Here is a 56,745-nt window from a genome sequence, read left to right as displayed (position 1 = left end):
GAGCTCGGCGAAGTAGGTCTGGCGCAGGTCGGGCACGGCGAGGCCGATGACGCCGGTGCGGCCGGAGCGCAGGCCGCGCGCCGAGAGGTTGGGGCGGTAGCCGAGCTCCTCGATCGCCCGCAGGACCCGCGCGCGCGTCTCCGGGTGGACGTGCGGGAAGTCGTTGACGACGTTCGACACGGTCTTGTTCGAGACCCGCGCGAGGAGCGCGACGTCGCGCATGGTCACACTCACGTCCGCCGCTCCGTGCTCTCGTCGCCGACCGGCGCTCGGGGAGCGCCGGACGCCCCGGCTGCCGCGCCCGCCGTGGCGAGGAGCGACCCTCGGCGCGACGGCGCCGGCGGGACGCGGCCCAGCCTATAGCGACATCGCGCCTGCTTGACATCCCCGCGGGGCCCGGGCAACGATGGCGACACCAGGCTTACGACGTCGTAAACCGCACGGCAGTGGCTATGTAACGTCACAACCGCGGGTCGCGGCGTCGTGCCCACGACCACGATCGCGTGACCGGGTCGGCCGTCTCGAGGGCGAGGTGGCGGGCGGCGCCGAGGGGCGCCTCCCGACTGCGGCCCGGCCCTGGCGCGCCGGCCGGCACGGAGATCGGTGGGCATCTGCTCGATCACCGACGACGTCTCGAGAGCGGGAGAACGAAGTGGCAACGGCCCAGCTGCACGGCACGCCCCGGGGCGGCCGCTCCCGCGCGAAGAACCTGCTCTACTCCCAGCGCCTCGCGCCCTACTTCTTCATCGCGCCCTTCGTCATCACGCTGCTCGCGTTCTGGACCGTGCCGCTCGTGCGGACCTTCGTCATGAGCACCCAGGAGGTGCTCTTCGGCGAGGCGGCCTTCGTGGGCATGGACAACTACGAGCGGCTGTGGAACGACCGGGTCTTCTGGCACGCGATGCGCAACAGCGCGCGGTACATGCTGCTGACGCTCGCGCTCCTCATCCCGATCCCGCTCGTCCTCGCCGCGCTCATCAACTCGAAGATCGGCAGCGAGCGCGTCAAGGGGTTCTTCAAGGCGTCGATGTTCGTCCCCGCCCTCACGTCGATCGTCGTCGCCGGCATCATCTTCCGGCTCATGTTCTCGGAGACGAGCACGGGCCTCATCAACCAGACCATCGGCCTCGTGGGCCTGGACCCGGTCCGGTGGCTGCGCACGGACACGGGCGGCCTCGTCGCGCTCCTCGCGCTCGCCATGTGGCGGTACACGGGCGTCAACATCCTCTACTTCCTCGCAGGCATGCAGTCGATCCCCGACGAGTACTACGAGGCGGCCTCGATCGACGGCGCCAGCAAGGTGCAGCAGTTCTTCCAGATCACGCTGCCCAACCTCAAGCCGACGATCGTCTACGTCACGACGATCAGCGTCTACGGCGGCCTGGCGATGTTCCTCGAGAGCTTCATGCTCTACGCCGGCAACAGCTCGCCCAACAACCAGGGCCTCACGGTCGTCGGCTACCTCTACCGCCGGGGGATCGAGGAGAACGACCTCGGCTTCGCCTCGGCCGTCGGCATCGTCCTGCTCGTCGTGATCATGGCGATCAACCTCACGTACCTCACCCTGACCGGCACGTTCAAGAAGGAGGACGTGCGATGAGCGCGCCCGCCCCGCTCCCGACGGCCGCGGTGGCTGCGGCGACGGCGACGACCGCGGACCGGACGCCGCCCGCGCGACGGCCGGCCCGGACCAGGCACGAGCTGCCCCGCGGCCTGTACGCCGCCGTCCAGACCGCGTTCCTCGTCCTGCTGACCGTGCTCGTGCTCGTCCCGCTCGTCGCGATCTTCGTGGGGACGTTCCAGGACGGCAACGAGATCATCCGCAACGGCCTCAACCTCGACGTGGACCCCGCGTCGCTGTCGCTCGACAACTACCGGATGCTCTTCACCGACTCGGGGCTGTACTTCCGGTGGTTCCTCAACTCCGTCGTGCTGACCCTCGTCCAGGTCGCGGGGACGCTGCTCGTGAGCTCGTTCGTCGCCTACGGGTTCGCGATGTACGACTTCAAGGGCAAGAACGCGTGGTTCGTCGCGGTGCTGCTCCTCATGACCGTGCCCTTCGAGATCATGATGCTGCCGCTGTTCGTCATGGTGAACGACGTCGGCCTCGCCGACTCCTACTCGGTCGTCGTCCTGCCGTTCCTCGCGGCCTCGGTGACCATCTTCTTCTTCCGGCAGTACTTCCTCGGGATCCCCAAGGAGCTGCTCGAGGCCGGCCGCGTCGACGGCGTCACCGAGTTCGGCATCTTCTTCAAGATCGTGCTGCCCATCGCGAGGCCGGCGCTCGCCGCGATGGCGATCCTCAACGGGATGGTCATCTGGAACAACTTCCTGTGGCCCCTGCTCGTGCTCCGCTCGGCGGAGAAGTTCACGCTCCCCATCGGCCTGAACACGCTGCTCACCCCCTACGGGAACAACTACGAGCTGCTCATCATCGGGTCCTTCTTCTCGCTGCTCCCCGTCCTGGTCCTGTTCCTGCTGTTCCAGCGCTTCTTCGTCGCCGGGATGACAGCCGGGGCGCTCAAGGGCTGACCGATCACCCCAACAGATTCGGAGTCATCATGGCTGGATCCCGGAAGTTCATCCCGCTCGCCGCGGCGGGCGTCGCGAGCGTCCTCGCGCTGTCCGCGTGCGGCGGTGGCGGTGGCGGCGGAGGCGACGAGGCCGCCGAGGACGGCGGTCCCGTGAGCCTCGACATGTGGGTGTTCGCCGAGCTGCACGCCGCCTACTACGAGCAGATGGCGGAGGCGTGGAACGAGGCGAACCCCGACCGTCCGGTCGACCTCGAGGTCACCGTCTACCCGTACGACGACATGCACAACAAGCTCCAGCTCGCGGCGAACTCGGGCTCGGGCCTGCCCGACGTCGTCGACATCGAGGTCAGCAAGTTCTCCAACTTCGTCACGGAGGACGGCCGGACGCCGCTCATGGACCTCAGCGAGGTCGCGGCGCCGTACCAGGACGACATCGTCCAGGCGCGCCTCGACCTCTACAGCCGGGCCGACGGCATCTACGGGCTCCCCACGCACGTGGGCGCCTTCGTCGCGTTCTACAACGTGCCGCTCCTGCAGGCGGCGGGGATCGACTACACGACCATCGAGACCTGGGAGGACTTCCAGGCCGCGGGCACGGCCTACAACCAGGCCACGGGCAAGGCGTTCGGCGTCGCGAGCACGGGCGTCGACATGGTCGAGCCGCTCATCGTCGCCCAGATGGGCGGGGGCTACTTCGACGACGAGGGCAACCTCACGGTCAACAGCCCGGAGGTCGTCGAGGCGCTCGAGCTCGAGCAGGGGATGCTCGAGGCCGGGGCCATCTCCACGATCCCCGGCGGCAGCCCCGACTCGGAGGAGGCCTTCGGGGCGATCAACAACGGCGACTACGCGGCGATCGTCTACCCCGCCTGGTACACGTCGCGGTTCGTCGACTACATGCCCGACCTGTCGGGCGACATCGCGATCGCCCCGGCGCCCGTGATCGAGGGTGGCGAGGTCGCCACGATCGGCGGCGGCGGCACCGGCACGGCGGTGACGGAGGCGTCCCCGGTCAAGGACTTCGCGGCCGAGTGGCTCGCGTTCGCGAAGCTGTCGCCCGAGGCGAACGTCGCCGTCTGGGAGGTCCTCGGCTTCGACCCCGTGAACATGGCGGTCTGGGAGGACGAGGAGGTCACGCACAACCCGGACAACAAGTTCGTGCAGTACTTCCAGACGAACCTGTTCGACGTCCTCAACGAGGTCAAGGGCGACATCGGCCACTTCGAGTCGTTCACCAGCCCGCACCTGCCCGCGGTCGACAACATGTTCACGACGGTCACCTTCACGGAGATCTTCGAGAACGGCGTCGCCCCGCAGGACGCGCTCGACCAGGCGCAGGCCGACCTCGAGAACCAGATCGGCGAGTAGCCCGACCCGCCCGGGCGCCGGCACGCGCCGGCGCCCGGGCCGTCGTCCCCACCCGTGGCGGAACCAGGTCCGCCCGAAGCACAGGAGCACGCATGCACAACGGCAGGCTGTCGATCGACCCCGCGTTCACCGTGGCGCCCGTGAACCGCCGGGTCTTCGGCTCGTTCGTCGAGCACATGGGCCGGTGCGTGTACGGCGGGATCTACGAGCCCGGGCACCCGACGTCCGACGACGACGGCTTCCGCGGGGACGTCCTCGACCTGGTCCGCGAGCTCGGCGTGACCGCGGTCCGCTACCCGGGCGGCAACTTCGTCTCCGGGTACCGCTGGGAGGACGGCGTGGGCCCGGTCGAGGACCGGCCGACCCGGCTCGACCCCGCGTGGCGCACGATCGAGACGAACGAGTTCGGGCTCAACGAGTTCATGGCGTGGGCGGCGAAGGCCGACATCGAGCCGATCATGGCGATGAACCTCGGCACCCGCGGCATGCAGGAGGCCATCGACCTGCTCGAGTACGCCAACCACCCCCAGGGCACCGCGCTGTCGGACGCCCGCATCGAGCACGGGGCCAAGGAGCCGCACGGCATCCGGATGTGGTGCCTGGGCAACGAGATGGACGGGCCGTGGCAGCTCGGCCACAAGACCGCCGAGGAGTACGGGCGCCTCGCCGCGGAGACGGCGCGCGCCATGCGCCAGTTCGACGCCGGCCTCGAGCTCGTCGCGTGCGGCAGCTCGGGGCGCCAGATGCCGACGTTCGGCGCGTGGGAGGCGACCGTCCTCGAGCACACCTACGACGTCGTCGACCTCGTCTCGGCCCACGCGTACTACGAGCTCGAGGGCGACGACCGCGCGAGCTTCCTCGCCTCGTCGGTCGACATGGACCGGTTCATCCGCGAGGTGGTCGCGACGGCGGACCACGTCGGCGCGCGGCTGTCCTCGTCCAAGCGGATCAACATCTCGTTCGACGAGTGGAACGTCTGGTACCTCAAGGACCTGCAGGCGAGCGGGATGCCGGACGACTGGACCACGGCGCCCCGCCTCAGCGAGGACGCCTACACGGCGCTCGACGCCGTCGTCGTCGGCTCGCTGCTCATCACGCTGCTGCGCCACGCCGACCGCGTGACCGCTGCGTGCCAGGCGCAGCTCGTCAACACGATCAGCCCGATCCGGGCCGAGCCGGGCGGACCCGCGTGGCGGCAGTCGATCTTCCACCCGTTCGCGCTCATGGCCCGCCACGCGCGGGGGACCGTGCTCGACCTCCGGGTCGACGGCCCGACGCTCGCGACCGCGCGGTACGGCGACGTCCCGACGCTCGACTCCGTCGCCACCTACGACGCCGAGGACGGGCGGCTCGCCGTCTTCGTGGTCAACCGCGACCCCGACGCGCCCGTCGAGGTCTCGACGGACCTGCGCACGTTCGGCGACGTCAGCCTCGTCGAGGCGACGCTCCTCGGGGGCGAGGACCTCGCTGCGGCGAACACCCAGGAGGACCCCGACCGGGTGGCGCCGCGCGCTCACACCGGGGCGTCCGTCGAGGGCGCCGCGCTGCGCCTCACGCTGCCGCCGGCGTCCTGGACGATGGTGCTCTTGCAGGTCGCCCGCGCATGACCGGCCGGCCGGGGGTCGGGGACGAGCCGTTCGGCTACCTCCTCGTGCACTTCGTCGAGGACCCGGACGGGTACGGCGAGCAGGTGTACTACTCCCTCAGCGACGGGGACGACCCATGCGCGTTCGTCCGGCTGAACGGCGGGCAGCCCGTGCTGCGGTCGGGCCTCGGGACGACCGGCGTGCGGGACCCGTTCGTCGTGCGGGGTGACGGCGAGTTCTTCCTCGTTGCGACGGACCTGCGCATCTACGGCGGGGACGACGCCGGCTGGGACGCGTGGACGCGGAGGGGCAGCCGCAGCATCCTCGTGTGGCAGTCGACGGACCTCGTCACGTGGTCCGAGCCGTGGCTGCTCGAGGTCGCGCCGCCGACGGCGGGCATGGCCTGGGCGCCCGAGGCGCTCTACGACGCCGAGCGCGGGGAGTTCCTCCTGTACTGGTCGTCGAAGCTGTACGCCGAGGACGACGTCGAGCACGCGGGCGACGCCTACAGCCGCGTCCTGGCGGCGTGGACGACCGATTTCCGCCGCATCGGGGAGCCCCATGTGCTCGTGGACCGGGGCGAGGACGTCATCGACACCACGATCCTCGTCGAGGACGGCGTCGTGCACCGGGTCTCGAAGCAGGAGTCGCTGGCCGCCGACTCGGCCAAGGTGTTCCACGAGGTGGGGCCGTCCCTGCTGTCCGACGCGTTCCGCACCGTCGCGACACGGATCGGCGCGGACGCGTACGAGCGGCTCGAGGGCCCCGTGCTGTTCCGGGCCCACGGTGAGGACGCCTGGTACCTGTTCCTCGACCAGTACGACCGGCGCCCCCAGGGCTACCAGGGCTTCCGCACGACGGACCTCGCGACGGGGCGGTGGGAGCTGCTGCCGCGTGACCGGTTCCACATGCCGCCGGACACCAAGCACGGGGGCGTCCTGCCGCTGCGAGGCGACGAGTGGCACCGGCTCGCCGCGGCGTTCGGCCCACCGACCCGCACCACGCCCGAGCGCGAGGCTCCCGTCCCCTGACCAAGGGGCACGTCCCCGCTGCCGATCCTGCACAGCGTGCCGTCGATGAGCTCGTCGGAGTCGGTCAGCGGCATGACCGTGCGGTCGCGGGCGAGTGAGCACAGATGGATGGGGAGTAGCGTCGTGTCGGTCCGCCGTGGTCGTCCAGTCCACCTTCGGCGCAGCCCGTGCTGAAGGGAGGCCAGCGGTGTCCGTTCCGCCCTTCGATGACGCATGCCGGGTCTGTGGCTTTGACATCGGCGGCGGCTGGGACGGCGGGCAGCCGATGTACATCATCTGCTCGTGCTGCGGCGCAGAGTCGGGTTTGGACGACCACCCGACGCGGACGGCGCTCGGGTACTTGATCGAATGGGTGGTAGCAGGCACGCCGTGGTTCGATCCGGCTGAGAAGCCGGATCACTGGAACCTCCGCGATCAGCTCCACAGAGCGGGTCTTCGCCGTCCAATACAGCGTCTGGACGCCTACGAGAACGGCTCGTACCCGGGCAATGGGCCGGTGGATCGCCGGTTCCCTACGAAGCCGTTCTGGCTGCGGCGCTCCCAAGAAGGACAGGTCCCGCCCGCGAGCGAGCCTTCGGGATGACAGCGCGGTCAGCGGCATGACCGGACAGTCTGTGGGCGCGGTCGTCGGGCGCTGGCTGCGCCGACAATGGTGCGGTGACGATCACACGGGCAGCGGTGCTTGATCAGCTGAGGATCGCCTTGTGGCGTTCGCGAGCGGGGATCCGCCCAGAGCCAGACCTGGTCGGGTTGGCCGTCGATGGCTTGGTGGCCGGTCTCGGCGGCTCGGCTCTGGCCGAGCTGGCGGGTGCCGACCGGCGCAATAGCCAGGACGTGCGTGACCTGTTCGAGGAAGTCGTGCTCGAGCAAGGCCTGGAGAATCCTGACGAGCAGACCGCGTTGTGGCACCTTGTGCGACTCACAGCCCGTCAGATCGTCGACGGCACCATCGAGCCCGGCCGCGGCGCCGCATGGCTGTGGCGCGAGGCTGAGTCTCGGGCCGAGCCCGAGGGGGACTTGCGCGTCTTCGTCGCCCTCGCCTCTGAGCTCGAGGACCACCCAGAGCACGCGCAGTACTACGGGACGGAGATCGTCCGTGAGGCTGCAGCGCTCCTGGCCCGAGCGAAGCCACGGCAATGGCTGCGCGTGCAAGCAGCGCCAGACCGCCCGCTGTCCCGATCAACCACCGGCGGCTACGTCCCAATCGACGTGGGAGTGCTGCACCTGCCGGCGGAACTGACCGCCGACCTAGACCGATGGAGCGCTCACTGGCATGAGGTGCAGAGCGCACGCGGCTTTGCGTCGATCCCCGACGCCGAACGTTTCGTCGACAGGGGCCGGGACCTAGCGCAGCGCGTGCAGACGAGCTTGGGTGAGACCTGGCACGTCGAGTACTACCCGGAGCCGATCCGGCCCCCAGGCGTGTGGGTGCGCGCGTGAGACCGGTCAGCGGCATGACCGTGCAGGGCTCGATCGAGGACGCTGCTGGGTTCAGCCCGCTATGAGGGGCAGGAGTCGCGCGGCCACTGTCTCGTCGATACCGAACTCACCTCGCCACCAACACGCCGGGTAGGGGACGTCGCTCCGGCCCGTCGGACGGTCCTGGCGGTCACGGAAGGGCACGAAGGTCGTCGCGAATCCGGGGTGGTCGGGTGCTGCGAGAACTCCGCAGACGCCAAGCACGGCTAGGAGCGACTCCCTACGTGCGGCATTGCTCTCGGGTAGGCCCGCAGAGCGTGACAGGGACGTCACGGTGGCATTTGCTGGCGCGCTGCGGAGGCGCTGTATCAGTGACCGCCCCAGTTCGACGGCGCGCGAGTCGAGGTCAGCGCGCGGCGCACGCAGGAACATCTCGAGGTCGAAAGTCGCATACTGGACCTCGTCGTGTCGGACGCCCCCCCACTGGAACCGCTCGAAGCTCATGACGTTCAGGTCGATCTCCTCGTCTGTCAGTGGCAGACCGCAGATGCCGCAAGTGCAGCCGCCGTCCCACGGGTCAGGCGCATGCTCGGGCAGCTGCGCGAGAAGGAACCACGAGGAGATCGCGGACCGTAGGTCACGCCGGCCCGCACCGAGGCTCGCCACAAAGGCGTTCGATACGTCCTCGAGGCGCACCCGATCCCGCAAGGCATGGGCGGCTGCTATCCACCCGTCGTGGTCGAGCCGGCGAGGTCCGGCAAAGAGGAGGCCCGCGTCGAGTGCCTTCCGCGGGAGCGCGGTGAGGCCACCCGCGCCGACTCGCCAGCCGTTCGGCCCCCAGAACGCCTCAACCAGCTCTGCCACCGCGCCCGGGTCGATCGAGTACTGACCTTCGGTCACTGCCATGAGCCCAATGGTGGCGGACGCGGGTGTGCGGCGGGGCTACTTCCGGACGACCGACCGGTCGTCGGCATGACCGGACTGGGGTGGCGACGCGTGACCGTGCCGACGCGAGTCGCGTGTGTCCCGCCAGCAGCGTTCGTGGTCGCCCGGCTGTGGGCGGTGCCTCGCCGGTGGACGCCCGAGTCGGCTGGTGCCTGACTCAGCCCGGGACCGTGGCGGGTGCCGGCTCGGTGTCGAGGAACGTCGTCACCGCGTCGACGACCATGGCGGTGCGGCTCAGGCCGAAGAAGTGCGTCGTCCCGGGGAAGACCGCGAGCTGGGAGGACGGGACTCCCTCGAAGTCACCGTTGACGTCCCCACCGCGCAGCTGGAGGAACCGCACCGCGTGCTCGAGGCGCACCATGTCGCAGTCGCCGACCGTGATGAGCGTGGGCGCCGAGATCCCGCGGACGTCGTCGTCCGACCAGCCGCCGAAGCCCTCGTCGAAGTGGCTCAGCTTGGTCAGCAGGTCCTGCAGCCTGTCCGGGTGCGGTGACTTCGAGCGGTAGGCGGCCTCCATGGGCGTGCCGGCGATCATGTCGACGGTCATCTCGGCGACCGCCTCGGTGTTCTCGCCGCGGTCACCGTCGGGGTGGAACGAGACGGACGAGACCACGAGCCGCCGCACGCGCTCGGGGTGGCGGATGGCCAGGTGCAACCCGACCGCTCCGCCGATGCTGAAGCCGAAGACGTCCACCTGCGCCAGCCCGAGGTGGTCGAGCAGGCCGATGACGTCCGACGCCAGCCCGGCGGCGGTCAGCGGGCGGTCGACGTCGTCGGTGCGGCCGTGCCCCTGGAAGTCCGTGGCGACCACCTGCCGGCCGTGCGACAGGTGGGGGAGCAGCGCGCCGAACTGCTGATCGATGTCGAAGAGTCCGCCGTGCAGCAGGAGCAGAGGGGTGCCACCTGCCCCGTGCACCTCGTAGTACATCCGCATGCCGTTCACCGGCGCGTACCCCGTCGTGACGGACTGCTCGGACGTCCTGGCGGTCTGCTCGGTCACGTGACTCTCCTCTTTCGGGCGTTGTAGGAGGTCTGACCGTTCGTCGCGGCTGATCTGATCGGGCGGCGTCGCGGGCACCCCGGAGACCGTCTGACCCGTCGTCGAGGCTGACGGATCGGCCGCGGGCGACGAGGCGGGCGGCGGACATGCAGAAGGCCCCGTCGAGCTGGGGCCTGACCTGCGGAGATGCTGTGCTCCCGCGACTGGACTCGAACCAGTAACCGTCCGATTAACAGTCGGATGCTCTGCCAATTGAGCTACGCGGGATCGGCGGTTCGCAATGCTACCCGATGCTCGGCGGTGCACCGGCACCGGTGGCCGGGGGTGCCCGGAGTGTCCGGAAGGATCACCCGCGGACCGGCCGCGGAGGCCTGCGCGAGGCTCAGGCGAGCCCGGCGGCCTCGCGCACCTTCGCCTCCGCCTCGTCGACGGCGGCGGCCGTCCGCGGGTCGCTGAGGTCCACGCGCCCGTCGCCGAGCACCTGGGTGAGGAGGCCGCCGTCGGCGTCCCGGCGCAGGGCCACGCGCACGACGGCGCCGCCGGGGACCGTGACGCGAGCCGTGTGCACGACCGAGGACTGGACGCGCTCGTGCACCGCGCGGGCGAGCACGCGCGCGTGCTCGGCGTCGAGGTGCAGCACGGAGGCGGGGGAGCCGTCCACCCACGTCACGGTCAGCTCGGCGGTCTCGGGGTCGAGGCGCGCACCGTCGACGTCGCTCCATGCGCGCCGCAGCGCGCCGGCGCCCGCGACGTGCAGGTGCAGCGTCGTCGCGACCGCCCAGCCGTCGGTGAGCGGTGCCGTCGCGAGCACCTTCTCGCCGCGCCGCAGCTCGAGGGAGCCGCGGACGTCGTCGGGCAGGCGGGGGGCGCGTCGCAGGAGGGCCATGCCCTCAACGTAACCGGCACCGGCCCGTCCGGCGTCGCCGCGTCAGACGATCCCGGCCAGGCGACGGACCTGGTCGAGGTCGACGTCGGCCACCAGGTCCGGTGACGCGACGGCCAGGGCGCCCGCTGCCGCGCCGAGGCGCAGGCACGTAGCCAGCGGCAGCCCGTCGAGACGTCCGCGCAGCATCCCGGCGACGAACGCGTCGCCCGCGCCGTTGGTGTCGACCACCGTGACGTCGGCCACGGCCGGCACCTCGACCCACCCCTCGTCGCGGCCGAGGGCGACGGCACCGCGCGCACCCGCGGTGCACACCGCCCACCGCGCACCGGCCGCGACCCGCTCCGCGAGGTACGCGCGAGGGTCGGGCAGGCGGTCGGCCGAGACCACGAGCACGTCCGCCGCGTCGACGAACGGCCGGTGGAAGTCGGCGACGCCGTCGTGGTCGTGGACGTCGCACCACACCTCGCTCGCCACCGCACGGAGGGCCGGCAGCGCGTCCCGCACGTGGCCCGCGAGGTCGGCCACGACGACGTCGGCGCTCGCGGCGAGCTCGAGCACGGCGGGCGGCGGCGGGCCGGGGTCGGGCGGCAGGTCGAGGTAGATCGACAGGCGGCCGCCGTCGGGCGTCATGAGGTTGAGGTGGCGCTCGCTCGGGCCGGGCGTGCGCGCGGCGGTGAGCGTGAGACCGGGGTGGGCGAGCGCGGCCGCGATGCGGTCCGCGCCGTCGTCGTCGCCGAGCGCCGTCCGCAGCGTGACCGGGACGCCCAGGCGGGCGAGCGTGAGCGCCTTGCCCGCGGACGTGCCGCCGAGGCCGTCGCGGTGGCCGCGCGCCATGACGGTGTGGGGGTGGGGCTCGGGGAGCGCGTCGACGTCGACGAGGGTGTTCCACGAGGCGGGACCGGCGACCAGGACGTGCGGCACCCGGCGACCCTAGTCCCGTAGCCTTGCGCCGCGGGCCAGTAGCTCAGCCGGTCAGAGCAGCGGACTCATAATCCGTCGGTCGTGGGTTCAAGCCCCACCTGGCCCACCCGCGGCGGTGCCGAGCCGACGTGCCGGGCGAGGAGCGCCCGCACCCGGTCGACGTCGCCGGGGGAGGCCGCACCCCGCTTGGCGAGCAGCCAGAACGTCCCCGACCACGCGCGGTCGCTCAGCAGCACGAACGAGCGCTCGGTCTCGACGACCCGCGCGACACGGTCCCACCCGTAGCGGCCGCTCGAGGCGCCCGCGTCGACGACGAGGCCGTCGTCGGGCGCCAGCCGGGCGATCCTCTCCTCGCGCAGGGCGGGCTCCTTGCCCCACGAGCGACGGACGGCGCGGCGCAGCATCGGACGCTCGAGCACGGCCATCGCGGCCACGAGGAGCAGGAGGACCACGGTGACCGGCTCGCGCGTGAGCACCGCCCCGAGGGCGACGAGAGCCAGGGCGCCGAGCAGCACGGCGAGGCGACGGGTGCGGCGCGCACGTGAGCGCGCCTCGAACGCCTCGACGTAGTCCTCGACCGCGGGGAGCCAGCGCAGCGTGACCGCGTCGGAGGGGGACGCCGGGCCCGGGGCGGCGGGCGCGTCCCACGGCGCGTCGGTCGCCCCGAGGGCGGCGAGGGCGCCGGCCCGCGCGGCGCCGTCGCGCGCGGCCCGCGTCTCGTGCGCGAGCAGCGCGCGGAGGCGGTCGACGTCGGCGGGGTCCTGAAGGCCGCGCTTGGGGAGCACGGTGACGTAGCCCACGCGCTGCCCGCCGACCGTGAGGACGAACGACCGTCGCGTCTCGAGCAGCCGCGTCAGGTGCGTCCACTCCGTCTGCGTCGTCGCACCGCGGCTCACCGAGGTGATGCCGACACCCGGCTCCACGCGCGCCCGGGTCGGTCCCCGCCCCGCGAGCCCGGCCCGCCACAGGCGGCGCACCGCGTGTCGCGTGGCGAGGGGCGCGGCCAGCACCCCGACGCCCACGCCCGCCGCGAGCGGCAGGAGGTCGGGGGTGCCGGAGAGCGCGGCCGCCACGCACGCGACCACCACGGCGCCGCCGAGGAGGGTGAAGGCCCTCAGCCTGCGGTCGGCGCGGTCGCGGGCCCGGTAGGCGTCGACGTAGTCCGCCTGCTCGGGGGTCCACGCGAGCTCGACCGTGGCGCGGTCGTCTGCCGTCATGCTCGCTCGCTCTCGGAGACGGTCGGGGCGCGCGCACGCTACCGCCGACGGCGTCGTCCGGCGGGGCTGGGCCGGGAGCGACACGCCGGTCGCGGTGGGCGCGCGCGAGCCCGCTGCGGCCGTGGTCGGGACGAAGGTCCTCGCCATGATCGGAGTCGACCGCCATCGTTCTCCCCGTATCTAGTGGCTGAGTTGGCGGACGGGCACAACATGTGGTCCCGCTCGCGGAGCGGGGGGTCGTCATGGGCGTCGTCGGGGTCATCAAGCGCAGCGGGTCGGCGGTGCCGTTCGAGCCCGGGCTGATCGCGTCCGCGATCGCCCGGGCCGCGCTCGCCACGGGAGCCACCGACGTCGAGCACGCGGAGGCCTACGCGGCGCCGGTGGCCGACCGCGTGCTCGCGCGTCTCGCCGCCGAGGACGTGCCGTACCCGCACGTCGAGCACGTCCAGGACCTCGTCGAGGAGGCGCTGCTCGCGGCCGGGCACACGGGGACGGCGCGGGCGTACATCGCCTACCGGGCCCAGCACGCCCGGCTGCGGGACGACGCGCGGACCGTGGTCGACGTCGTCTCCTCCGTCGACGAGTACCTCGACCGGTCGGACTGGCGGGTCAACGCGAACGCCAACCAGGGCTGGTCGCTCGGCGGGCTCGTGCTCAACACCGCCGGCAAGGTGACCGCCAACTATTGGCTCTCGCACGTGTACCCGCCGGAGATCGGCCACGCGCACCGCGACGGGGCGATCCACCTGCACGACCTCGACATGCTCGCGGGGTACTGCGCGGGCTGGTCCCTGCGCACCCTGCTCGCCGAGGGGCTCGGCGGGGTCCCCGGCGCGGTCGAGTCCGGTCCGCCGAGGCACTTCTCGTCCGCCGTCGGCCAGGTGGTCAACTTCCTCGGGACCATGCAGAACGAGTGGGCCGGCGCCCAGGCGTTCAGCTCGTTCGACACCTACATGGCGCCGTTCGTCCGCCTCGACGGGCTCACCTACGACGAGGTGCGCCAGGGTGTCCAGGAGCTCGTGCACAACCTCAACGTGCCGTCCCGGTGGGGCACGCAGACCCCGTTCACCAACCTCACCTTCGACTGGACCTGCCCCCCGGACCTGCGGGACCAGGTCCCCGTCGTGGGCGGCGTCGAGCAGGACTTCACCTACGGCGAGCTGCAGGCCGAGATGGACCTCATCAACCGGGCCTACATCGAGGTCATGACGCGCGGCGACGCGTCCGGCCGGGTGTTCACGTTCCCGATCCCGACGTACAACATCACGCGCGACTTCCCGTGGGAGTCCCCGAACGCCGAGGCCCTGTTCGAGATGACGGCGAAGTACGGCCTGCCGTACTTCCAGAACTTCATCAGCTCCGACCTCGAGCCGCACCAGATCCGGTCGATGTGCTGCCGCCTCCAGCTCGACCTGCGCGAGCTGCTCAAGCGGGGCAACGGGCTGTTCGGCTCGGCCGAGCAGACCGGCTCCGTCGGCGTCGTGACCGTCAACTGCGCGCGCCTGGGCCACACGCACCGGGGCGACGAGGCGGGCTTGCACGCCGAGCTCGACCGGCTGCTCGTGCTCGCGCGCGACGCCCTGGAGATCAAGCGCAAGGTCGTCGGCCGCCTCATCGACGAGGGCCTCTACCCGTGGACGAAGCGCTACCTCGGCCGCGGCCTGCACAACCACTTCTCGACCATCGGGGTCAACGGCGTCAACGAGATGATCCGCAACCTCACGGGCGACGCGCACGACATCACGACGCCCGAGGGGCACGCGATCGCGCTGCGCCTGCTCGACCGCGTGCGCGCGCGGATGGTCGAGTTCCAGGAGACGACGGGCCACCTGTACAACCTCGAGGCGACGCCCGCCGAAGGCACGACGTACCGGTTCGCCAAGGAGGACCGCCGCCGCTACCCCGGGATCCTCCAGGCCGGGACCGACGAGAACCCGTACTACACGAACTCGACGCAGCTGCCCGTGGGCTTCACGGACGACCCGTTCGAGGCGCTCGCGCGCCAGGACGAGCTGCAGACGAGGTACACCGGCGGCACCGTGCTGCACCTCTACATGTCGGAGCGCGTGTCGAGCGCGGCGGCGTGCCGCGCGCTCGTCCGCCGCGCGCTCGAGAACCACCGGCTGCCGTACGTGACCGTGACGCCGACGTTCTCGATCTGCCCCGGCCACGGCTACCTCGCGGGCGAGCACGCCACGTGCCCGCGGTGCGCCGCGGCGGACCCGGCGGCGCCGCCCGTGACGTGCGAGGTGTGGACCCGCGTCATGGGCTACCACCGGCCGGTGAGCTCGTTCAACGTCGGCAAGAAGGGCGAGCACGCGGAGCGCGTCCCCTTCCTCGAGGCGCGCGCCGACGACGCCGGCCGGATCGTGGCGGCCGTCGGTGCGCCCTGACGCGGGGGTGGCCGTGGCCGGCCCCACCCGGCCGGCCGAGCGCGCCGCGCCGGCCGGGCGCGCGCAGGCCACGGCCGCGTCGCTGGCGATCGCCGGCCTCGTGCCGCTGTCGACGTGCGACTGGCCCGACCGGCTCGTCGCGACGGTCTTCCTCCAGGGCTGCCCCTGGCGCTGCGGCTACTGCCACAACCCCGCGCTGCTCGACCCGCGCGAGCCAGGCCGGCTGCCCTGGTCGGACGTGACGGCGCTGCTCGCGCGTCGCGCGGGCCTGCTCGACGGCGTCGTCTTCTCGGGTGGCGAGCCGACGCGCCAGGCGGGCCTGCTCGACGCCGTCCGGCAGGTGCGGGCCGCGGGCTTCGGCGTCGGCCTGCACACCGCGGGCGCCTACCCGCGGCGCCTCGCGGCGCTCCTGCCCTGGGTGGACTGGGTCGGCCTCGACCTCAAGGCGCCCTCCGGCCGGTATGACGACGTCACCGGCGTCCCCGGCAGCGCTCGCCCGGCGTTCGCCTCGCTCCGGCTCGCGCTCGACGCCGGCGTCGCCCTCCAGGTGCGCACGACCGTCGACCCGACGGTGCTGGACGAGCTCGAGGTCGCCCGGCTCTCCGCGCTCCTCGCGGGACTGGGCGTGCGCGACCACGTGCTCCAGGAGGTCCGGACCGAGGGCGTGCGCCCGGAGTACGCCGAGGCGCTCGCACGCGCGGCGACCGCGCGGGCCTAGAGGACCACCTGGTCGAACGACCTCAGCTCGACGGGTGCGGCCTGCGCGCCCCGCTCGGCCGGGAGCCGGTCGGCGGCGGGCAGCGGGCCGAGGTCGAGGCCGGTCGTCTCGGCGATCGAGGTGATCGACACCTGGAACGTCCGATACGCGCCGAGCTCCTCGAGCGCGCGCGGAGCGCCCCGGCGTTCGCGCTCGAGCAGCGCGGCGAGCAGCTCGGACTGGTCGAGGAGGTAGCCGGTCGCGCCGAGCCCGTCCTCGCGGGCCCAGACGGCGACCTTCCAGAACCGGCGCGGGAGCAGGACGCCGCGGTACTCGGGGTCGTCGTCGGCGAGCACCGGACCGCTGAGCACGCTGAGCCGCGTGTCCGTGCGGTCCGCGTGCTCGAGCACGTAGTCCTCGAGCCCGAGCCAGAGGTCCTTCGACTGGTTGAAGACCGCGACCTGGGGCGCCGCGTTGGTGTAGTGGAAGGTGTCCTCGTTGGCGGCGGCGGCGGTCGCGTCGTCGCCCCAGACCGGGTCCATGCGCCGGACGAGGTGACCGCGGTCGAGGTCGTTGTCCTGGTAGACCGGGGCGCCGGCCTGCGAGCCCGACGGAACCCGGCGGTCGTTGCGCCAGCGCTCGCCCCCGCGCGCGAGGTCCAGGAGCCGGGCGCCGTCGACGTTGACGGCGGTCGCCGCCGCGAGGCGCCGGTCGGGACGGAGCAGGACCGTGAAGTGGACGTAGTCGAGCGCCACCGTGGCGGGCGCCGCGCCACCGCGGCCGTCCGCCGGCGTCGGCAGGGGCACGGGCTCCGCGAGGAACCCCGGGTCGTAGCCGAGGTGCGTCGGGCGGTCGTCCCCGGACGCGGGCGCCAGGGAGCGCTCGGCCGGCGCGGGCGAGCGCTCCGTCGCCGACCCGCGCCCCCGGGGCGCCGCGCGCGACGTCGACCGGTCGACCCCCGGGTCGAGGCGCGCGGCGAGCAGGGCGAGCACGGTCCCGGCGATGTCGTCGGGGATGGCGTCCGCGACCGCCTCGGCCACCTCCTGCGGGTCGGGGATACCGCGCTCCGTCGCGCCCAGGAGCGTGGGCAGCGCGTTGGACAGGGCCAGGCGCACGTCCCGGGTGTCCTCCCGGATCCCGCTGAGCGCGTCGGGCAGCCCGTTGACCTGGTCGAGCACGCTCTTGAGCCGGTGCCGGTCCGTCTGCTCCTGCGGCACGGCTGCGCCGTTGTTGGCCCCGTGCGCCCCGACGAGGTCGCGCAGCATGCGCTCCATGCGGTTGATCTGCTCCTGGTCGACCATGTCGTCGTCCTCCTCCGCTGCTGCCGCCACGACGAATGTCGCGCCCGCGCCGTGCGTCCAGTGCCACGCCTCGTTGATCGACCGGCCCTCGGCGTTGGTCCAGCCGAGGTCGTGCGCGCACGCCTCGAACTGGTCGAACGCGGCCGTCCGGTACTTCAGCCCGACGACGTCGACCGTGATCCCCAGCCCGTGGTTGGAGGTCCCCGGCACCGCCGCGGCGGAGAAGACCGGCAGGCGCCACCACGTCTGCAGCACGCCGTTGCCGTCCCACTTCCGGGGGTCGATGCCCGTCCGGAACGCCGGGGTGTACCGCTGGCGGAACAGGCGCTCCTGCTCGGCGAACGGCCGGTAGGCGTTGAGGCGGCCGTTGATGGCCGGAGTCCAGCCGAAGCGCCGCCGCACCTCCGCGCGCACGGCCTCCCAGGCCGTCGCCGCGCCGGACGTGAGGAAGGCTCCCGGCAGGCTCGGTACCGGCGTCAGCAGGGCCGTGTCGATCCGGCCGTTGGCGACGCGCGCCATGGCACCTCCCCCCGCGCGCGGGCGGACGTCACCCGGGTCGGGCGACGGGGCGCCGAGCGGACGCCCGCTGCTCCGAGCATGACCATCCGGCGACGGCTGGGCAAGGTCCCAGCCCCCTCCGGGCCAGGTGGGGTCAGCCGGCGGGGCGGTCGCCCGACGACGGCTCGGTGGCCGCCGTCGCCAGCGTCGCGAGCCACGCGCCCGTGCCGGGGGCGAGGACGACGGGCGCCTCGTACGACGTCGGCTCCGGGCCGTCGACCGTGACGACGAGGTCGGCGGGCAGCGGGTTGTGCAGGGCGATCCCCAGCAGGTGGCCGAGGAAGCCGCGCGCCCGCAGGCGACGTCGGGCGCGTCCCGAGAGGAGCTCCTGGACCACCGCGGCCGTGTGCCGCCGCGGCACGTCGAGCTCGACGACGTCCTCGACGACGACCAGGTCCTCGCCGTCGCGGTGCAGCCGGACGACCACCGACGGGACGCCCGGGATCTCGACCGGGACCCACGCGCGGCGCCCGTCGAGCGGGTCGTCGTCCTCCCACGGGTCGGCCTCGGGGACCGGCACCGGCTCGCGGCCGTGGCGCGTCGCGACCTCCCACAGCGCGCGGACCGCCGACTGCGTCGCGTCGTCGAGGGCCACGGGTGCCTCAGCGGCTCTCGGTGACCATGACGGTCACGAGGAAGAGCGCCGACCCGGCGGCCAGCGCGCCGACGGCGAGGCGGAAGGTGCGTCGCTCGCCTGCGCTGTCGTCCACCTGGCCGAGCCGGAACGCCCGGACGAGGAGGACGGCGCCGGCGAGCGTGAGGACGCCCCCGAGGGCGATGAGGACGGGCTGCACGACGCCCAGTCTGCCGTGCGCGTCAGGCGGGCGCGTGCCGCTCGAGGAACGTCAGCACCTCCGTCTGGTCGACGCCCGGGAACACGCCCGCCGGGAGCGCCGCGAGCGTGCTCGCGTGCGGCCGCGCCGCGGGCCAGGCCCGGCCGGCCCAGCGCTCGGCGAGGTGGTCCGGCGGCCGCCGGCAGCACGTGGGGTCGGGGCAGCGGGACGTCGCGCGCTCGCGGGTCTCGCGCCCCTGGAACCAGCGCACCTGGGCGAACGGCACGCCCACGCTGACCGAGAACTCGCCGTCGGGCCCGGACTGGACCCGCGACGTGCACCAGAAGGTGCCCGACGGCGTGTCCGTGTACTGCGAGTACGGGCTGATCCGGTCCGGGATCGCGAACACCGTGCGCGCGGTCCAGCGGCGGCAGACCGGCTGACCCTCGATCGCGCCGAGCGGGTCGCTGGGGAACGCGACGCCGTCGTTCTCGTACGCCTTGTGCAGCGTCCCGCTCTCGTGGACCTTCATGAAGTGCACCGGGATGTCGAGGTGCCGCGTCGCGAGGTTGGTGAACCGGTGCGCCGCGGTCTCGTAGGTCACGGCGAACGCGTCGCGCAGGTCCTCGACGGACAGCCGCCGGGCCGCCTTCGCCTCGCTGAGCATCGCGACCGCCCCGTCCTCGGGCAGCAGGAGCGCGGCGGCCAGGTAGTTGGCCTCGACCCGCTGGCGCAGGAAGTCGCCGTAGTCGCGCGGCTCGCGGTGCTCGAGCACGTAGGACGCCAGCGCCTGCAGGAGCGGCGACCGGGGGTCCGTGGACGCGTGGTGCGGCAGGTAGACGCGGCGGTGCTCGAGGTCGGTGACCGAGCGGGTCGAGTGCGGCAGGTCGGCGACGTGGTGGAGCGTGAAGCCCAGGTGGGCGGCGATCTCGGCCGAGCCCCGCTGCGACAGGGGCCCGCCCGGGTGCCCGACGGCGGCCAGCAGCCTGCGCGCGTGCGCCTCGAGCTCGGGGAAGTAGTTGTCCTGCGCGCGCATCGTCGAGCGCAGCTCGGCGTTGGCGCGGCGCGCCTCCTCCGGGGTCGCGGCGCGCTCGGTGAGCAGGCGCTGCAGCTCCTCGCCCAGGCGGAGGAGCGCCTGGAGCGCGTCGGTGGGCAGGGAGCGCCCGACGGCGACCGCGGGGATGTCGAGCGACGAGAACAGCGGCCCGCGCTGGGCGCGGACCAGGGCGATCTCGAGCGCCGCGCGCGCCGACGGCGGCTCGTCGACGATCAGCGCGGCGACCGGCACCGCGAGCGCGGCCGCGACCTGCTGGAGCAGCGAGACCTTCGCCTCGCGGTGGCCGTTCTCGAGCATGGAGATCTGCGACGGGGCGCGCCCCACGGCGGCGCCCAGGTCCTCGAGCGTCATGCCGCGCGCCGTCCGGACGTGGCGGATCCGGCGGCCGATCGTGAGCGCGTCGGCGCCCGGGGCCGTGTCGGCCGGGGCGGGTGCTCCCGTGTGCGTCGTCGTCATGCGTCCACGCTCGCAGCGGCCGCGTGGCGGCACCAGGTTCCGTGGCCGTGAAGAACGCCGGTTCTTCACGCGCGACGCACGGCGGTCCGGGCCGGCCCGGGGCCCACGGTGGACGCACGGCCCGACCCGCGAGCCGGCGAGAGGAGCACCACCGTGAGCACCACGACCACGCACCGTCCGGCCGGCGCGACCGGCGCGACCGGCGCGCCCCGCCCGACCGGCACGCCCGGCCCGACGCCCGCCACGTCGTCCGACGCGCGCCGACTGCCCGGGGACCCGCACGAGACGGCCGAGGAGATCGCCGCGGGCTGGGCGTCCGACCCGCGCTGGCACGGCATCCGCCGCGACTTCACCGCGGCGGACGTCGTCGCGCTGCGCGGCCCGGTCGTCGAGGAGCACACGCTCGCCCGCCGCGGCGCCGCGCGGCTGTGGGACCTCCTGCACACCCGCGAGTGGGTGCCGGCGCTCGGCGCGCTCACGGGCAACCAGGCGGTCCAGCAGGTGCGCGCCGGGCTCGAGGCGATCTACCTGTCGGGGTGGCAGGTCGCGGCCGACGCGAACCTCGCGGGCCAGACGTATCCCGACCAGAGCCTGTACCCGGCCAACTCGGTGCCCGCCGTCGTGCGGCGGATCAACAACGCGCTCCTGCGCGCGGGGCAGGTGGAGCACGCCGAGACGGGGACGACGTCGCGCGAGTGGATGGCCCCGGTCGTCGCGGACGCCGAGGCCGGGTTCGGCGGGGCGCTCAACGCCTACGAGCTCATGACGGCGATGATCGCCGCCGGCGCGGCCGGCGTGCACTGGGAGGACCAGCTCGCGGCCGAGAAGAAGTGCGGCCACCTGGGCGGCAAGGTGCTCGTGCCCACGGCGCAGCACGTGCGCACGCTCAGCGCGGCCCGGCTCGCGGCCGACGTCGCCGGCGTGCCGACCCTCGTCGTCGCGCGGACGGACGCGCTCGGTGCGGACCTGCTCACGTCCGACGTCGACCCGGCCGACGCGCCGTTCCTCACGGGCGAGCGCACGTCCGAGGGCTACCACCGCGTCCGGCCGGGGCTCGACGCCGTCGTCGCCCGCTGCTCGGCGTACGCGCCCTACGCCGACCTGCTCTGGGTCGAGACGTCCGAGCCCGACCTCGGCCTCGCCCGCGAGTTCGCCGAGGCGATCCACGAGCGGTTCCCCGGCAAGCTGCTCGCGTACAACTGCTCGCCGTCGTTCCACTGGCGCGGCCACCTCGACGACCCGACGATCGCGCGGTTCCAGCGCGAGCTCGCGTCGTACGGGTACGCGTTCCAGTTCATCACCCTGGCCGGCTTCCACGCGCTCAACCACTCGATGTTCACGCTCGCGCGCGGCTACGCCCGGCGCGGCATGAGCGCGTACGTCGAGCTCCAGGACGCCGAGATCGCGTCCGAGGCCGACGGCTACACCGCGACCCGCCACCAGCGCGAGGTCGGCACCGGGTACTTCGACCGCGTCGCGACGACGGTCGACCCCCGCAGCACGACGACGGCCATGGCCGGCTCGACGGAGACCGCCCAGTTCACGGGTCGGCACTGAACGTCGCCGTCGCGCGCCGGACGCACCCACGCACCCAGACCGAGGAGACGAGCACCATGACGACCCTGACCACACCCACCACGCCCACCCCGCGCACCCCACGCACCCCACGCACCTCGATGGCGGCGGCCACCGGCACGACGTCGCGCGTCGAGGTCCGCGGCCCGTGGGTCCCGGGCACCGAGCAGGTCCTCACGCCCGCCGCCCTGGAGCTCCTCGGCGAGCTCCACGCCGAGTTCGCGGGCCGCCGCCACGACCTGCTGCTCGAGCGGCAGCGGCGCCGCGAGGCCGTCGCCAACGGCGCCGACCTCGACCTCCTCCCGGAGACGGCGGGCGTGCGGTCCGACCCGTCCTGGCGCGTGGCCGGTCCCGGCCCGGGGCTCGAGGACCGTCGCGTGGAGATCACGGGGCCGACGGACCGGAGGATGACGGTCAACGCGCTCAACTCGGGCGCGCGCGTCTGGCTCGCGGACCTCGAGGACGCGACGTCGCCGACCTGGCGCAACGTCGTCGGCGGCCAGCACAGCCTGCTCGACGCGGTGCGCGGCCGGGTGGACTTCACGTCCGCCGAGGGCAAGGAGTACCGGGTCCGCACCGACGGGCGCACACCGACGATCGTCATGCGCCCGCGCGGCTGGCACCTCGCCGAGAAGCACCTGTGCGTCACGGACCGCACCGGCCAGCGTTCCCCGGCGTCCGCGAGCCTCGTCGACGCCGGCCTCTACGCGTTCCACAACGCGCGCGCGCTCGTCGACGGCGGGCGGGGGCCCTACTTCTACCTGCCCAAGCTCGAGAGCCACCACGAGGCCCGGCTGTGGGACGACGTCTTCACGCTGCTCGAGCGCCGGCTCGGCCTCGACCACGGCACGATCCGCGCGACGGTGCTCATCGAGACCGTCACGGCCGCGTTCGAGATGGAGGAGATCCTGCACGCCCTGCGCGACCACTGCGCGGGCCTCAACGCGGGCCGGTGGGACTACATCTTCAGCATCATCAAGACGTTCCGGGACCGCGGTCCGCGCTTCGTCCTGCCGGACCGCTCGGCCGTGACGATGGAGGTGCCTTTCATGCGCGCCTACAGCGACCTCCTCGTCGCGACGTGCCACCGGCGCGGCGCCCAGGCGATCGGCGGCATGTCGGCGTTCATCCCCAACCGGCGCGACCCCGAGGTCACGGCCCGCGCGCTCGAGCAGGTGCGCCGGGACAAGCAGCGCGAGGCGGCGGCGGGCTTCGACGGCACCTGGGTGGCCCACCCGGACCTGGTCCCCGTGGCCGCCGAGGTGTTCGACGCGGTGCTGGGGGAGCGGCCCGACCAGCGGGACGTGCGCCGCGAGGACGTGCACGTCACGGCGGACGACCTGCTCGACGTCGCCTCAGCGGGCGGTCGCGTCACCGACGCCGGCGTGCGCTCCGACGTCTCCGTCGCGCTGCGCTACCTGGAGTCGTGGCTGCGCGGCACGGGCGCCGCCGCGATCGACGACCTCATGGAGGACGCGGCGACCGCCGAGATCGCGCGCTCCCAGCTCTGGCAGTGGATCCACCACGGGGTCACGACGGTGGACGGCACGCGCGTGACGCGTGAGCACGTCGCGTCGGTGCTCGCGGACGTGCTCGCCGGGCTGGAGCGCACCCCCGGGGACCGGTTCGACGACGCCGCGGACGTGCTGCGGCAGGTTGCGCTGGGCGACGACTTCCCGACGTTCCTCACCCCCGCCGCCAAACCCCACCACCTCGTCGAGTCGGCCGGCGCCGGCGGCCGGGCGGCCGGGGGGCCGGGGCCGCCCGTCGGCTGTGGCGTGCGCCGTGGCGCGGCTCGCGAGCGCTGCGCTCAGAACGCGCCGCTGCCGCCGACCCTCGGCCCGTCGTCGGTCGTGCCCGTCGTGCCGGTCGTGCCCGTGGTCGTGCCGCCCGTGCCCGTCGTGCTCGTGCCCGAGAGGTCCTCCGTGCTGGTCTCCCACGTGTCGCCGACCTGCTCCTGGCCGCGGCCGGTCACGGCGCCGGTCGCCGAGCGCACCGCACCGCCGACCTTGTCCTTGAGGTCCGGTGCCTTCTCCTTGACGAACGTGCTCGCCTCGGAGACGGTGCCCTGGACGCGGGGGTCCTGCCAGAGCGTCTGGGCCGACGACCGGATCTTCTCGAACTGCTCACGGCCGGCGCGGGTGCCGAGGACGTAGCCCACGGCTCCGCCGAGGAGGAAAGCTGCCTTCATCCGCATGATCGGTCCTTTCGTCGGGTGCGCCGCGGGGGCGCCTCGCTGCTTCCGAGCCTAGGCGCGGGACGCGCGGCCCGCAGGGGCTACGGCCGCCGCCGGTGGCGCGGTGCGGCCCGAGGACGGACAGTGGCGGTATGGGACGACTCCTCAAGTACCTTCCGATGATCATCGCCGGCGTCAAGTGGTACCGGAACCGCCGCCAGGAGCGCGCGGCCCGGGTGGCTACGCCGCGCTGAGCCCCGGCCGACGTCGGACGCTGACGGCGCCGACCGCGCCCTGCGCGCGGCGGCGTCGTCAGCGCTCGCGCGTCGGCGGTCATGGCAGGATCGAGCCATGGCGATGAGAGAGATCCGTGTGGTGCCGGACCCGGTGCTGCGCACCCCCTGCGAGCCGATCACGGAGATCGACTCCCGCGTCCGCTCGCTCGTCGAGGACCTGCTCGAGACCGTGGACCACGAGGGCCGCGCGGGGCTCGCCGCCAACCAGATCGGCGTGAGCCTGCGAGCCTTCTCCTGGAACATCGACGACGACCTCGGCTACGTGCTCAACCCGCGCATCGTCGAGCTGTCCGAGGACGAGTACCAGGACGGCGACGAGGGCTGCCTCTCGGTGCCCGGCCTCTGGTACCCCACCCACCGCGCCTGGTACGCGCGAGTGGTCGGGGAGGACCTCGACGGCAAGGAGGTCGTGGTCGAGGGCACCGAGCTCATGGCACGCTGCCTCCAGCACGAGGTCGACCACCTCGACGGCATGCTCTACCTCGACCGGCTCGAGCGCAGCGTGCGCAAGAAGGCCATGCGGGCCATGCGGGAGCAGCTCGCCTGAGCTGGGGCGGCCCGCGCCCGGGCCGCCGCCGGTGCTCCTGCTGGCGCTGCGGCCCGAGGATCAGGCATGCTGGGCCCAGCACGCCGCGTGACCATGCAGCCTCCCGGCACGGGATGAGGTCGTTGGGGAAGACGACCCTCGACCCGTCAGGAGGTGTGACATGGCTGGTGCCATCACCCGCGGTGTACTTTTCGTGCACTCGGCACCCCGTGCCCTGTGCCCCCACATCGAGTGGGCTGCCGGCGGTGTGCTGGGCAGCCGACTCGTCATGGACTGGACCGAGCAGCCGGCCGCGCCCGGCATGTTCCGGGCCGAGGTCTCGTGGCAAGGCGCCCAGGGCACCGGCGCGCGCCTCACGTCCGCCCTGCGCGGGTGGGCGCACCTGCGGTACGAGGTGACCGAGGAGGCGAGCCACGGCGCCGACGGCGCCCGCTGGAGCCACACGCCCGAGCTGGGCATCTTCCACGCCGCCACGGACGTGCACGGCAACACGATGGTCCCCGAGGACCGCATCCGCGCCGCTCTCGAGCACGCCGGCGACGCCGACCGCATGCGCCGCGAGCTCGACCTCGCCCTCGGCCAGGCCTGGGACGACGAGCTCGAGCCCTTCCGCTACGCCGGCGCGGGCGCCCCGGTCCGCTGGCTCCACCGCGTCGGCTGAGCGTCGGGGCCGGTCTCAGGCCCGCGCGATCGGGGTCGCGGTGGAGCGCGGTGCGGTGCACCGGCCGTCCATCCGGCGCTGACGCGCCTCCCGCCAGGCCCGCCAGGCCGGCGCACCACACCACGCTCCACCGCTGGGATGTGCGACTCGGCCCGCTCCGAGCCGCTCGAGCCCTGTGGAGACGAGCATCCGGACGTCTGGGCGCGTTGTGTACGGGTCGACCTGCGAGAGACGTTCGGGTGCGAGCATCCGGACGGCACGAGCCGGCGCGACCCGCCCGGCGGACGGCTCAGGCGGAGGTGACCACCAGGGCGACGTTGTGGCCGCCGAAGCCGAAGGAGTTGTTGATCGCGGCGATCTGGCCGTCGGGCAGCGCGCGCGGCGTGCCGCGTACGAGGTCGAGGACGAGGTCCGGGTCCGGCTGGTCGACGTTGATCGTCGGGGGCGCCTGGCGGTCGTGCAGCGCGAGCACCGTGAAGATCGTCTCGAGCGCGCCCGCCCCGCCGAGCAGGTGGCCCGTCATCGACTTGGTCGCCGACAGCGCGACGCGGTCGGCCGCGTCACCCAGCACGGTCCGGACGCTGCGCGCCTCGATGAGGTCGCCGACGACGGTCGACGTCGCGTGCGCGTTGACGTGCACGACGTCGCTCGCCGCGACGCCCGCCTGCGCCAGGGCCGCGTTCATCGCCGTGACCTGGCCGATCCCGTCCGGGTCGGGCGAGGTGATGTGGTAGCCGTCGGCGCTCAGGCCCACGCCGGCGATGCGCGCGTAGACGGTCGCGCCACGCGCCGCGGCGTGCTCGGCCGACTCGAGCACGACGATGCCGGCGCCCTCGCCGAGGACGAAGCCGTCGCGCTGGGTGTCGTACGGCCGCGACGCCGCGGCCGGGTCGTCGTTGCGCGTCGAGAGCGTGCGCGACGCCGCGAAGGCGGCGAGCGGCATGGGGTGGATCGCCGCCTCGGTGCCGCCCGCGACGACGACGTCGGCCCGGCCCGTGCGGATCATGTCCGCGGCGTAGCCGATGGCCTCCGCGCCGGACGCGCACGCCGAGACGAGCGCGTGCGCACCCGCGCGGGCGCCCAGCTCGAGCTCGACGTAGGCGGCGGGGGAGTTGGGCATGAGCATGGGGACCGTCATCGGCAGGACGCGGCGCGCGCCCTTCTCGCGCAGGGTGTCCCACGCGTCGAGCGTCGTCCAGATGCCGCCGATGCCCGAGGACACGACGACGCCGAGGCGCTCCGGCGCGATCTCGGGTGAGCCGGCGTGGGCCCACGCCTCGCGCGACGCGATGATCGCGTACTGCGCGGACGGGTCCATGCGCTTCATCTCCGGACGCGCGAGGACCTCCTCGGGACGGACCTTCAGCTGCGCGGCGAAGGACACGGCGATGCCGTAGGTCTCCGCCCAGTCGTTGTCGAGCGTGCGCGCGCCGGACTCGCCCGCGAGGGCCGCCCGCCAGGTGCTGGGCACGTCGCCACCGAGGGGCGTCGTCGCGCCGAGACCGGTGATGACGACGTCGGGTGTGGTGCTCACGGTTCCTCCTGGACGAGCGGGGTACGAGCGGGGTGCTGACGGGCCGCGCGGCCGGCCGGGCTGCTCACGGGGGAGCGGCCCGGCCGCGCCGGGCGGTCGGTGCGTGCGGGGTGGGGCGGGCGTCAGCCCTGCGCGCCGTTGATGTAGGCGACCGCGTCGCCGACCGTGGTGAGGTTCTTGACCTCGTCGTCGGGGATGCGCACGGAGAAGCGCTCCTCCGCGAGGGTCACGATCGTCATCATGGACAGCGAGTCGATGTCCAGGTCGTCGGTGAAGGACTTCTCGGACGAGACGGAGTCGGTCGGCAGGCCGGTCTCCTCGCTGACGATCTCGGCCAGGCCGGTGAGGATCTCCTGCTCGCTGTACGCCATCGTGTGTCTCCTTGTGTGGTGGCGGTCGGCTCCCGGTCGGGCGCCTGACGACTGTGGTCCGGGACGCCGACGGCGCTCCGGTCGTGCGGGCGGGCGCTCAGGGGAGCACGACCACCTGGGCGGCGTAGACGAGGCCCGCGCCGAAGCCGATCTGCAGCGCGAGCGCGCCGCTGCCCACCTGACCCTCGCGCAGGAGGCGCTCGGTCGCGAGCGGGATCGAGGCGGCCGACGTGTTGCCGGTGTCCGCGATGTCGCGGCCGACGACCACGTGCTCGGGCAGCTTGAGCTGCTTGATCATCTGGTCGATGATCCGCATGTTCGCCTGGTGCGGGACGAACGCCTCGATGTCCTGCGGGCCCACGCCTGCGGCGGCCATGGCCTTCTCGGCGACCGGCGCCATCTGCCACACGGCCCACTTGAAGACGCTCGCACCCTCCTGGCGCAGCGTCGGCCACGGGCCCTGCTGCTCGTGCGCGTCCTTCCAGGACTGCGTCTGGCGGATGAGCTGCGCCTGGCCGCCGTCGGAGCCCCACACGGTCGGGCCGATGCCCGGGGTGTCCGACGGCCCGACGACGACGGCGCCCGCGCCGTCACCCAGGAGGAAGGAGATGGACCGGTCGGCCGGGTCGATGAAGTCGCTCATCTTCTCGGCGCCGATGACGAGCACGTGGCGTGCGTTGCCCGACCGGACGAGCGCGTCGGCCTGCGCGATGCCGTAGCAGTAGCCGGCGCACGCCGCGGAGATGTCGTACGCGGCGGCGGGGGTCGCGCCGATGCGGTCGGCGACGATCGCCGCGCCCGCGGGGGTCTGGTGGAAGTAGGTCACGGTCGACAGCAGGACGGCGTCGATGTCCGAGCCGGTGAGCCCCGCGTCCTCGACGGCCGCCCGGGCCGCGCCCTCGGCCAGGTCGAGGACGTCCTGGTCCTGCCGCGCACGACGGCGGGTCACGATGCCCGTGCGCTGGCGGATCCACTCGTCCGAGGAGTCGATGGGGCCGGCGACGTCGTCGTTGGTGACGACGTTCTCGCCGCGGACCGCGCCGAGGCCGAGGATCCGGGAGTGCGCGGGCCCGACGGCCTGGGTCAGGGTGGGTCGGCTCACGCCTCGGTCTCCTCGGTGGTCGGTGCTGCGCCGGACGATGCCGCGGCGTGGCGGAGGACGAGGTCGCGCGCGGCCTCGAGGTCGGCCGGCGTCTTCACGGCGACCGTCTCCACCCCCGGCAGGCTACGCCGCGCGAGCCCGGTGAGGACACCGGCCGGCGCCAGCTCGACGAGGCCCGTGACGCCCAGGGCCAGGAGGGTCTGCTGGCACAGGTCCCAGCGCACGGGGGCGACCACCTGCTGCGCGAGGCGCGCGAGGACGTCCGCGGCGGAGCCGTGCCCGTGCGCCCCGCCGGCGTAGGGCGCGCCGTCCGCGTCGGACAGGAACGGGAGGGTCGGGTCCTGGGCGGACCAGCCGGCCGCGACCGGGCCGAAGACGTCGACCGCAGGCTGCATGTAGGGCGTGTGGAAGGCCCCGGCGACCTGGAGCGGGATGACGCGCGCCCGGGCGGGCGGCTCCGCCGCGAGGCGCGCGAGGCCCTCGAGCGAGCCCGCGGCGACGACCTGCCCGCCGCCGTTGACGTTCGCCGGGTGCAGGCCCGCACGCTCGATCGCGGCGAGCACCTCGTCGGCGTCGCCGCCGACCACCGCGCTCATCCCCGTGGGCTCGAGCGCGGCCGCGTCGGCCATGGCGCGGGCCCGGACGGCGACGAGGCCCGCGGCGCCGGCGTCGTCCAGCACGCCCGCGACCGCGGCGGCGGCGAGCTCGCCCACGGAGTGCCCCGCCGTGACGTCGGGACGGAGCGCGGGGAGCGCGTCCTCGAGCGCGCGGTACGCGAGCAGGGAGGCGGCCACGATGAGCGGCTGCGCGACGGACGTGTCCCGGATGGTCTCGGCGTCCGACGTCGTGCCGTGGGTGCGGAGGTCGGTGCCCGCCGCGTCGGCGAGGGCGTCGAGCCGCTCCGCCGTCCCGGGGAGCTCGAGCCAGGGGCTGAGGAAGCCCGGGGTCTGGGAGCCCTGCCCGGGGCACACGATGGCTAGCACCCGACCACTGTGCCGGTCACCGCGGGCCCGTCCTGGGCACGACGCCCACCAACCTCGGGACGGGCTCTTGTGCGGACCCTACAAAGTGCGGGCGGCCAGCTCCGTCGCGCCCGGCGGCGGCGCGAGCCGGCCGAGGGCGAGCGCCGTCTGCAGCACGTACGCCTCCCGCGCGTCGAGCGGGTCCCAGCCGGTGACCTCCGCGACCTTGCGCAGGCGGTACCGCACGGTGTTGGGGTGGACGTAGAGCACGCGGGCCGCCGCCTCGAGCGAACGGCCGTTCTCGACGTGGGCCGCGAGGGTCTCCAGGAGGGAGCCGCCGGCCGCCACGAGGGGCCGGTACGCCTGCTCGACGAGCGTGCGCCGGGCGACGACGTCGCCCACGAGGACGCGCTCGGGCAGCAGGTCGTCGGCGAGCACGGGGCGGGGCGCCGTCGGCCACGCCGCCGCGGCCGCGAGTCCCGCGAGCGCGGCCGAGGCGGACCGGCCCGCCTCGTCGAGGCTGGGCACGGCGGGGCCGATGACGACGGGGCCGGGGCCGAAGCGCGGCAGGAGCGAGGTGGCCGCGGCCCGCAGGTCGCCCTCCCCGCCCAGCACGACGACGAGCCGGTCGCCCTGGATGCCCACCAGCGCGTCGTCGGCCGAGCGGCGGGTCGCGCGACGGAGCTCGGCGGCCCGCACGTCGTCCAGCGGGTCGACCGTGGTGCCCACGAGGACCAGGGTGCTGCCGTGCCCCGACCAGCCGAGGGCGGCGACGCGCGACCGCAGCGCGTCGTCGGCGTCGCCGCGCACGATCGCGTCGACGACCAGGGCCTCGAGGCGCGCGTCCCACGCGCCGCGGACCTCGGCGGCGCGCGCGTAGACCTCGGCCGCCGAGAACGCGACCTCCCGCGAGTAGCGCAGCACCGCCTCGCGCAGGTCCCGTTCGGCGCCGGGGGCGGCGAGCCGGTCGCTGTGCTCCTCGACGACCTCGACCACGAGGCGCACGAGCTGGAGCGTGTGCTGCAGCGAGATGGAGCGCGTGAGCTCGGGCGGCGCCGCCGCGAAGATCTCGCTCGCGCCGTGGGGCGGCGTGCTCGGGTCCGAGAACCACGTGATGAAGCTCGAGATGCCGGCCTGCGCGACCAGCCCGACCCAGGAGCGGTCCTCCGCGGGCAGCGCGCGGTACCAGGCGAGGTTCTCGTCGAGCTTGCGCATCGCGGCCGCGGTGAGCAGGCCCGTGCCGTCGTGCAGACGGCGCAGGGTGTGCGCCTGGTCGCGCTGCACCGGGGGGACCATGGCGCCGAGCATAGGGCTCGCCGGGCCGCCGGCGGGTACGGCGGACCGCACCGCGGCGGCGCCGGCGTCTGCCGGCCCCGTTGTAGGGAGGCGACAAGCCGGTCGTCCACCGCGGCGGCCGCCGCCGGGCGGGGCGAGCCGTCGTCGCGCACGGTGACGGCGTCTCCCGGGCCGTGGCGGGCCGGTGCGGCTATGGTCTTTTCATGGCCTTCCTCCCACGACTCCGCCGCCTCATGGGTCGACAGGTGTCGGCATCGCGGGTCGGCGTCCGACGTCCGACCGCGTCGACGACGACCACGCGCCGGGACACGATCCACGAGGACGCCGTGCGGGCGATGCTCGCCGAGGACCCCAACGACTCCCGCGCGTTCCAGGCGCTCGCCGAGATCGTCCGCCGTCGTGCCGCCGAGGTGGGCGCCGACGGCGACCCGCTCACCGCGCCGCAGGACGACGTCGAGCGCCAGAAGGCGGCCGACCTCGCGGTGTGGGCGCTCGCCGAGGAGCTGGCCGGCCACCCGCGGGCCTGGTACCCCCTCGTCGAGCTCGCCCGGCTCTCGCTGCACGAGGACCACGAGGGCGCGATCCGACGCCTCAGCACGGCCGCCGAGCGCGACCCGTCCGGCGTGGCGCTCGTGGAGTCGCTCGCGGTCCTGCGCGAGGCGGGCCAGCCCGTCGAGGCGCTCAACCTCGGGGTGGGGCACTGGCGGGTCAAGGAGCACACGCCCGAGGTGGCGCGGCACCTGGTGCTCGCCGCGATCGAGGCCGACCGTCCGCTCGACGCGAACCAGCACCTCGCCGCGCTCGAGCTGCACCCCGACAAGGGCGCCGTCGCGCGCCTGCGCCCGGACCTCGACCGGATCATCGCCCAGGCGAACCAGGCCACCCCCGGCACCTGACGGCTACCGCACCGGCACCCACCGGCACGGCCACGCACCCCACCCTCTGCGGCTTGGGGGTCGGGGGTTGGCCGAGGTCAGGGCCAGGGGTGGGCGGCGGCCGCGAACTCCGACGGGTCGCTGTGGACGGGGATGACGCAGACGAGCTGGCCGCCCGGGACGCGGAGCGTGCGGCACCCCTGCCACTCCTGCACCTCCACCGCGCCGAGCGCGAGGAGGCGCGCGGTCTCGGCGGCGACGTCGTCCGTCTCGATGTCGAGGTGGTAGCGGGGTGCGTCGTCGACGCCCTGCACCGCGGTGACGAGGCCCGGGACCGCGTGGGGGAGCGAGGTGAACTGCTCCTCGCCGGGGACGGCCGCGGGCTCGACGCCCAGGGCCGCGCCCCAGAAGGCGTCGGCCGCGGCGCGCTCGGCGTGCGGGACGTCGATCAGCAGGGTCGAGACGCGGCTGCGGTGCACGGGACCTCCGGTGGCGCGGCGGGACGGTGGTGCGGCGGGACGGCGGTGCGACGGGCCGGGAACGCGGAAGGTCCGCACCGCCAGGCGGTACGGACCCTCCACGGTCGGCGGGCAGGCCTTACGAGTCGCCGCCGGCGACGCCGGACGTGCCCGCCCGGACGTCGTGGATCTGGTAGCGCTCGACCGCCTGCGCGGGCGCGTCGGCCGGGACCTCGCCACGGCGGGCCAGGAGCTGGAGCACCTTGAGCGCCGTCGACGGACCGTCGATCTTGAAGTGGCGACGCGCGGCCTGGCGCGTGTCGGAGAAGCCGAACCCGTCGGCGCCGAGCGTCGCGTACTCGCCGGGGACGAACTGGCGGATCTGGTCCGGCACGAGGTGGTCGTAGTCGCTCGTCGCGACGAACGGACCCTGCGCGCCCTGCAGCTTCTGCGTCAGGTACGGCGTGCGGGGCTCCTCGGTCGGGTGCAGGAAGTTGTGCTGCTCCGCGGCGAGGCCGTCGCGGCGCAGCTCGTTCCAGCTCGTCACGGACCACACGTCAGCCCGCACGCCCCAGTCGTTCGCGAGGATCTCCTGCGCCTCGAGCGCCCACGGCACGCCCACGCCCGACGCGAGGATCTGGGCCCGCGGGCCCTCGCCCTCGGCGACCGACACGCGGTGGATGCCTCGCAGGATGCCCTCGACGTCGACGCCCTCGGGCTCCGCCGGCTGGAGCATCGGCTCGTTGTACACGGTGAGGTAGTACATGACGTTCGGGTCGCGGCCGTCGTCGCCGTACATCCGCTGCAGGCCGTCCCGCACGATGTGCCGGATCTCGTACCCGTACGCCGGGTCGTAGTGCACGACGGCGGGGTTGGTGGCCGCGAGGATCGGCGAGTGCCCGTCCGCGTGCTGGAGGCCCTCGCCCGTGAGCGTGGTCCGCCCGGCCGTGGCGCCGATGATGAACCCGCGGGTCATCTGGTCGCCCGCGGCCCAGAACTGGTCGCCCGTCCGCTGGAACCCGAACATCGAGTAGAAGATGTAGAACGGGACCAGCACCTCGCCCTGCGTGGCGTAGGACGTGCCGACCGACTGGAACGCCGCGGCCGAGCCCGCCTCGTTGATGCCCGTGTGCAGGATCTGCCCGCTCTCGGACTCCTTGTACGAGAGCATCAGCTCGCGGTCGACGGCGAGGTAGTTCTGCCCGAGCGTGTTGAAGATCTTCGCGCTCGGGAAGATCGAGTCCAGGCCGAACGTGCGGGCCTCGTCCGGGATGATCGGCACGATGCGGTGGCCGAACTCCTTGTCCTTGATGAGGTCCTTGAGGAGCCGGACGAACGCCATGGTCGTGGCCACCTGCTGGTGACCCGAGCCCTTGGCGAGCACGTCGTACGTCGTCGCCGGCGGGAGCGTCACGGGCGTGTGGCGCGAGCGCCGCTCGGGCACGTAGCCGCCGAGCGCGCGACGGCGCTCCTGGAGGTACTGGATCTCCGGGGAGTCCGCACCCGGGTGGTAGTACGGCGGCGCGTACGGGTTCTCGTCGATCTGCGCGTCCGTGATGGGGATGCGCAGCGAGTCGCGCAGCGTCTTGAGGTCGTCGATCTTGAGCTTCTTCATCTGGTGCGTCGAGTTGCGCCCCGCGAAGTTGGTGCCCAGGCCGTAGCCCTTGATCGTGTGCGCGAGGACGACCGTCGGCTGGCCCGTGTGCGCCGTCGCGGCCGCGTACGCGGCGTAGATCTTGCGGTAGTCGTGACCGCCGCGCTTGAGGGCCCAGATCTCGTCGTCCGTCATCTTCTCGACGAGCTGCTTGGTGCGCGGGTCGCGCCCGAAGAAGTGCTCGCGGATGAAGGCGCCGTTCTCGGCGCGGTACGTCTGGAAGTCGCCGTCGGGCGTGGTGTTCATGAGGTTGACCAGCGCGCGGTCCTTGTCCGCGTTGAGCAGGGCGTCCCACTCGCGGCCCCAGATCACCTTGATGACGTTCCAGCCGGCGCCGCGGAAGAACGCCTCGAGCTCCTGGATGATCTTGCCGTTGCCGCGGACCGGGCCGTCGAGGCGCTGGAGGTTGCAGTTGACGACGAACGTGAGGTTGTCGAGGTTCTGCTGCGCCGCGAGCTGCAGCATGCCGCGGCTCTCCGGCTCGTCCATCTCGCCGTCGCCGAGGAACGCCCAGACGTTCTGCTGGCTCGTGTCCTTGATGCCGCGGTTGTGCGTGTACTTGTTGACCCACGCCTGGTAGATGGCCGACGCCGGGCCGAGGCCCATCGAGACCGTCGGGAACTCCCACATGTCGGGCATGAGGCGCGGGTGCGGGTAGGACGACAGCCCACCCTGGGGCGCCGAGACCTCCTGGCGGAAGCCGTCGAGCTGCTCGGCCGAGAGCCGGCCCTCGAGGAACGCGCGGGCGTAGACGCCGGGCGCGGCGTGGCCCTGGAAGTAGACCTGGTCGCCGCCGCCCGGGTGGTCCTTGCCGCGGAAGAAGTGGTTGAGGCCGACCTCGTAGAGCGTCGCGACGGACGCGTAGGACGAGATGTGCCCGCCGACGCTGATCTCGGGCCGCTGCGCGCGCGTCACCATGACGGCCGCGTTCCAGCGCAGGTAGGAGCGGTAGCGGCGCTCGACGACCTCGTCGCCCGGGAAGTAGGGCTCCTCGTGCACGCCGATGGTGTTGACGTACGGCGTCGTGATCGTCGTCGGGACGGCGACGTTGCGCTCCCGCGCCCGCTTGAGCAGGTTGAGGAGCACGTACCGGGCGCGCGGCCCACCTCGCTCGTCGACGAGCCCGTCGAAGGACTCGACCCACTCGCCGGTCTCGTCCGGGTCGATGTCCGGGACCTGGCTGAGGAGCCCGTTGATGAGCGGGCCCGTCGTGTCGCGTGCAGCCACCTGCAACCTCACCTCTCGTCTGCACCGTCGCAGGGCCCGGTCGGGCGGCTGTGACTCGGTGCTCGGGTCGGCCCGGGGAGGGCGCCTGGTCGGCGACGCACCCGGTCGTCCGACCATTCTCGGACCTCCGGGGCACGAAAGTCACACCGGGACCGGCGGTCGGGACGTGACGTCGGTGACAGCGCGTCGGAGGCACGGCGCGGCCGCACGCCCCGTCACCTGCTGCGGGGCGCCGGCGCGCGTGTGGCGCTTGCCACGGCTGGGGTGGATGCTGTGGGCTACCGCACAAGCCGCGGCCTGCGCGGCGCGAGCAGGTCAGGACGGACGAAGGGAACGGCACACCAGTGGGAGCGACCGCGGAACCCGTGGGCAGCCGAGGGGGCGCGGGGGCCGACAGGCTCGGCTTCTCCTCCGGGCAGGTGATCCAGGAGTTCGGCTACGGCGACGACGTCGACGACGACCTCCGGTCCGGGATCGAGGCCGTCATCGGCAGCGAGCTGGTGGACGAGGACTACGACGACGTCACGGACGGCGTCGTGCTGTGGTGGCGCGAGGAGGACGGCGACCTCACGGACGCGCTGGTCGACGTGCGCGCCGCGCTCGACGAGGGCGGGCTCATCTGGGTGCTCACGCGCAAGCCCGGCCGCAGCGGTCACGTCGACCACGGCGAGATCGAGGAGGCCGCGACCACCGCCGGCCTGCACGCCACCAGCACGCTCGCGATCGCGCCCGACTGGTCGGCGACGCGTCTCGGGACGCGGAGCCGCGGCAGGTGACCGCCCCCACCGGTGCCGCACCGGACGGCGCGGCGCCGCGTCCGGGCGACCGCGCGCCGGACCTGGAGCTGCCCGACGCGCACGGCACGCCCGTGTCGCTCGCCGGGATGCGCGGCATGCCCGTCGCCCTGGTGTTCTTCCCGTTCGCCTTCTCGGGCCTGTGCCGGGGCGAGCTGTGCGAGCTGCGGGACAACCTCGAGGACTTCGAGTCCGCGGGCGTGCGACTGCTCGGCGTCTCGTGCGACCCGACGTACACCCTGCGCGCCTGGGGCGAGCAGGAGGGCTTCGGCTTCGACCTCCTGTCGGACTTCTGGCCGCACGGCGAGGCGTCGCGCGCCTACGGCGTGTTCGACGACCGCCAGGGCATCGCGGGCCGGGGCAGCTTCCTCGTGGACGCCGACGGCGTCGTGCGCTGGTCGGTCGTGAACCCGCGCGGGCAGGCGCGCGACCTCGGCGCCTACCGCGCCGCGATCGCCGCCCTCTGAGGGGGCGGCGGACCGTGGGCCCGCCCGCGGCGCGCCGCTAGGCTGTGCCGGCGCCGTCGCACGGCGCCTGGGGCCTGTAGCTCAGTTGGTCAGAGCGCCGCGCTTACACCGCGGAGGTCGTCGGTTCGAGACCGGCCGGGCCCACGCGCAGGCCACTGCCGGCGGCGCACGGCGCGCTGCTAGCGTCGCCCGGTGCGCGTCGACCACCTCGCGGTGTACCCGGTGAAGTCGCTCGGCGGCGCGCCGCTCGAGCGGTCCGCGGTCGAGCCGTGGGGCCTGGCGCACGACCGTCGCTGGATGGTCGTCGACCCCACCGGCGCGCGCCTCACGGCCGTCGCGACGCCGTCGTTGCTCACGCTCACGGCGACGCCGCGGCCCGACGGCGGCCTCGAGCTGTCGCGCGCGGGCGCGGAGCCGCTCGTGGTCGCGCCGCCGACCGAGGGCCCGCGCACCGACGTCACGCTCTCGCGCGTGGGCTGGGCGGTGGCGGCCGACGACGCCGCGCACGCGTGGCTGAGCGAGGCGCTGGGCCGGCCCGCGCGCCTCGTCTGGCTCGACGACCCTCGGCGCCGTCCCGTCACGGCGGAGCACGGCGGGCGTGAGGGCGACGTGCTGACGCTGGCCGACGCCGGGCCGGTCCTCCTCACGAGCACCGCGTCCCTCGAGCGCCTCGACCGGTGGGTCGCCCAGACGTGGGCCGAGCGGTACGCGCAGTGCGGCTCGGCCGCCGGCTCGCGGCCGGAGCCGCTCGCGATGGCCCGGTTCCGTCCGAACGTCGTCGTCAGCGGGGACGTCGAGCCGTTCGCCGAGGACGGCTGGCTCCGGGTGCGCGTCGGCGACGTCGAGATGCGGTTCGCCGAGCACTGCGACCGGTGCGCCGTCGTCGGGCTCGACCCGGTGACCGGGGCACGCGGGCACGAGCCGATGCGGACGCTCGCGGCGCACCGCCGCCGGGACGGCAAGGTCTGGTTCGGCGTGCGCCTCGTCCCGGTGTCGGGCGGCACGGTGCGCGTCGGCGACCCCGTCGAGGTGCTGCGGTCCCGGTAGCGTGCGCGGGGTGAGCAGCGCCGTCACGTCCCGCACCGGTCACGACCCCGATCCCGTGGTCCTCACCCTCGCCGACGTCGTCGGCCTGCTCGAGCGGCGGTACCCGCCCGGCACGGCCGAGGGCTGGGACGCCGTCGGCACGGTGTGCGGCGACCCCGACCAGCCGGTCCGGCGCGTGCTGCTCGCCGTCGACCCCACCGCCGAGGTCGTCGAGGAGGCGGTCGAGACCGGGGCCGACCTGCTCCTCACGCACCACCCGCTCCTGCTGCGGCCCGTGCACTCGGTGGCGGCGACGACCTTCAAGGGCGCGCTCGTCCACCGCCTGGTGCGCGCGGGCTGCGCGCTGCACGTCGCGCACACCAACGCGGACGCCGCGGCCGACGGCGTCGCCGAGGCGCTCGCGACGGCGCTCGGCCTCGTGGACCTCGAGCCGCTCGTCCCGCTGGGCGCGGGGGAGTCCGACGCGCTCGACAAGCACGTCGTCTTCGTCCCGGTCGACGCGACCGAGCGCGTGCTGGACGCGATGAGCGACGCCGGGGCGGGCGCGCTCGGCGACTACAGCCGCTGCGCCTGGACGAGCACGGGCACCGGCACCTTCCTGCCGGGCGACGCCGCGTCGCCGGCGGTCGGGGAGCGGGGCAGGGTCGAGCGCGTCGAGGAGGACCGCCTCGAGATGGTCGCCCCGCGCGGGCGCCGTGCCGCCGTCGTCGCGGCGATGCGCCGTGCGCACCCCTACGAGGAGCCCGCGTCCGACGTGCTCGAGCTCGCGTCGCTGCCGGCCGAGGCCGGCACCGGGCGCGTGGGCCGGCTCGCCGAGCCCCTCACGCTGCGGGCGTTCGCCGAGCGGGCCGCGCGGCGCCTGCCGCCGACCGAGCAGGGCGTCCGCGTCGCGGGGGACCTCGGCGGCCTGGTCGCGCGGGTCGCCGTCGTCGGGGGGTCGGGCGACTCGCTGTTCGACGCGGTGCGCCGCAGCGGGGCCGACGCGTACGTCACGGCCGACCTGCGCCACCACCCCGCGTCGGAGGCGCGCGAGCGTGCGGCCTTCGAGGCCGTGCGCGCCGGACGGCCCGCGGACGACGGGCGCCCGTTCCTCGTCGACGTCGCGCACTGGGCGAGCGAGTGGCCGTGGCTCGAGTCCGCGGCGCGCGTGCTGCGGCAGGACGCGCAGGAGCGGGGCGCTACGGTGGAGACCCAGGTCAGCACCCGGCGCACCGACCCCTGGACGGCCCGGATCGCCTCGGCCCCCCTGCCCTGACACCTCCCGGAGGACCCGTGACGACAGCACCCGTGGCCGACCAGCTCAGGCTCCTCGACGTCCAGGCGCTGGACACGCGGCTCGCCCAGCTCGCGCACGCGCGGCGCACCCACCCGGCCCACGAGCGCGCGACCGAGCTCGCGGCGCGCCTCGCCGACCTCGAGGCCGCGCTCGTGACCTCGCGCACGGCGGTGAGCGACCTGCGCCGCGAGGTCGCCAAGGCCGAGGCCGACGTCGAGCAGGTGCGCAGCCGTGCCGCGCGCGACCAGGCGCGCCTCGCGTCCGCGGCCGTCAGCGCCAAGGACGCGCAGGCGCTGAGCCACGAGGTGGAGGCGCTCGCGCGCCGCCAGGCGGACCTCGAGGAGGTCGAGCTCGAGGCCATGGAGCGGCTCGAGGCGCACGAGTCGGCGCTGGCCGACGTCACCGCGGCCCGGGACGAGGTGCTCGCGCAGCAGCAGGAGTCCGCCGGGGTCCTCGAGCGCGCGCTCGCCGAGATCGACGCCGAGGTCGCGCAGGTGACGGCCGAGCGCGAGCAGCGCGCCGACGGCCTCGACGCCGGCCTCGTGGCGCTCTACGACCGGCTGCGCGGTCAGCTCGGCGGGCTGGGCGCGGCGCCGCTGCGCGGCCGCCGGTGCGAGGGCTGCCGCCTCGACCTCAACCCGAGCGACGTCGCGAAGATCCAGGCCTCCGCGCCGGAGCAGGTCGTGCGGTGCGAGGAGTGCGGGCGGATCCTCGTGCGCGGGGCCGAGGCCCGCGCGTCGTGACGCGCCGGCTCGTCGTCGAGGCCGACGGCGGCTCGCGCGGCAACCCCGGACCGGCCGGGTGGGGCGCCGTCGTGCGCGACGCGGCGACGGGTGCGCTGCTCGCGGAGCGCGCCGGCTACCTGGGCTTCGCGTCGAACAACGTCGCCGAGTACTCGGGGCTCGTGGCCGGCCTCGAGGCGGCGCGCGAGATCGACCCCGACGCGCTCGTCGAGGCGCGGCTGGACTCGCGCCTCGTCGTCGAGCAGATGTCGGGTCGCTGGCAGGTCAAGCACGCGGACATGAAGCGGCTCGCGGAGCAGGCGCACGCCGTGCTCCCCGCCGAACGGGTGACCTACACCTGGGTGCCGCGCGCGCAGAACGCAGCCGCGGACGCGCTCGCCAACGAGGCGATGGACGCGCGCGAGGGGGTCCGGCGCGACCACCCCGGGGGCGAGGACGACGTCGTCGCGCCCGACGAGGCCCCGCCCGGCCCGGAGCCGTCGTCGCGGGCGCGCGCACCGCGGCCGTCCGGTGCCGCGATGCGGTTCGACGGCGCCGAGCCGCTCACGGTGGTCCTCGTGCGGCACGGCGAGACGCCCATGACCGCCTCCAAGGCGTACTCCGGAGGAGCGGTGCCGGGCCCGTCGCTCACGTCGACGGGCCGCATCCAGGCGGCCAAGGCGGCCGACACGATCTTCCGCACCGGCCGGACGCTGTGGCCGGACCTGCCCCACCCCTCCGCGCTGCACGCGTCGCCCATGGTGCGCACGCAGGAGACCGCGGGCGCCGTGAGCCGCCGGCTCGGGCTCGAGGTCGAGGTCGACGCCGCCTGGGCCGAGTGCGACTTCGGCGCCTGGGAGGGCCTCACGGCCGCCGAGATCGAGGAGCGGTGGCCGGGCGACCTGCGCCGCTGGCACGTCGACGCGGAGTTCCCCGCACCGGGCGGCGAGTCGATCGAGGACGTCGGCGTGCGCGTGTCCGGCGCGCTGGAGCGGCTGCGCGACGAGGGCGTGGACCGCACCGTCGTCGTCGTGTCGCACTCCGTCGCGATCCGGGCGGCGATCGGCGTGACGCTCGGCGCGCCGTCGTCGGTGTGGTCCTCGGTCCGCGTGGGGCCGGCGTCGCTGACCATCGTGCGCCTGTGGGCCGACGACCAGCGCGAGGTCGCCGTCGTCGGCATGCCGACCGACCTCTGACCGCCCCGCCGAGGTCGCTGGTCCGGACCGCTGGAACCAGCGACCTCGGCGGAGGGGGTCAGCCGACGACGAGGCGGAGCTCGTGGGTGCCCGCGCGGCGACCGGGCGCGAGCTCGGCGTCGAGCAGCGCCGAGCCGACGAGCTCGCCGGCTGCGTCGAGCAGCGCGGCGGGCGACGTCGGCTCGCCCCCCGCACGCGTGACGAGGTGCCGGGTGAGGACGCCGCGGGTGTGCTTGGCCCAGTGGGACACGACGGTCCGGCGCCCGGCCTCCTCCCGCAGGACGGTCACCGCGACGTGCCCCGGGCCGCCGGCCGGCGTCCAGGCGGCCGCGTACGCCGCGGACCGGCAGTCGACGACCACGCGCTCCCGCGCGGCGGGGTCGAGCTCGCGCGCGAGCGGCTCGCGCCACGAGCGTGCGAGCGGCCCGACGCCCGGCAGGTCGGTGCCCATGGAGAGCCGGTACGCCGGGATCGGGTCCGACGGCGCGAGGACGCCCCACAGCCCCGAGACCACCCGGACGCTGCGCTCGGCACGCTCGCGAGACGCGTCGTCGGGCAGGTCGTCGAGGCGCGCCGCGCCGAAGAGCACGCCCGTGTAGACGTGCCTCGCGGCCGCCGTCGGCTCGGTGCGCAGGCGCGTGTTCCGCGCGACCTCGGGCGCGAGGGACGCGCCGACGCCGAGCACCTCGAGCGCGTCCCGGCGGCGACTCGCGCGGGTCAGCGCGGTGAGCACGCGGTGGCGGTGGGCGGTGAGCCGCCGGCCGCCGCTCAGGGCCGCGAGGTCGAGGGGGTCGCCGTGCTCGGGGGCCGTCTTGCCCTCGGACGGCGGGAGGAGCACGAGCACCGGGGCAGCCTAGTCGCCGCGGGCGGGTAGCCTGGGCGGTGGATGAGTCGGCCAGGCGGTCGCGTCACCGGGTGACCGGTGCCGAGGAACGTCCGGGCTCCGCAGAGCGAGGTGGTGGGTAACGCCCACCCGGGGTGACCCGCGGGACAGTGCCACAGAGAACAGACCGCCTCGAACCGGCTCCGGCCGGACGGGGTAAGGGTGAAACGGTGGTGTAAGAGACCACCAGCGCACCGGGTGACCGGTGCGGCTAGGTAAACCCCACCTGGAGCAAGGCCAGACAGGGAGCGTCCGAGGGCTGCTCGCCCGAGCTCCCGGGTAGGCCGCTGGAGGCGTGCGGCGACGCACGTCGTAGAGGGATGGCCGCCACCCGCACCGGGGCAACCGGGTGCGGGGACAGAACCCGGCGTACCGGCCGACTCATCCACCCTCGCCGCCCGGCGCGCCGGGGACCGTCGCAGCGCGGCGGCGCCGTGGGCGTGTGATGATCACGCGATGACCACCACCGACCTCGCCGCCCTGGACGTCCTGCTCGTCGAGGACGACCCCGGCGACGTGCTCATGGTCCGCGAGGTCTTCGAGGACCACGCCGTCGGCGGTCACCTCGACGTCGTGAGCGACGGAGCGGAGGCGCTCGCGTTCCTGCGGCGCGAGGGCGAGCACGCCGACGCGCGCCGACCCGACGTCGTGCTGCTCGACCTCAACCTGCCCAAGATCGGCGGGCGCGAGGTGCTCGAGGTGGTCAAGGCCGACGACGAGCTGCGCTCGATCCCCGTCGTCGTGCTCACGACGTCGGCCGCGGAGGAGGACATCCTGCGCGCGTACGCGGCGCACGCCAACGCCTACGTCACCAAGCCGGTCGACTGGGACGCGTTCACCGCCGCGGTCCGGCGGATCGGTCACTTCTTCGGCGACGTCGCGCGTCTGCCGCGGCCCGCGCGAGGCTGACCCCGGCGCGGGCGCCCGGCCCAGCGCGCCCGGGCGTCGCCGGCACTGCTCCGTCGTCACTCGTTCGGGCGCTCGGCGTGCCGGACGCGCCGGCGTCCCGCAGACTCGATCCGTGACCCCCCACACGCCGCGACCCGACGCGCCGGACGACCTCACGATCGACGTCACCGACGCCGACGTCCGCGCAGCCCGCGACGCGTGGGCGGCCGCGCGCGACGGCGGAGCCGCCGAGGCGCGCGTCGAGCAGCTCCACCGCGGCTACGAGCGCCTCGTCCGGACGCAGTCGCGCCAACTCGGCGAGGCGCTGCGCCGCCGCCACGTGCGGGCCGCCGAGGCCTGACCGGGTCCGGCGAGCCGGCCACGGTCAGGCCCGCGGCGCCCCGCCCCTAGAGGACCGGACGGTCGCCGAGCCCGCCCGACGCGTCGTCGAGCCCGCCCCGGATGGCCTGCTCGTCGAGGCCGAAGCGCTCGAGCAGCGCGCGGTCCCGGTCGGTGTCGACCGGGTCCGGCAGCTCGCGCTCGGCGGCCGTGGCGTGGATGTCCTCGCCGCGTACCCGCAGCAGGTCGAGGATCGTGCCCTTGTCGACCTTCATCGCTCCTCCTCGGTGTCGGCTTCCGGGAGCGGCTCGTAGCCCGTGTCCTGGCCGTCGTGCGAGGTCGAGGGGTCCGGGTCGACGGCGAGGGTCGGGAGGTCCGGCTGCTCGGGGTCGAAGCTGTCCGGGACGTCGTGGGCGTCGTGGGACTGCGGTGCGGTGCCGCCTGCGGTGCTCATCTCCTCACGGTGGCACCGTGACGCGCGCCGCGCATCCTGGGGCGTGGGGCATGGGGAGCTGTGCGCCGGGGCCGGCGCGCGGAGGGTGCCGGGAGCGCTCCCTCGTCGCGCGACGGCGCGGGACCCCCGGTAGATTGGGTCGAGCCTTCCCCCCGTCCCGCGACGAAGCGGAGAGGCGACCAGACGACGCCGGCCCGCCGCCGGGACGCAGCAGGAGGCCGGTGACGCATGGGTGGGACGAGCGAGCGTGCAGTCGGTGGGATCACGGTGGCCGAGACGGACGACACCACGGTGGCGCACCTGTGGGGCGAGATCGACGAGGCGCTGCGGGAGCAGGCGAGCAGCGCCCTGAGCCGCGCCCTCACGCGGGACCTCCCGGTCGTGCTCGACGCGGCGGAGGTGACCTTCATCGACTCGACGGGCATCGCCTTCCTCATCCAGTTCCTCCGCCTCGGCCGTGAGGAGGGCCTGCCCGTCTCGCTGCGCAACGCGCCGCCGCTCGTCACCGACGTGCTGCACCTCCTGGGGCTGGACGACCTGTTCGACGGCTCGCCGGCGGTCAGCGGCGGCGACGTCGTCCCGACCGCCTGAGGGGCGGGGCGGCGTCCGGTCTTCACGGCCGGTCCCGCGCCCCGTCGCCGTGCCGGTCCGCGGCGCGCAGCGCCCGCAGCTGGTCCTCGTGGTGCTCGCGCTGCTCGGCGTCGGCCAGGCGGGGGTCCTCGACGGTGCGGCCGTCCCGCGCGGCGTCGCGCACGGCCGTGAGGTAGGCGCGGTCGACCGCGAGCCGGCGCGCGAGGCCGTCCGCGTCGGTCACCGTGCCGTGGCCGGGCACCAGCACCCGCACCGACCAGCGCTCGGCGGCGCCCTCGAGCGCGTCGAGCGCTGCCAGGTGGTCGGCCACGGGGTCGGTGGCGTCGGGGTCCAACAGCGGGATCTCCTGGTCGGACAGCAGGTCGCCCGCGAGCAGCACGCCCGCGTCGCGCACCACGAGGGCGACGCTGCCCGGGCAGTGCGCCGCGTGCGGCACGACGACGACACGGCGCCCGGACCACGGGACGACGTCGCCGGCGAGGGGGCGCAGGCGTCCGAGCAGGGCGGGGTCGTGGCCCGGCGCCGTCCCGTCCGCCTCCGCCACGAGGGCGGCGTGGGCGCGCGCGGCGCGGTCGACGGCGGCGGGTGCGGCCCACCGCGGGACGTCGCCCAGCGCGGCCGACCACAGCACGTGGTCCCAGTGCGGGTGCGTGGCGGCACCCGCCTCGACGACCGCGCCGCGCGCCGCGAGGGTCGCGGCGAGGGCCTCGAGGTCGGCGGGGGTCAGCGCGGGGTCGACGACGAGGCACCGCCCGCCGGGGCCGACGACGACCGTCGTCGTCGTGGACCAGGGTTGCGCGGTCGCGACGAGGACGCCGTCGGCGACCTCCTCGAGCGCGCGCCCGGTGAGCGAGCGTCCGGCGACGGGTGCGCTCGCCAGCACCGCCGTCCCCGCGTCGAGGTCGACGGCCCACGGCGGGTCGGCGTCGCCCGGCAGGACGAGGTCGTGACGCTGCCGCTCCTGCTCCTCGTGCAGGTGGCGCGCCGTGGGCTGGAGGATCTCGACGAGCTCGCCGAAGGGCCCGGCGCCCGACGACCGGGGGCGGTCCTCGTCGCGCCGGCGGACCTCCGTGCGCACGGGCAGGCGCGCGACGAGCCGGTCGACCAGCACGACGAGCGCGACGCCCCCCGCGACGACCAGCGCCCAGCCGAGCGGGTCCACGGGGCGCCGGGGGTCAGTCGAGGACGGTGCCGCGCGCCGCGAGGGCGGCCGCGCCGACGATCCCGGCCGCGTTGCGCAGCGTCGCCGGGACGATCGGGGTGCGCAGGTCGAGCAGCGGGAGGAAGTGCGCGTGCTTCTTGCTCACGCCCCCGCCGACGACGATGAGGTCCGGCCAGAAGAGGTCCTCGACCACGCGGAAGTAGCGCTGGAGCCGCTCGGCCCACTGCTCCCAGTCGAGGTCGTCGCGCTCGCGCGCGCTGTCCGCGGCGCGGCTCTCCGCGTCGTGGCCGTCGATCTCGAGGTGGCCGAGCTCGGTGTTCGGCACGAGGGTGCCGTCGACGACGAGGCACGAGCCGATGCCCGTGCCCAGCGTCACGACGAGGACGACGCCGCGGGCGTCCCGCGCCGCGCCGTACACCGTCTCGGCGTAGCCGGCCGCGTCCGCGTCGTTCACGGCGAGCGCCTCGCGGCCGGTCGCCTCGCGGATGACCGCGGTGACGTCGGTGCCGATCCACGACTCGTCGACGTTCGCGGCGGAGCGGGCCACGCCGTGCTGGATGACCGCGGGGAACGTCACGCCGACGGGCATGCCCGCGGGGAGCGCGAACGCGTCGAGCAGCTCGCCGACGGTACGCGCGACGGCCTCGGGCGTGGACGGCTGGGGCGTGGGGATGCGCACGCGCTCCGCGGCGAACTCCCCGGCCACCAGGTCGACGGGCGCGCCCTTGATGCCGCTCCCGCCGATGTCGATGCCGAAGGCGAGCCGAGGTGCGGGCGGGGCCGTCCCCGTGGTCGGTGAGGTGCTCATGGCAGCGTCAGGATCTCCGCTCCGGTCTCGGTCACGACGAGGGTGTGCTCGAACTGCGCGCTGCGCCGCCGGTCGCGCGTGACGACCGTCCAGCCGTCGTCCCACATCTCCCACTCGGGGGTGCCGAGGTTGAGCATCGGCTCGACCGTGAACACCATGCCGGGCTCGATGAGGGTCGCGTGCCGGGGCGCCGCGTCGTAGTGGGGGACGATGAGCCCCGAGTGGAACGCCTCGCCGACACCGTGCCCCGTGAAGTCCCGCACGACGCCGTAGCCGAAGCGCTGCGCGTACTTCTCGATGACCCGGCCGACGACGTTGATCTCGCGGCCCGGCATGACGGCCTTGATCCCGCGCATCATCGCCTCGTGCGTGCGCTCGACGAGCAGGCGCGACTCCTCGTCGACGTCGCCCACGAGGAAGGTCGCGTCGGTGTCGCCGTGCACGCCGTCCTTGTAGGCCGTGATGTCGACGTTGACGATGTCCCCGTCCTGCAGGACGGTCGAGTCCGGCACCCCGTGGCAGATCACCTCGTTGACCGAGGTGCACAGCGACTTGAGGAAGGGCACCTGACGCGGGTGCGGCTGGTACCGCAGCGTCGACGGGTAGGCGCCGTGGTCGCACAGGAACTCGTGGCCGACGCGGTCGAGCTCGTCGGTGGTCACGCCGGGGGCGACGTGCCGGCCGACCTCGACGAGGGCCTGGGCCGCGATGCGGGACGCGATGCGGATGCGCTCGATCGTCTCCGCGTCCTTGACCTCGGAGCCCGCGAAGGGCAGCTCGCGGTCCTTGCCCACGTACTCGGGCCGCTCGATGTGGGCGGGCACGGACCGCACCGGGCTGACGGTGCCGGGGACGAGGGTCCCCTCCGGCGCGTGGGCGATCGACATGGCTGGCAGTCTACGGATGAGGCGCGATCGTCGCGTCGTGAGGTGCCGGCCCCGCCGGCGCCGGGGACGGAGGGACCATGGGCACCGCGGACGACGCCGCTCCGGGCGGCGACTTCTGGTTCAACCCGGGGACGGGCGAGGTCGAGCAGGGTCGCGTGAGCCCGTGGACGGACCGCATGGGTCCGTACCCGACGCGGGAGGCCGCCGAGCAGGCGCTGAGCACCGCGCGCGAGCGCTCGGAGAGCTGGGACGACGAGGACCGGCGGTGGCGTGAGGGCGGCTGAGGCGGCCGACGCCGCCGGGCGGCTGCGGGGCGAGCTGCGCGCCGACTGCGCGCGGTGCGTGGGCCTGTGCTGCGTCGCGCTCGCGTTCTCGCGCTCGGCGGACTTCGCCCTCGACAAGGAGGCGGGCGAGCCCTGCCAGAACCTGGCGCCCGACCACCGCTGCACGATCCACGCGCGCCTGCGGACCGCGGGCTTCACGGGCTGCACCGTCTACGACTGCCTGGGCGCCGGGCAGAAGGTCACCCAGGTGACGTTCGCGGGCCGGTCGTGGCGCGACGACGCCGCCACGGCGTCCGCGATGTTCGGCGCCTTCACCGCGGTGCGCGCCCTGCACGAGCTGCTCTGGTACCTCACCGAGGCGCTCACGCTCCCGGCGCCGCCCGGTGTCCTCGCCGAGGTCGCCGCCCTGCACGACGACGTCGAGGCGCTCACGCTCGGCGACGCCGAGGTGCTCGCGGGCGCGGACGGCGCGGCGCTCCAGGCCGCGACCGCGGCACTCCTGCGACGGGTGAGCACCGCGGTGCGCGGCGCGGTCGCGCCCGAGCTGGCCGGTGCGCAGCTCGTCGGCGTCGACCGCCGGGGCGCGGACCTGCGGCGCGCGTGCCTGCGCGGGGCGCTGCTCGTCGGCGCCGACCTGCGGGGCGCGGACCTGCGCGGCGCGGACCTGCTCGGTGCGGACCTGCGCGGCGCGGACCTGGGGGGCGCCGACCTCACCGGGGTCTTCTTCTGCACGCCGATGCAGCTCGCCGCGGCCCGGGGCGACGCGCGCACGCGGCTGCCCTCGGCGCTCGACGCGCCCGCTCACTGGCTCGCCCCGGCCGAGCCCGAGGTCAGCCCGCGGGCACCAGGACGGCGAGGAGCCCGCGGTGGTCCGTCCCCGCGGGGGGCTCGAGGACGCTGACGCCGAGCACGCGCCAGGCGTCGCCGTCGACGAGCACGTGGTCGATCGCGGCGCCGAGGACGCGCGGGACGCCGACCGGCCAGGTGCCGACGCCCGCGACGCCCGCCTCCAGGGCGGCGTCGACGCACGCGTGCGCGCCGTCGAAGGCGGGGTGGTCGAGCGTCGCGTTGAGGTCGCCCGCGACGACCCCGCCGGGGTGCTCCGCGCAGAGCGCGACGGCCGCGGCCGTCTCGTCCCGCCAGCCCGCCATGCCCGCGGGCAGGGGCGGGTAGGGGTGGACGGCCGACACGGGCGGCCCGAGGCCGTCGCTCGTCGCCGTGAACGACGCGAGCGCGCCGGGGTGGTCCTCGACCACGCGGTACGTGCCGAGCCGGCGGTCGGTGAGCAGCGCGGTCGCGCCCGTGGCCGCGGCGCCGCCGCGGTCGTCGGCCAGCACCTGCAGGTCCAGGCCGTGGGCGGCCGCGAGCTCGGCGGCGCCGCGCGCGGTGGCGCCGAGCGTCTCGGGCAGCACGACGACGTCGGGCCGGTGCTCGACCAGCACCGCGGCGATCGCCTCCGCGCCCAGGTGGTCCTGCGTGTTGAGCACCAGCACCGCCACGGCGTCGTCGGGCCGGTCGCCGAGGACCGCACCGGTCCCGTCCAGGCCGCGGTCCGCGAGCACGGCCAGCTGCGCGACCGCGCCGATCGCGAGCACGCCGGCGACGGGCGCGAGCGCCCGCCGCCAGGGGAGGGCGACGAGCACGACGGCGCCCGTCGCGAGCGCCCCGCCGACGAGCCCGCGCAGGGCGACGAGCTGCGCGAACGGCAGCGTGCCGTGCAGCCCGAGCCGGTCGGGCGCGACGAGCGCGACCACCGCGGCCGCGGCGAGCGCGCACGCGGCACCGACGGCGGCCCGGCGCCGCGCCGGCGCGGCGCGGCGCGCGTCGCTCACTCGGCGAAGCTGTGCTCGTCGTCCGGGAACGTCCCGGCACGCACGTCGTCGAGGTAGGCACGGGTGGCCTCGGTGAGCGCCTCGCGCAGTCGCCCGTAGCGCTTCGCGAACCGCGGCGACCAGTCGCTGAGCCCCGCCATGTCCGGCCACACGAGCACCTGGCCGTCGCAGTGCGGGCCGGCGCCGATGCCGATGGTGGGGATCGACAGGATCTCGGTGACCTGGGCCGCGAGGGGTGCCGGGACCATCTCGAGCACGACGGCGAACGCGCCCGCCTCCTGCAGCGCGAGCGCGTCCGCGCTCAGCCGCTCGGCCGCGCCCTCGCCCCGGCCCTGCACGCGCTTGCCGCCCAGGACGTTCTCGGACTGGGGCGTGAAGCCCAGGTGCCCCATGAACGCGATGCCCGAGCTCGTGAGCAGGCGCACGTGCTCGGCGACGCGCTGGCCGCCCTCGAACTTCACCGCGTGCGCGCCCGCCTCCTTCATGAGCCGGACGGCCGTCGCGTGCGCCTGCTGCGGCGACGCCTCGTACGAGCCGAACGGCAGGTCCGCCACGACGAGCGCGCGCTTCACGGCCCCCGTGACCGCGCGCGTGTGGTGGATCATGTCCTCGACGGTGACCGGGATGGTGGTCGGGTGGCCGTAGAAGTTGTCGCCCAGCGAGTCGCCGACCAGGAGCACGTCGGTGCCGACCTCGTCGAAGATCTGCGCGGTGGGTGCGTCGTAGGCGGTGAGCATCGTGATGCGCTCGCCGCGCTCCTTGGCCTGGCGCAGGTGGTGCACCCGCACGCGTCGCGGCTGGGCGCCGCCGGACTCACTCATCGACCGTCCCCTTCGGCTCGCGCCAGCGCGACGTGACCGGCAGGCGCCGGTCGCGCCCGAAGGCCAGCGCCGACACCTTAGGACCCGGCGGGTACTGGCGCCGCTTCCACTCGGCCCGGTCCACGAGCGCGAGCACCTTGTCGACCACGGCGGCGTCGAAGCCGCGCGCGAGCAGCTCCTCGCGGCCCTCCGCGTGCTCGACGTAGGCGTCGAGCACCTCGTCGAGCAGGTGGTACGGCGGGAGCGAGTCCGTGTCCATCTGGCCCGGGCTCAGCTCGGCCGACGGCGGCTTGGTGATCGAGCTCTCGGGGATGGGCGGCAGGTCGCCGGCGTCCAGCGCCGCCTGGTTGCGCCACCGCGCGAGCGCCCACACCCGGGACTTGTCCACGTCCTTGAGCGGCGCGTACCCGCCGACGGCGTCGCCGTAGATCGTCGAGTAGCCGACCGCGAGCTCGGACTTGTTGCCCGTCGCGAGCACGAGGTGCCCCTCGACGTTCGAGACGCCCATGAGGATCACGCCGCGCACGCGCGCCTGGAGGTTCTCGCCCGCGATCCCCGGCAGCGCCAGCTCCGCGTGGAACGCGTCGACCATGGGGCCGATCGGCTGGACGCGGTAGTCGGCGCCGATCCGCTTCGCGAGGTCGGCGGCGTCGTCGCGCGAGTGCTGCGACGAGTGGCCGGAGGGCATCGAGATGCCGACCACGTTCGCCCCGCCGACGGCGTCGGCCGCCATGGCGGCGCACAGCGCGGAGTCGATGCCGCCCGAGAGCCCGAGCACGACCGAGGAGAAGCCGTTCTTCGTGACGTACCCGCGCAGACCGGTGACGACCGCGGAGTACACCTCGGCGTCGGGGTCCATCGGCGCCGCGAGCAGGCCCGGCTCGGGCGTGGTGCCCGCGTCGGGCAGCTCCCACACGAGCAGGTGCTCGACGAACTGCGGCGCGCCCGCGAGCGGCGTCCCGTCGGCGGCGAGGACGAACGAGCCGCCGTCGAAGACGAGGTCGTCCTGACCGCCGACCATGTTGACGTAGGCGACCGGCGCCCCGACCTCGCGGGCCCGGCGGGCCGCCAGCTCGGCGCGGACGTGCCCCTTGCCCTCCTCGTACGGCGAGCCGTTGAGCACGAGCAGCAGCTCGACGACCTCGTCGTCCATGAGCGAGACCGGGCCGCCGTCCTGCCAGATGTCCTCGCAGACCACGATGCCGACCCGGCGTCCGTCGACCTCGACGACGCAGTGCTCGTCGCCCGCCTCGAAGATCCGGTACTCGTCGAAGACGCCGTAGTTGGGCAGGTGGTGCTTGTCGTAGTGCGCGACGACCTCGCCGCGGTGCAGGACGAGCGCGCGGTTGGTCGCGCGGCCCGTGGCCGAGCGCCCGAGCGTCCCGAGCACGACGACGACCTCGCCCAGGCCGGCCTCGACGAGGCGGGTCGCGAGGCCCTCCACGGCGCGGTCCGCGGCCCGCGCGAACGAGTCGCGCAGGGCGAGGTCCTCGATCGGGTACCCGGTGATCGTCATCTCGGGGAACGCCACGAGCGCGGCACCCTGCTGGGCGGCGTCGGCGGTCCACTCGAGGACCGTGCGGGCGTTGCCCTCGACGTCGCCGACGCACGTGTCGACCTGGGCGAGTGCGATGGTCAGACCCATGGTCGCCACCCTAGCCAGGACGTGATCGGCACGGCGTGCCGAGCCGCGGACGCCGCGCCGGGCCCGGGGGCCGCGTACGGCAGGATGTGCTCATGGACAGGCAGCAGGAGTTCGTGCTCCGCACGGTCGAGGAGCGGGACATCCGCTTCATCCGCCTCTGGTTCACCGACGTGCTCGGCATCCTCAAGTCGGTCGCCGTCGCCCCGGCCGAGCTCGAGGCGGCCTTCGCCGAGGGCATCGGCTTCGACGGCAGCGCGATCGAGGGTCTCACGCGCGTCTACGAGGCGGACATGCTCGCCAAGCCGGACCCGTCGACGTTCCAGGTGCTGCCGTGGCGCGGCGACACGCACGGCACCGCGCGCATGTTCTGCGACATCATGACGCCCGACGGCCAGCCGTCCCTCGCCGACTCCCGTCACGTCCTCAAGCGCGCGCTCAACCGCGCGAGCGACACGGGGTTCACCTTCTACACGCACCCCGAGGTCGAGTTCTACCTGTTCGAGAACCCGGCGGACCCGACCAAGCCGCTCGTCCCCGTGGACCAGGCGGGGTACTTCGACCACGTCGCCCGGGGCACCGGCCACGACTTCCGCCGCGCGGCGATCACGATGCTCGAGTCGATGGGCATCTCGGTCGAGTTCTCCCATCACGAGGCGGGGCCCGGCCAGAACGAGATCGACCTGCGCTACGCCGACGCGCTCACGACGGCCGACAACATCATGACCTTCCGCACGGTCGTCAAGGAGGTCGCGCTCGAGCAGGGCATCTTCGCGTCGTTCATGCCCAAGCCGATCGCCGAGCAGCCGGGCTCGGGGATGCACACGCACCTGTCGCTCTTCGAGGGCGACCGCAACGCGTTCCACGAGCCGGGCGCGGCCATGGAGCTCTCGGGGACCGCGCGCAAGTTCATCGCGGGCCTCCTGCACCACGCGGCCGAGATCACGGCGGTCACCAACCAGTACGTCAACTCCTACAAGCGGATCTGGGGCGGCGCCGAGGCGCCGTCGTACATCTGCTGGGGGCACAACAACCGCTCGGCGCTCGTGCGCGTGCCGCTCTACAAGCCCGGCAAGGGGAACTCGAGCCGCGTCGAGTACCGCGGCGTCGACTCCGCGACCAACCCGTACCTCGCGTACGCGCTGCTGCTCGCGGCGGGCCTCAAGGGCATCGAGGAGGGCTACGAGCTGCCCGACGCCGCCGAGGACGACGTGTGGGAGCTCACCGACTCCGAGCGCCGCGCGCTGGGCATCCAGCCGCTGCCGTCCTCGCTCGAGCAGGCGGTCGCCGTCATGGAGAGGTCCGAGCTCGTCGCCGAGACGCTGGGCGAGCACGTGTTCGACTTCGTGCTGCGCAACAAGCGCGAGGAGTGGAACGCGTACCGCCAGCAGGTCACGCCGTTCGAGCTGAAGCGGTTCCTGTCGGTCCTGTGACGCCGCGTCCGGGGGTCCGCGCGGGGCGCGGGGCGGTGCGGTGAGCGCGCCGCCCCCCGACGCCGGTGGACGCCGCCGCACGCTGCGGGCCCGGCTCACGCGCCTCGGGTTCACCGACACCGAGCGCGCCGCGACCCTGCTGGACGACGCGGACCTCGTCGCCGTCGTGGGCACGCTCGACGAGGCGGCGCCGCTGCTCGAGGCGCTCGCGGGCGTCGCCTCGCCCGACGACGCGCTGCTCGCGCTGACGCGGCTGTCGGCGGCGTGCCGCGCTGCGGGCGAGGAGTCGCGGTGCGGCCTGCGGGACGTGCTCGCCGAGCCGTCGACGCAGCGCGACCGCCTGCTCGCCGTCCTGGGCGCGTCGGCGGCGCTCGCGGACCACCTCGTGCGCCACCCCGACGACCTCGCGGCGCTGGCCGAGCCCTCTCCCATCGGCACCGACGTCGGCCGGGTGCGCGCGGAGCTGCTGGCCGCGGTCGGTGCGCCCGACGTGCCGGACGTGCCCGACGGGTCCGGGGGCCCGGTCGCCACGGTCACCGGACCCGCGGGCGTCGACGCGATGCGCCGCGCCTACCGCCGGCGCCTGCTGCTCATCGGGGCGACGGACCTCGTCACCGCCGAGCCGCTCTCGCTCCTGCCCGCGGTCGGCGCCGCGCTCGCCGACCTCGCGGCGGCGGCCCTCGAGGCGGCCCTCGCGCTCGCGCGCGCCGAGCACCCCGCCGAGGCGGCGGCCGTGCGGCTCGCCGTGATCGGCATGGGCAAGTGCGGCGGGCGCGAGCTCAACTACGTGAGCGACGTCGACGTCATCCACGTCGCCGAGCCCGCCGACGGGGTGGGCGAGGAGGAGGCGATGCGCGCGGGCGCCCGCCTGGCGACCGCGCTCGCGCGGGCGTGCAGCGCGCCGTCCGGGGAGCCGTCGCTGTGGCCCGTCGACGCGGCCCTGCGGCCCGAGGGCAAGAACGGTCCGCTCGTGCGCACGGTCGCGAGCCACGTGAGCTACTACGAGCGCTGGGCCAAGACGTGGGAGTTCCAGGCGCTGCTCAAGGCGCGCGTCGTCGCGGGGGACCGTGAGGTGGGCCGCCGGTACACCGACGCGATCGGGCCCATGGTCTGGTCCGCCGTCGAGCGCGAGAACTTCGTCGAGGACTCCCAGGCGATGCGCCGCCGGGTCGAGCAGCACGTGCCGCCCGCCGAGGCCGACCGCCAGCTCAAGCTCGGCGTCGGCGGGCTGCGCGACGTCGAGTTCACGGTCCAGCTGCTCCAGCTCGTGCACGGGCGCTCCGACGACATGATCCGCAGCGCGAGCACGCTCACCGCGCTCGCGTCCCTCGCGGCGGGCGGCTACGTGGGCCGGGACCACGCCGCCCGGCTCGCGGTCTGCTACCGCCTCCTGCGCGTGCTCGAGCACCGGATCCAGCTGCACCGCCTGCGGCGCACCCACCTCATGCCGACCGCGGAGGCGGACCTGCGGCGGCTCGCCCGGTCCGTCGGCATGCGCGCGGGCGGCGCCGCGGAGGTCACCGAGCGGTGGCGCACCGTGCGGCGCGACGTCCGGCAGCTGCACGAGGAGCTCTTCTACCGCCCGCTGCTGCCCGCGACCGCGAGCCTGTCGCGCGAGGACGTCAGCCTGGCGCCCGAGGCCGCCCGCGCGCGGCTCGCGGCGATCGGCTACCGCGACCCCGCGGGCGCCCTCCGGCACATCACCGCGCTCACCGAGGGCGTCAGCCGGCGCGCCGCGATCCAACGCCAGCTGCTGCCCGTGCTGCTCGGCTGGTTCGCCGAGGGCAGCGACCCCGACGGCGGCCTGCTCGCGTTCCGGCGCCTCTCGGACGAGCTGGGCACGACGCACTGGTACCTCAAGCTGCTGCGGGACTCGGGCGCCGCGGCGCAGCGGCTCGCGCGCCTGCTGTCGACGAGCCGGTACGTCGCGGACGCCCTCGCGCGCTCGCCCGAGTCGGTCGCGTGGCTCGACGACGACGCCGAGCTGGCGCCGCGCGGGCACGAGCGGCTCGCCGCCGAGGCGGACGCCGTGCTCACGCGTCAGGACGACGCCGTCGGCGCGGCGACGCTGCTGCGCGCGCTGCGGCGGCGCGAGATGGCGCGGACCGCGGTCGCGGAGGTGCTCGGCTCGAGCACCGTCACCACGGGCGAGGCGCTCACCGCCGCGGCCGACGTCGTCCTGGCGGGCGCGCTGCGGATCGCGGAGTACGAGGCGCGGCACGGCGCGGACGGCGCGCTGACCCGCACGGTCGTCGTCGCGATGGGCCGCCTCGGGGGCGAGGAGCTCGGCTACGGCTCCGACGCCGACGTGCTCTTCGTGCACGACCCGCTGCCCGGGGCGGACGAGGCGCGCGCCCAGGCGCAGGCCATGACGGTGGCCCAGCGCGTGCGCCAGCTGCTCGGCGAGGTCGGCCCAGAGCCGGCGCTCGAGGTCGACGCCGACCTGCGGCCCGAGGGTCGCAACGGGCCGCTCGTGCGCTCGCTCGCGTCGTACGCCGAGTACTACCAGCGCTGGTCGTCCCCGTGGGAGAGCCAGGCGCTCCTGCGCGCGCGCCCGGTCGCGGGCGACCCGGACCTGGGCGGGCGCTTCGTCGCGCTCGTCGACCCGCTGCGCTACCCGGCGGGCGGCGCGGACGCGGCGACGCTGCGCGAGGTGCGCCGGCTCAAGGCGCGCATGGAGGCCGAGCGCCTGCCGCGCGGCGTCGAACCCGCGCGGCACCTCAAGCTCGGCCGCGGCGGGCTGTCCGACGTCGAGTGGACGGTCCAGCTGCTCCAGCTCCAGCACGGTGGCGACGTCGCGGGCCTGCGCACGCCCCGGACGCTCCCGGCGCTCGACGCCGCCCAGGAGGCAGGCCTGCTCGACGCCGCCGACGCGGCCGCCCTCCGCGAGGGGTGGCTGCTGTCGTCCCGGCTGCGCGACGCGCTCGTGCTGTGGAGCGGGCGGGCCGGCGGAGCGGGCGCCGACGTCCTGCCGCACGACCGCCGCGCGCTCGCCGCGCTCGCGCGGCTCCTCGGCTACGGCCCGGGCTCGGGCGGCGAGCTCGAGGAGACCTACCTGCGCACGGGCCGCCGCGCCCGCGCGGTCGTCGAGCGCGTCTTCTACGGCTGAGGCGCCGCCGGGCCCGCCGAGGACGCGGTGTCCCGGTCACAGGTGGCGGGCGGCGCCCTCGATCTTGGGGCACGTGTCGACGACGAGCTCGAGGCCCGCGGCGCGGGCGCGCTCCTCGGCGGCGGGCGCGGTGACGGCCAGCTGGAGCCACACGGCGCGTGCGCCGATCGCGATGGCCTCGTCGACGACAGCGCCCGCGCGGGCGGAGTTGACGAACACGTCGACGACGTCGATCTCGCCCGGCACGTCCGCGAGGCGCGCGTAGCCGCGGGCGCCGTGCACGGTCTCCGCACGCGGGTGGACGGGGACGATCTCGTGGCCGAGGCGCTGGAGGTAGGCGGCCACGCCGTAGGCCGCGCGGGCCCGGTTGGTCGACAGGCCGACGACCGCCCACCGGGCGGGCGTACGCAGGAGCCGGTCGATCGCAGCGGGGTCGTTCACCCCGCCAGCCAAACACACGGCGCGGTCCCGGGGGGAGGGTCGGAGGTCCGCCCGGACGCGTGCCGGTCAGCGCGCGGGCGACCCGGCGCGCTCCAGCAGGTCGCCGTCCTGCTCGAGGCGGCGCACGACGTCGTCGGGCCCCAGCTGGACCATGCCCGGGCCGACCTCGTCCCAGGTGCGCGGCGCCGCGACGCGTGGCTCGTGCTTGGCGCGCATCGCGTAGGGCGTCACCGTCGTCTTCGCGGGGTGGTTCTGGCTCCAGTCGAGGAGCACCTTGCCGGGGCGCAGCGCGCGCTTCATGTTCGCGACGACGAGGTCGGCGTGCGCCTCCGCGAGCTCGTACGCGACCGTGCGCGCGTACTCGCGCACGGCGGTCGCGGCGCGCGGCTTCGGCAGCGGCGCGTAGAGCTGCATGCCCTTGCTCCCGCTCGTCACGGGGAAGGTCGTGGTGAGGCCGTCGTCGGCGAGACGCTCGCGGACGAGGTGCGCGACGCGCGCGCACTCGTCCAGGCCCGCGGGCGGCCCGGGGTCGAGGTCGATGACCAGGCGGTCGGGGGGGCGGCCGCCGCCCCCCCGGGCCCCCCCCCCCCCCGGGGGGGGGGGGGGGGGGGGCCCCCCGGGGGGGCCCCCCACCCCCCCCCCCCCCGCGGCCCCCCCCCCCCCCCCCCCGCGCCCCCCCCCCCGCGGGGGGGGGCCCCCCCGCCCCGCCCCCCCCCCCCGCGGCAGGTGACCGCCCCCACCGGTGCCGCACCGGACGGCGCGGCGCCGCGTCCGGGCGACCGCGCGCCGGACC

The 56,745-nt window shown here is 74.7% G+C and carries 53 protein-coding genes, 3 tRNA genes, 1 other RNA gene and 1 pseudogene (1 of these 58 only partly in view); 29 read left to right on the top strand and 29 right to left on the bottom strand.

Going from position 1 to position 56,745, the window contains the following annotated elements; translation table 11 throughout:
• A protein-coding gene (locus tag JIG38_RS02725) for a LacI family DNA-binding transcriptional regulator (protein ID WP_233404361.1) crosses the window boundary here: on the bottom strand, positions 1–222 show its beginning. Its footprint begins 810 nt before the window's first position; only the first 222 of its 1,032 coding nucleotides appear in the window; the start codon lies at positions 220–222; the stop codon falls past the left edge of the window.
• 430 nt (positions 223–652) lie between these two features.
• On the opposite strand from JIG38_RS02725, the gene JIG38_RS02720 reads away from it, so the two are divergent.
• The 6 genes from JIG38_RS02720 to JIG38_RS02695 all read left to right on the top strand — a co-directional run bounded on the left by JIG38_RS02720 (position 653) and on the right by JIG38_RS02695 (position 7,959).
• Positions 653–1,600: a carbohydrate ABC transporter permease gene (locus JIG38_RS02720; RefSeq protein ID WP_307844497.1), complete on the top strand. Its 948-nt coding sequence runs from the start codon at positions 653–655 to the stop codon at positions 1,598–1,600.
• The gene (locus tag JIG38_RS02715; protein ID WP_199421993.1) at positions 1,597–2,532 is read left to right on the top strand and encodes a carbohydrate ABC transporter permease; all 936 of its coding nucleotides are present in this window, start codon (positions 1,597–1,599) and stop codon (positions 2,530–2,532) included. Before JIG38_RS02720 ends, JIG38_RS02715 begins: the two co-directional genes overlap by 4 nt.
• A gap of 29 nt (positions 2,533–2,561) precedes the next feature.
• Positions 2,562–3,902 carry an ABC transporter substrate-binding protein gene (locus JIG38_RS02710; protein WP_199421991.1) on the top strand — a complete coding sequence of 447 codons (1,341 nt, stop codon included), beginning with the start codon at positions 2,562–2,564 and terminating at the stop codon, positions 3,900–3,902.
• 92 nt (positions 3,903–3,994) lie between these two features.
• The gene (arfA, locus tag JIG38_RS02705; RefSeq protein WP_199421989.1) at positions 3,995–5,509 is read left to right on the top strand and encodes an arabinosylfuranosidase ArfA; all 1,515 of its coding nucleotides are present in this window, start codon (positions 3,995–3,997) and stop codon (positions 5,507–5,509) included.
• The gene (locus JIG38_RS02700; protein WP_199421987.1) at positions 5,506–6,519 is read left to right on the top strand and encodes a glycoside hydrolase family 43 protein; all 1,014 of its coding nucleotides are present in this window, start codon (positions 5,506–5,508) and stop codon (positions 6,517–6,519) included. Before arfA ends, JIG38_RS02700 begins: the two co-directional genes overlap by 4 nt.
• A 657-nt stretch (positions 6,520–7,176) precedes the next feature.
• Positions 7,177–7,959 carry an immunity protein CdiI family protein gene (locus tag JIG38_RS02695; RefSeq protein ID WP_199421985.1) on the top strand — a complete coding sequence of 261 codons (783 nt, stop codon included), beginning with the start codon at positions 7,177–7,179 and terminating at the stop codon, positions 7,957–7,959.
• A gap of 51 nt (positions 7,960–8,010) precedes the next feature.
• Here the strand turns inward: JIG38_RS02695 and JIG38_RS02690 are convergent, their stop codons facing one another.
• The 5 genes from JIG38_RS02690 to JIG38_RS02670 form a co-directional block, all read right to left on the bottom strand.
• Positions 8,011–8,844, bottom strand: coding sequence for a hypothetical protein (locus JIG38_RS02690; protein WP_199421983.1), 834 nt, complete (start codon positions 8,842–8,844; stop codon positions 8,011–8,013).
• A gap of 196 nt (positions 8,845–9,040) precedes the next feature.
• Positions 9,041–9,883: an alpha/beta fold hydrolase gene (locus JIG38_RS02685; RefSeq protein ID WP_199421982.1), complete on the bottom strand. Its 843-nt coding sequence runs from the start codon at positions 9,881–9,883 to the stop codon at positions 9,041–9,043.
• Positions 9,884–10,077: 194 nt separating this feature from the next.
• A tRNA-Asn gene (locus JIG38_RS02680) sits at positions 10,078–10,150 on the bottom strand.
• A 115-nt stretch (positions 10,151–10,265) separates the two neighbouring features.
• Positions 10,266–10,769, bottom strand: a complete 504-nt coding sequence (locus tag JIG38_RS02675; RefSeq protein WP_199421980.1) for a hypothetical protein — start codon at positions 10,767–10,769, stop codon at positions 10,266–10,268.
• Between the two features lie 42 nt (positions 10,770–10,811).
• On the bottom strand, positions 10,812–11,690 hold the full coding sequence (locus JIG38_RS02670; protein ID WP_199421978.1) for a carbohydrate kinase family protein: 879 nt from the start codon (positions 11,688–11,690) through the stop codon (positions 10,812–10,814).
• Positions 11,691–11,722: 32 nt separating this feature from the next.
• Between JIG38_RS02670 and JIG38_RS02665 the strand changes: the two genes are divergently transcribed.
• Positions 11,723–11,796 (top strand) — tRNA-Ile (locus JIG38_RS02665).
• On the opposite strand, the gene JIG38_RS21215 is transcribed toward JIG38_RS02665, so the two are convergent.
• Positions 11,756–12,907: a YcxB family protein gene (locus JIG38_RS21215; RefSeq protein WP_372419739.1), complete on the bottom strand. Its 1,152-nt coding sequence runs from the start codon at positions 12,905–12,907 to the stop codon at positions 11,756–11,758. The genes JIG38_RS02665 and JIG38_RS21215 overlap by 41 nt on opposite strands.
• Positions 12,908–13,119: 212 nt before the next feature.
• Between JIG38_RS21215 and JIG38_RS02650 the strand changes: the two genes are divergently transcribed.
• Positions 13,120–15,300 (top strand): ribonucleoside triphosphate reductase, encoded by a 2,181-nt coding sequence (locus JIG38_RS02650; RefSeq protein WP_199421976.1) that lies wholly within the window; start codon positions 13,120–13,122, stop codon positions 15,298–15,300.
• A gap of 13 nt (positions 15,301–15,313) precedes the next feature.
• Positions 15,314–16,018 carry an anaerobic ribonucleoside-triphosphate reductase activating protein gene (locus tag JIG38_RS02645; protein ID WP_199421974.1) on the top strand — a complete coding sequence of 235 codons (705 nt, stop codon included), beginning with the start codon at positions 15,314–15,316 and terminating at the stop codon, positions 16,016–16,018.
• Here JIG38_RS02645 and JIG38_RS02640 read toward each other — a convergent pair.
• The 4 genes from JIG38_RS02640 to JIG38_RS02625 form a co-directional block, all read right to left on the bottom strand.
• Complete coding sequence (locus tag JIG38_RS02640) at positions 16,015–17,817, bottom strand: DNA/RNA non-specific endonuclease (RefSeq protein WP_199421972.1); 1,803 nt, start codon at positions 17,815–17,817, stop codon at positions 16,015–16,017. The two genes, JIG38_RS02645 and JIG38_RS02640, sit on opposite strands and share 4 nt — an antisense overlap.
• A 133-nt stretch (positions 17,818–17,950) precedes the next feature.
• Positions 17,951–18,451, bottom strand: a complete 501-nt coding sequence (locus JIG38_RS02635; protein ID WP_199421970.1) for a hypothetical protein — start codon at positions 18,449–18,451, stop codon at positions 17,951–17,953.
• A 7-nt stretch (positions 18,452–18,458) separates the two neighbouring features.
• Entirely contained in the window at positions 18,459–18,650 is a 192-nt protein-coding gene (locus JIG38_RS02630; RefSeq protein WP_199421967.1) for a hypothetical protein, read from the bottom strand.
• A gap of 22 nt (positions 18,651–18,672) precedes the next feature.
• Complete coding sequence (locus JIG38_RS02625) at positions 18,673–20,142, bottom strand: helix-turn-helix transcriptional regulator (RefSeq protein WP_199421965.1); 1,470 nt, start codon at positions 20,140–20,142, stop codon at positions 18,673–18,675.
• A 264-nt stretch (positions 20,143–20,406) separates the two neighbouring features.
• Here JIG38_RS02625 and aceA point away from each other — a divergent pair, with 264 nt between their 5' ends.
• From aceA to JIG38_RS02605, 4 genes and pseudogenes are all read left to right on the top strand, one after another.
• Positions 20,407–21,699, top strand: a complete 1,293-nt coding sequence (gene aceA / locus JIG38_RS02620; RefSeq protein WP_233404355.1) for an isocitrate lyase — start codon at positions 20,407–20,409, stop codon at positions 21,697–21,699.
• Positions 21,700–21,755: 56 nt separating this feature from the next.
• Positions 21,756–23,438 (top strand): annotated as a pseudogene (gene aceB, locus JIG38_RS02615) (malate synthase A); the annotation flags it as partial.
• 806 nt (positions 23,439–24,244) lie between these two features.
• Complete coding sequence (gene def, locus JIG38_RS02610; RefSeq protein ID WP_199421963.1) at positions 24,245–24,736, top strand: peptide deformylase; 492 nt, start codon at positions 24,245–24,247, stop codon at positions 24,734–24,736.
• Positions 24,737–24,896: 160 nt separating this feature from the next.
• Entirely contained in the window at positions 24,897–25,397 is a 501-nt protein-coding gene (locus tag JIG38_RS02605; RefSeq protein ID WP_199421962.1) for a DUF3145 domain-containing protein, read from the top strand.
• A gap of 289 nt (positions 25,398–25,686) precedes the next feature.
• Here the strand turns inward: JIG38_RS02605 and JIG38_RS02600 are convergent, their stop codons facing one another.
• The 5 genes from JIG38_RS02600 to JIG38_RS02580 form a co-directional block, all read right to left on the bottom strand.
• Positions 25,687–26,931, bottom strand: coding sequence for a beta-ketoacyl-[acyl-carrier-protein] synthase family protein (locus JIG38_RS02600; RefSeq protein WP_199421961.1), 1,245 nt, complete (start codon positions 26,929–26,931; stop codon positions 25,687–25,689).
• Between the two features lie 122 nt (positions 26,932–27,053).
• The gene (locus tag JIG38_RS02595) at positions 27,054–27,302 is read right to left on the bottom strand and encodes an acyl carrier protein (RefSeq protein ID WP_182111431.1); all 249 of its coding nucleotides are present in this window, start codon (positions 27,300–27,302) and stop codon (positions 27,054–27,056) included.
• Between the two features lie 97 nt (positions 27,303–27,399).
• Positions 27,400–28,404, bottom strand: a complete 1,005-nt coding sequence (locus tag JIG38_RS02590; RefSeq protein WP_199421960.1) for a beta-ketoacyl-ACP synthase III — start codon at positions 28,402–28,404, stop codon at positions 27,400–27,402.
• Complete coding sequence (locus JIG38_RS02585) at positions 28,401–29,387, bottom strand: ACP S-malonyltransferase (RefSeq protein ID WP_199421959.1); 987 nt, start codon at positions 29,385–29,387, stop codon at positions 28,401–28,403. Before JIG38_RS02585 ends, JIG38_RS02590 begins: the two co-directional genes overlap by 4 nt.
• A 78-nt stretch (positions 29,388–29,465) precedes the next feature.
• Positions 29,466–30,662 (bottom strand): PucR family transcriptional regulator, encoded by a 1,197-nt coding sequence (locus tag JIG38_RS02580; RefSeq protein WP_233404341.1) that lies wholly within the window; start codon positions 30,660–30,662, stop codon positions 29,466–29,468.
• Between the two features lie 203 nt (positions 30,663–30,865).
• Between JIG38_RS02580 and JIG38_RS02575 the strand changes: the two genes are divergently transcribed.
• Positions 30,866–31,558: a tetratricopeptide repeat protein gene (locus JIG38_RS02575; protein WP_199421957.1), complete on the top strand. Its 693-nt coding sequence runs from the start codon at positions 30,866–30,868 to the stop codon at positions 31,556–31,558.
• Between the two features lie 77 nt (positions 31,559–31,635).
• On the opposite strand, the gene JIG38_RS02570 is transcribed toward JIG38_RS02575, so the two are convergent.
• Both JIG38_RS02570 and aceE read right to left on the bottom strand, forming a co-directional pair.
• Positions 31,636–32,016, bottom strand: a complete 381-nt coding sequence (locus tag JIG38_RS02570; protein WP_199421956.1) for a VOC family protein — start codon at positions 32,014–32,016, stop codon at positions 31,636–31,638.
• Positions 32,017–32,134: 118 nt separating this feature from the next.
• Positions 32,135–34,876, bottom strand: coding sequence for a pyruvate dehydrogenase (acetyl-transferring), homodimeric type (gene aceE / locus JIG38_RS02565; RefSeq protein WP_199421955.1), 2,742 nt, complete (start codon positions 34,874–34,876; stop codon positions 32,135–32,137).
• Positions 34,877–35,220: 344 nt separating this feature from the next.
• Between aceE and JIG38_RS02560 the strand changes: the two genes are divergently transcribed.
• The 7 genes from JIG38_RS02560 (at position 35,221) to JIG38_RS02530 (ending at position 40,378) form a co-directional block, all read left to right on the top strand.
• The gene (locus JIG38_RS02560; RefSeq protein ID WP_372419707.1) at positions 35,221–35,652 is read left to right on the top strand and encodes a DUF3052 domain-containing protein; all 432 of its coding nucleotides are present in this window, start codon (positions 35,221–35,223) and stop codon (positions 35,650–35,652) included.
• A complete protein-coding gene (locus JIG38_RS02555) occupies positions 35,649–36,137 on the top strand; it encodes a peroxiredoxin (RefSeq protein WP_199421953.1) in 489 nt (162 codons plus the stop codon). Before JIG38_RS02560 ends, JIG38_RS02555 begins: the two co-directional genes overlap by 4 nt.
• Before the next feature lie 70 nt (positions 36,138–36,207).
• Positions 36,208–36,281: transfer RNA gene (locus JIG38_RS02550), tRNA-Val, on the top strand.
• 48 nt (positions 36,282–36,329) lie between these two features.
• Positions 36,330–37,184 carry an MOSC domain-containing protein gene (locus tag JIG38_RS20870; protein ID WP_307844495.1) on the top strand — a complete coding sequence of 285 codons (855 nt, stop codon included), beginning with the start codon at positions 36,330–36,332 and terminating at the stop codon, positions 37,182–37,184.
• 10 nt (positions 37,185–37,194) lie between these two features.
• Positions 37,195–38,439 (top strand): Nif3-like dinuclear metal center hexameric protein, encoded by a 1,245-nt coding sequence (locus tag JIG38_RS02540; protein ID WP_307844492.1) that lies wholly within the window; start codon positions 37,195–37,197, stop codon positions 38,437–38,439.
• Between the two features lie 17 nt (positions 38,440–38,456).
• Positions 38,457–39,203: a zinc ribbon domain-containing protein gene (locus tag JIG38_RS02535; protein ID WP_199421952.1), complete on the top strand. Its 747-nt coding sequence runs from the start codon at positions 38,457–38,459 to the stop codon at positions 39,201–39,203.
• Positions 39,200–40,378, top strand: coding sequence for a bifunctional RNase H/acid phosphatase (locus JIG38_RS02530; protein ID WP_199421951.1), 1,179 nt, complete (start codon positions 39,200–39,202; stop codon positions 40,376–40,378). The genes JIG38_RS02535 and JIG38_RS02530 overlap by 4 nt, the downstream gene beginning before the upstream one ends.
• A 58-nt stretch (positions 40,379–40,436) precedes the next feature.
• On the opposite strand, the gene JIG38_RS02525 is transcribed toward JIG38_RS02530, so the two are convergent.
• Positions 40,437–41,222 (bottom strand): YaaA family protein, encoded by a 786-nt coding sequence (locus tag JIG38_RS02525; RefSeq protein ID WP_199421950.1) that lies wholly within the window; start codon positions 41,220–41,222, stop codon positions 40,437–40,439.
• Between the two features lie 43 nt (positions 41,223–41,265).
• Between JIG38_RS02525 and rnpB the strand changes: the two genes are divergently transcribed.
• From rnpB to JIG38_RS02510, 3 genes are all read left to right on the top strand, one after another.
• Positions 41,266–41,649, top strand: an RNA gene (gene rnpB, locus JIG38_RS02520) — RNase P RNA component class A.
• A 68-nt stretch (positions 41,650–41,717) separates the two neighbouring features.
• Positions 41,718–42,170, top strand: coding sequence for a response regulator (locus tag JIG38_RS02515; protein ID WP_199421949.1), 453 nt, complete (start codon positions 41,718–41,720; stop codon positions 42,168–42,170).
• Between the two features lie 112 nt (positions 42,171–42,282).
• Positions 42,283–42,510, top strand: coding sequence for a hypothetical protein (locus JIG38_RS02510; protein WP_199421948.1), 228 nt, complete (start codon positions 42,283–42,285; stop codon positions 42,508–42,510).
• Between the two features lie 46 nt (positions 42,511–42,556).
• Here JIG38_RS02510 and JIG38_RS02505 read toward each other — a convergent pair whose 3' ends face one another.
• Positions 42,557–42,763, bottom strand: coding sequence for a hypothetical protein (locus tag JIG38_RS02505; protein WP_199421947.1), 207 nt, complete (start codon positions 42,761–42,763; stop codon positions 42,557–42,559).
• Positions 42,760–42,942 carry a chromosome partitioning protein gene (locus JIG38_RS02500; protein WP_199421946.1) on the bottom strand — a complete coding sequence of 61 codons (183 nt, stop codon included), beginning with the start codon at positions 42,940–42,942 and terminating at the stop codon, positions 42,760–42,762. The genes JIG38_RS02505 and JIG38_RS02500 overlap by 4 nt, the downstream gene beginning before the upstream one ends.
• Positions 42,943–43,209: 267 nt before the next feature.
• Between JIG38_RS02500 and JIG38_RS02495 the strand changes: the two genes are divergently transcribed.
• Complete coding sequence (locus JIG38_RS02495; RefSeq protein ID WP_307844490.1) at positions 43,210–43,533, top strand: STAS domain-containing protein; 324 nt, start codon at positions 43,210–43,212, stop codon at positions 43,531–43,533.
• A gap of 22 nt (positions 43,534–43,555) precedes the next feature.
• Here the strand turns inward: JIG38_RS02495 and JIG38_RS02490 are convergent, their stop codons facing one another.
• Genes JIG38_RS02490 through map form a run of 3 tightly spaced genes read right to left on the bottom strand, consistent with a single transcriptional unit; the run spans position 43,556 to position 46,390 of the window.
• Positions 43,556–44,695, bottom strand: a complete 1,140-nt coding sequence (locus JIG38_RS02490; protein WP_199421944.1) for an MBL fold metallo-hydrolase — start codon at positions 44,693–44,695, stop codon at positions 43,556–43,558.
• 13 nt (positions 44,696–44,708) lie between these two features.
• A complete protein-coding gene (gene ppgK, locus JIG38_RS02485) occupies positions 44,709–45,503 on the bottom strand; it encodes a polyphosphate--glucose phosphotransferase (protein WP_199421943.1) in 795 nt (264 codons plus the stop codon).
• On the bottom strand, positions 45,500–46,390 hold the full coding sequence (map, locus tag JIG38_RS02480; protein ID WP_372419705.1) for a type I methionyl aminopeptidase: 891 nt from the start codon (positions 46,388–46,390) through the stop codon (positions 45,500–45,502). Before map ends, ppgK begins: the two co-directional genes overlap by 4 nt.
• A 77-nt stretch (positions 46,391–46,467) precedes the next feature.
• Between map and JIG38_RS02475 the strand changes: the two genes are divergently transcribed.
• On the top strand, positions 46,468–46,674 hold the full coding sequence (locus JIG38_RS02475) for an SPOR domain-containing protein (RefSeq protein ID WP_199421942.1): 207 nt from the start codon (positions 46,468–46,470) through the stop codon (positions 46,672–46,674).
• Complete coding sequence (locus JIG38_RS02470; protein ID WP_199421941.1) at positions 46,661–47,575, top strand: pentapeptide repeat-containing protein; 915 nt, start codon at positions 46,661–46,663, stop codon at positions 47,573–47,575. The genes JIG38_RS02475 and JIG38_RS02470 overlap by 14 nt, the downstream gene beginning before the upstream one ends.
• On the opposite strand, the gene JIG38_RS20865 is transcribed toward JIG38_RS02470, so the two are convergent.
• The 3 genes from JIG38_RS20865 to JIG38_RS02455 are packed head-to-tail and all read right to left on the bottom strand — an operon-like array spanning position 47,505 to position 50,972.
• On the bottom strand, positions 47,505–48,506 hold the full coding sequence (locus JIG38_RS20865) for an endonuclease/exonuclease/phosphatase family protein (RefSeq protein ID WP_199421940.1): 1,002 nt from the start codon (positions 48,504–48,506) through the stop codon (positions 47,505–47,507). The two genes, JIG38_RS02470 and JIG38_RS20865, sit on opposite strands and share 71 nt — an antisense overlap.
• The gene (panB, locus tag JIG38_RS02460; RefSeq protein ID WP_199421939.1) at positions 48,503–49,327 is read right to left on the bottom strand and encodes a 3-methyl-2-oxobutanoate hydroxymethyltransferase; all 825 of its coding nucleotides are present in this window, start codon (positions 49,325–49,327) and stop codon (positions 48,503–48,505) included. Before panB ends, JIG38_RS20865 begins: the two co-directional genes overlap by 4 nt.
• Positions 49,320–50,972, bottom strand: a complete 1,653-nt coding sequence (locus tag JIG38_RS02455; protein WP_199421938.1) for an NAD+ synthase — start codon at positions 50,970–50,972, stop codon at positions 49,320–49,322. Before JIG38_RS02455 ends, panB begins: the two co-directional genes overlap by 8 nt.
• A gap of 92 nt (positions 50,973–51,064) precedes the next feature.
• Between JIG38_RS02455 and JIG38_RS02450 the strand changes: the two genes are divergently transcribed.
• Complete coding sequence (locus JIG38_RS02450) at positions 51,065–52,402, top strand: glutamine synthetase family protein (protein ID WP_199421937.1); 1,338 nt, start codon at positions 51,065–51,067, stop codon at positions 52,400–52,402.
• A gap of 40 nt (positions 52,403–52,442) precedes the next feature.
• Complete coding sequence (locus JIG38_RS02445) at positions 52,443–55,511, top strand: bifunctional [glutamine synthetase] adenylyltransferase/[glutamine synthetase]-adenylyl-L-tyrosine phosphorylase (RefSeq protein WP_199421936.1); 3,069 nt, start codon at positions 52,443–52,445, stop codon at positions 55,509–55,511.
• A 36-nt stretch (positions 55,512–55,547) separates the two neighbouring features.
• On the opposite strand, the gene JIG38_RS02440 is transcribed toward JIG38_RS02445, so the two are convergent.
• Together JIG38_RS02440 and ligD are read right to left on the bottom strand one after the other, a co-directional pair.
• Positions 55,548–55,952, bottom strand: coding sequence for a CoA-binding protein (locus JIG38_RS02440; protein WP_199421935.1), 405 nt, complete (start codon positions 55,950–55,952; stop codon positions 55,548–55,550).
• Positions 55,953–56,018: 66 nt separating this feature from the next.
• Positions 56,019–56,585, bottom strand: a complete 567-nt coding sequence (gene ligD, locus JIG38_RS02435) for a non-homologous end-joining DNA ligase LigD (RefSeq protein ID WP_372419704.1) — start codon at positions 56,583–56,585, stop codon at positions 56,019–56,021.
• Positions 56,586–56,745 lie beyond the last annotated feature (160 nt).

The organism is Actinotalea solisilvae (assembly GCF_016464425.1).
In the GTDB taxonomy this organism is placed as follows: Bacteria; Actinomycetota; Actinomycetes; order Actinomycetales; family Cellulomonadaceae; genus Actinotalea; species Actinotalea solisilvae.
Note: the sequence above shows the minus strand (reverse complement) of the source record. Positions and strands in the feature narration are given on the sequence as shown.

Bases quoted from the DNA above. Each gene is read 5' to 3' on its own strand.
- JIG38_RS21215 (WP_372419739.1), bottom strand. From the start codon at position 12,907: ATGACGGCAGACGACCGCGCCACGGTCGAGCTCGCGTGGACCCCCGAG.
- JIG38_RS02580 (WP_233404341.1), bottom strand. From the start codon at position 30,662: ATGGTCCCCCCGGTGCAGCGCGACCAGGCGCACACCCTGCGCCGTCTG.
- JIG38_RS02575 (WP_199421957.1), top strand. From the start codon at position 30,866: ATGGCCTTCCTCCCACGACTCCGCCGCCTCATGGGTCGACAGGTGTCG.
- JIG38_RS02625 (WP_199421965.1), bottom strand. From the start codon at position 20,142: ATGACGACGACGCACACGGGAGCACCCGCCCCGGCCGACACGGCCCCG.
- arfA (WP_199421989.1), top strand. From the start codon at position 3,995: ATGCACAACGGCAGGCTGTCGATCGACCCCGCGTTCACCGTGGCGCCC.
- JIG38_RS02605 (WP_199421962.1), top strand. From the start codon at position 24,897: ATGGCTGGTGCCATCACCCGCGGTGTACTTTTCGTGCACTCGGCACCC.
- JIG38_RS02690 (WP_199421983.1), bottom strand. From the start codon at position 8,844: ATGGCAGTGACCGAAGGTCAGTACTCGATCGACCCGGGCGCGGTGGCA.
- def (WP_199421963.1), top strand. From the start codon at position 24,245: ATGGCGATGAGAGAGATCCGTGTGGTGCCGGACCCGGTGCTGCGCACC.
- JIG38_RS02515 (WP_199421949.1), top strand. From the start codon at position 41,718: ATGACCACCACCGACCTCGCCGCCCTGGACGTCCTGCTCGTCGAGGAC.
- JIG38_RS02455 (WP_199421938.1), bottom strand. From the start codon at position 50,972: ATGGGTCTGACCATCGCACTCGCCCAGGTCGACACGTGCGTCGGCGAC.
- map (WP_372419705.1), bottom strand. From the start codon at position 46,390: ATGTCGATCGCCCACGCGCCGGAGGGGACCCTCGTCCCCGGCACCGTC.
- panB (WP_199421939.1), bottom strand. From the start codon at position 49,327: ATGAGTGAGTCCGGCGGCGCCCAGCCGCGACGCGTGCGGGTGCACCAC.
- JIG38_RS02500 (WP_199421946.1), bottom strand. From the start codon at position 42,942: ATGAGCACCGCAGGCGGCACCGCACCGCAGTCCCACGACGCCCACGAC.
- JIG38_RS02595 (WP_182111431.1), bottom strand. From the start codon at position 27,302: ATGGCGTACAGCGAGCAGGAGATCCTCACCGGCCTGGCCGAGATCGTC.
- JIG38_RS02715 (WP_199421993.1), top strand. From the start codon at position 1,597: ATGAGCGCGCCCGCCCCGCTCCCGACGGCCGCGGTGGCTGCGGCGACG.
- JIG38_RS02475 (WP_199421942.1), top strand. From the start codon at position 46,468: ATGGGCACCGCGGACGACGCCGCTCCGGGCGGCGACTTCTGGTTCAAC.
- JIG38_RS02675 (WP_199421980.1), bottom strand. From the start codon at position 10,769: ATGGCCCTCCTGCGACGCGCCCCCCGCCTGCCCGACGACGTCCGCGGC.
- JIG38_RS02640 (WP_199421972.1), bottom strand. From the start codon at position 17,817: ATGGCGCGCGTCGCCAACGGCCGGATCGACACGGCCCTGCTGACGCCG.
- JIG38_RS02450 (WP_199421937.1), top strand. From the start codon at position 51,065: ATGGACAGGCAGCAGGAGTTCGTGCTCCGCACGGTCGAGGAGCGGGAC.
- JIG38_RS02505 (WP_199421947.1), bottom strand. From the start codon at position 42,763: ATGAAGGTCGACAAGGGCACGATCCTCGACCTGCTGCGGGTACGCGGC.
- ppgK (WP_199421943.1), bottom strand. From the start codon at position 45,503: ATGAGCACCTCACCGACCACGGGGACGGCCCCGCCCGCACCTCGGCTC.
- JIG38_RS02710 (WP_199421991.1), top strand. From the start codon at position 2,562: ATGGCTGGATCCCGGAAGTTCATCCCGCTCGCCGCGGCGGGCGTCGCG.
- JIG38_RS02700 (WP_199421987.1), top strand. From the start codon at position 5,506: ATGACCGGCCGGCCGGGGGTCGGGGACGAGCCGTTCGGCTACCTCCTC.